The sequence below is a fragment of the Pseudomonas sp. LBUM1647 genome, from assembly GCF_059716175.1.
Map to the genome: position 1 here is coordinate 5,901,403 of NZ_CP166809.1, position 56,959 is coordinate 5,958,361.

Here is a 56,959-nt window from a genome sequence, read left to right on the forward strand (position 1 = left end):
AACGATTTCGGGACGCAGGGCGCGGCGCAACACTGCCTGTTCCTCGACACCCGCAAACAGGCCGAGCGCTTCCATCAGCAATTGCTCAACCACTACCTGCGCGCCCATGCAGGGCAAACTGACAAGGTCGAGCAGATCAGCGTGGCCATCGTCGGTGCCGGTGCCACTGGGGTCGAACTGGCCGCCGAATTGCACAACGCCGCGCATGAATTGGCCGCCTATGGTCTTGACCGGATCAAACCGGAAAACATGCACATCACGCTGATCGAAGCCGGGCCACGGGTGCTGCCAGCCCTGCCGGAACGTATCGGCGGGCCGGTGCATAAAACCCTGGAGAAACTCGGGGTCAACGTCATGACCAATGCCGCCGTCAGTGAAGTGACGGCCGACAGCCTGATTACCGCCGATGGCAAAGTCATCAACGCCAGCCTGAAAGTCTGGGCGGCCGGGATTCGTGCACCGGGTTTTCTCAAGGACATCGATGGCCTGGAGACCAACCGGATCAATCAGCTGCAAGTACTGCCGACCCTGCAAACCACCCGCGACGAGAACATCTTCGCCTTCGGTGACTGCGCGGCCTGCCCGCAGCCGGGCACCGATCGCAATGTTCCGCCACGCGCCCAGGCTGCTCATCAGCAGGCTTCGTTGCTGGCCAAATCGCTGAAACTGCGGATCGAAGGCAAGCCTCTGCCTGCGTACAAATACACCGACTACGGCTCGCTGATCTCGCTGTCGCGTTTTTCGGCTGTGGGTAACTTGATGGGCAACCTCACCGGTAGCGTGATGCTGGAAGGCTGGCTGGCGCGGATGTTTTACGTGTCGCTGTACCGCATGCACCAGATGGCGTTGTATGGCGCATTTCGCACGGCGATGTTGATGTTGGGGAGCAAGATCGGGCGCGGGACTGAGCCGCGACTGAAGCTGCACTGACACACATCCACTGTGGGAGCGAGCTTGCTCGCGATAGCGGTCTCACATTTAGCACATGTGTTGAATGTTAATCCCTCATCGCGAGCAAGCTCGCTCCCACATTTGTTATTCATTGCCTTGTAGATCTGTGTCTCACTGTATCTCCCCTGCCGTTTCATCCCCTTCGCTTACAAACTCCCCCCTTGCGCGACACAGTAGCGATACACCACGCCCGCTAAATGGCCACACCCGAGCAAGGCACCCCGCCAGCTACGGTTATCGCCGCACTTACGTGGCGTCCTTTATCGAACGGTTGTGTCGTGCAACCCAGGAGTATTGAAATGTCCCGTACCACCAAAAACACTATCGGTCTGCTCGGCGCTGTTTTGGCCGGTGGCATGATGTTGTCCGGCGCTGTGTTCGCCTCGCAACCTCTGACTCAGGGTTATCTGCTGGCCTCGGCCGAACAGGTTGTGAAGACTCCTGAAGGTAAATGTGGCGAAGGCAAGTGTGGCGATGCGTCGATGGCTAAAACCGACACGGATGGCGACGGCAAGGTATCCCGTGCCGAATTCCAGAAAGTTGCCCCGAAGTCCAATTTCGACAAGATCGACACCAACCATGACGGCTTCATCGACGAGCAAGAGGCTTACGACAACGTGAAAGCCAACTTCGAAGCCAATGGCAAGAAAATGCCAAAAGGCCTGTTCGAGCACTTGAAAGACCAAGACGGCGCCTAAGTTTCCGAGAACCAAGCCGCGCTTTTCCGTCGAGAAGCGCGGCTTTTTTGCGTCTGGAAAATTTAAAGCTGGAAGCGCCGCACCATGCCCTGCAAGGCATTAGCCAGTTGTGATAGTTCGTGGCTGGACGCGCTGGTCTGATCCGCGCCAGCGGCAGATCGCACCGAAAGATCACGAATATTCACCAGGTTGCGGTCGACTTCACGTGCCACCTGCGCCTGTTCTTCGGCAGCGCTGGCGATCACCAGATTGCGCTCGTGGATCTGATGAACCGACGCGGTGATGGTCTGCAACGCTTCACCTGCACGCTCGGCCAAGGCCAATGTGCTGGCCGCACGGCTTGAGCTGGCGTGCATGGAATCCAGCGCCTGAGTTGAGCCGTTGCGCATCCCCTGAACCATTTGCTCGATTTCCTGAGTCGATTGCTGCGTGCGATAGGCCAAAGCGCGAACTTCGTCGGCAACCACCGCGAAACCTCGACCGCTTTCCCCGGCGCGCGCCGCTTCAATGGCAGCGTTGAGGGCCAGCAAGTTGGTTTGCTCGGCAATCGCACGAATCACATCCAGTACCTTGCCGATGTCCTGAGACTGGTTGGCCAGGGACTGCACCAATCCGCCTGTGATCTGTACATCACTGGCAAGGGCGCCGATGGCCGTGACTGTTTCGCTGACCCGCTCATGGCCGGCGTGCGCGGACTCACTGGATTGGCGCGTGGCGTCGGAGGTCGACACCGCGTTGCGGGCGACCTCCTCCACCGCGGTGGTCATTTCAGTGACCGCCGTCGCCGCTTGTTCGATCTCGTTGTTCTGCTGTTGCAGGTTCTGAGTGCTGTCGAGCGTGACCGCATTCAACTCGTCAGCCGCTGTCGCCAATTGCGCCGCCGAGCCGCTGATACCTTGCAAGGTTTCGCGCAGGTTGCGCTGCATGGTCGCCAACGCCTTGAGCAAGCGACTCACTTCATCGTTGCCATGGATTTCGATGGGGCGCGTCAGGTCGCCTCGTGCCACGTTTTCCGCGGCATGCAACGCTTCGCTCAAAGGTTTGACGATGCTGCGGGTCAGCAGCATGGCCAGGCCGACGGTGGCCAATGCCGCCAACGCGATGAACAGGCTGACGATCATCCGCGATGTTTCGTAATGCGCTGCCGATTTCTGGCTCTCGGCGGCGACTTGTTTGGCAAATAGATCCGCCAGGTCGTTGAGTTGTTTGCCCGAGCCATCAACCACGGTTTTCATGTCGATCAGCAGCAGTTTGGTCAATTCGTCACGGCGACCCTGTTCGGCCAGGGAGAACGATTGAGCAATACCGGAACGATAAGCCGCGAAGGTAGTTTTGAACTGGTCATACAAGGCTTTGCCTTCTGCGGTATTGACCAATTTGTCATACGCCGCAATCTTCTCGCTCAGCTCTTTGTCGCGAGTGTCCATCTGGCCGCGGTAGACAGGGATGTTCTTCGGATCCTGATCCAGGGCCATGCGCAGGGAAATGGTACGGATGCGCAGCATGATTTCGCGGATCTCGTCACCACCGCGAATGCTCGGCAGCCATTGTTTCTCCACCGCCACCTCGCTGTCGCGAATGCTCGACATCTGCCCCAGGGCAAAAATTCCGAGCAACGCTACCAATACGGCAATCAGGGCAAACCCCAAGGCTGCCCGAGGAGCGATATTTAACTGACGAAGCACCATAACGAACGCCCTTTTCTTGTAGTGGCTTAGATAAGGGGCGTTGTTTCGGCAGTACCCCGTCGCCTCGTTATCGGCAAGTTGTACGATGACTGAAGTGTTATCTCTCGAAAACAAAAATCGAAGACAAAAAAAATCCCCGTATCTTTCGATACGAGGATTTTTAATATGGTCGGGGTAAGGGGATTCGAACTCCTGACATCCTGCTCCCAAAGCAGGCGCGCTACCGGACTGCGCTATACCCCGGTAATAAAAAGGCGACCTTTAAAAAGTCGCCTTCTTCGATCAGTGCTTTTGGCCTCTGATCTTAAGATCTGATCCCAGCGTTAACTGGTTTCAAAAATGGTGGGTCGTGTGGGATTCGAACCTACGACCAATTGGTTAAAAGCCAACTGCTCTACCAACTGAGCTAACGACCCAAAAATGGTCGGGGTAAGGGGATTCGAACTCCTGACATCCTGCTCCCAAAGCAGGCGCGCTACCGGACTGCGCTATACCCCGGTTTGAAATTGGCTCCGTGACCAGGACTCGAACCTGGGACCCAATGATTAACAGTCATTTGCTCTACCGACTGAGCTATCACGGAACTACATATTTCAATTTACAACTGTGAAGCTTGCTTCACCTCTTCGACCCGTTCGCATCGCTGCGTTCGTGTGTCTGAGGCGCGCTATTCTACAATCTTAAGCACCTCTGTCAACCCCCTAAATTGCTTTCAAGTTAATGATTTGCAACTTATTTCAGATTCCTGCTTGGGGAGCGGGAACCCTTCAGGGCGACTTACTGCGGGGCGCACTTTACAAGCCTTTTCCTTTCAGTTCAACAGCCTGGCGAAAAAAAGGCCTCGCAATGCGAGGCCTCTTCAATTTTGCTGCCGCCGTGGATCAGACGAAGACGATTTCGTCGTTTTCCACGACACCCTTCGCGGTATCGCCGGGCAGGAAACGACCGGACAGAATCAACTGTGCCAGCGGGTTCTCGATCCAGCGCTGGATCGCTCGCTTGAGCGGCCGTGCGCCGTAAACCGGGTCGTAACCTACCGCGATCAGCTTATCCATGGCCTCAGGGCTGAGATCAAGCTTCAGCTCGCGCTCGGTCAGGCGACTACGCAGACGACCCAGCTGGATCTCGGTAATGCCCGCGATCTGATCCCGAGCCAACGGTTCGAAGATCACCACTTCGTCGACCCGGTTGATGAACTCCGGTCGGAAGTGCGTGGAAATCGCATCCATCACCGCCGCACGTTGCGCCTCACGATCACCGACCAGTTCCTGGATCTGCACCGAACCCAGGTTGGAGGTCATGACGATCACGGTATTCTTGAAATCCACCGTGCGCCCATGACTGTCGGTCAGTCGGCCATCTTCCAGCACTTGCAGCAAGATGTTGAAGACGTCCGGGTGGGCCTTCTCGACCTCGTCCAGGAGGATTACCGAATAAGGCTTGCGACGCACCGCCTCGGTCAGGTAACCGCCCTCTTCATAGCCTACGTAGCCTGGTGGCGCACCGATCAGACGAGCCACGGAATGTTTCTCCATGAACTCGGACATATCGATCCGCACCATCGCCTCTTCCGTATCAAAGAGGAACTCGGCCAGTGCCTTGCACAGCTCGGTTTTACCGACACCGGTCGGGCCGAGGAACATGAACGAACCGCTCGGGCGATTCGGGTCGGACAACCCGGCACGGGAACGCCGCACTGCGTTGGAGACCGCGATTACCGCTTCGTCCTGGCCGATCACACGTTGGTGCAACAAGCTTTCCATCTTCATCAGTTTGTCGCGCTCGCCTTCGAGCATTTTCGACACCGGAATGCCCGTCCACTTGGACACGACTTCAGCGATCTCTTCTTCAGTCACCTTGCTGCGCAGCAACTGGTTTTCAGTTTTGCCGTGCTGGTCGACCATTTGCAGGCTGCGCTCCAGGTCCGGGATGATCCCGTACTGCAGCTCGGCCATGCGGTTCAAGTCGCCTTTGCGGCGGGCCGCTTCCAGTTCCTGACGGGACTGTTCGATTTTCTGCTGGATCTGCGCGGAACCCTGAACTTCGGCTTTTTCCGCGTTCCAGATTTCCTCCAGGTCCGAGTACTCACGTTCGAGGCGGACGATTTCTTCCTGGAGTTTTTCCAGACGCTTTATCGCGGCTTCGTCGCTTTCTTTCTTCAGCGCCTGGGATTCCACCTTCAGCTGAATCAAACGACGCTCCAGACGATCGAGCACTTCCGGCTTGGAGTCGATCTCCATGCGGATGCGGCTAGCCGCTTCGTCGATCAGGTCGATGGCCTTGTCCGGCAACTGACGGTCCGTGATGTAGCGATGACTGAGCTTGGCCGCAGCGATGATCGCGCCGTCGGTGATCGCCACTTTGTGGTGAACCTCGTAGCGCTCTTTCAGGCCCCGCAGAATCGCGATGGTGTCTTCTTCGCTCGGTTCGTCCACCAACACTTTCTGGAAGCGCCGTTCGAGGGCAGCGTCCTTCTCTATATATTGGCGGTACTCGTTGAGCGTGGTCGCGCCGACGCAGTGCAGTTCACCACGGGCCAACGCAGGTTTGAGCATGTTACCCGCGTCCATCGAGCCTTCGCCTTTACCGGCGCCGACCATGGTGTGCAGTTCGTCGATGAACAGAATGATCTGCCCTTCCTGCTTCGACAGTTCGTTGAGCAGGGATTTGAGGCGTTCTTCGAACTCGCCACGGTACTTGGCACCGGCAATCAGCGACCCCATGTCCAGGGACAGCAGGCGCTTGCCTTTCAGTCCATCCGGGACTTCGCCGTTGATGATGCGCTGGGCCAAGCCTTCGGCGATGGCGGTTTTACCCACGCCGGGCTCACCGATCAGCACCGGGTTGTTCTTGGTACGGCGTTGCAGGACCTGAATGGTCCGGCGAATTTCGTCGTCACGGCCGATCACCGGATCGAGCTTGCCTTCTTCGGCACGCTTGGTCAGGTCGACGGTGTATTTATCCAGCGCCTGGCGCGACTCTTCGTGGTTGGCGTCATTGACGGCCTCACCACCGCGCAGGTTGTTGATCGCGTTTTCCAGGGCTTTCTTGCTGACGCCCTGGCCGAGCAACAATTTGCCGAGCTTGCTGTTCTCGTCCATGGCGGCGAGCAACACCAGCTCGCTGGAGATGAACTGGTCGCCCTTCTGCTGGGCCAGGCGATCGGCCTGGTTGAGCAGGCGCGCCAAATCCTGCGACATGTTGACGTCGCCGGTTGGATTCTGGATTTTTGGTAGTTGGTCGAGCTCTTTGGTCAGCTCTTTACGCAGGCTGTTGACGTCGAAGCCAACCTGCATCAACAGGGGTTTGATCGAACCACCCTGCTGTTCAAGCATGGCTTGCATCAAGTGCGCCGGTTCAATGCCCGGATGATCGAGGCCGACGGCCAGGGATTGGGCGTCGGACAAGGCTAACTGCAACTTGCTGGTTAAACGGTCTATACGCATGGGTCACCTTCCTTTTGAGCAGGCCGGACCTATAAAACATCCTGAATGAAGAAACCTGCCAGATACCGTTATAGATGCGGTCGATTCTGGGAGTTTCAAGCGTCGTGACGTTGATGCAGGTCAGCTAAGTCTAGCGTTCGAGCCAGACAAGGGAGGCAAACCGACCGGTGCGTGGACTGCGGCGGTAAGAAAAGAAGCGAGGATCGGTCACGGTGCAGAAACCGCCACCATAAACAGCGGTGACACCGCGAGCCGCCAGACGCAAACGCGCCAGCTCGTAAATGTCGGCCATGAATTTGCCAGCATTTTGACTTGGCACGAAGGCTTTGGCGGCTTCGGGCAATTGCTCGACGAAGGTTTCACGCACTTCAGGGCCGACTTCAAACGCTTGCGGACCAATGGCCGGACCGAGCCAGACCAGCACTTCTTCTGGCGGCACGGCCAGACTGTCGAGGGTTGCTTCCAGCACACCCGCCGCCAACCCGCGCCAACCGGCATGAGCCGCCGCTACGCGAGTACCGGCACGGTCGCAGAACAGCGCCGGCAGGCAATCCGCGGTCATCGCCGTGCAGGCAATACCGGGCGTTGCCGTCCAGCTGGCATCGGCAGTGGCCGTAAGGCTTGGGTCTGCGTGGGCCACGGCAATGCCGTGAACCTGCTTTAACCAGGCCGGCTGAATAGAGAAATGATCGGTGAGGCGACGGCGGTTTTCGGCAACAGCTTCGGGGCTGTCATCGACGTGATCGCCGAGATTGAGGCTGTCGAACGGCGCCAGACTGACGCCGCCCGCACGGGTGGTCACGCAGGCTTTCACCCCGGCAGGCGCAGGCCAGTCGGGAATCAGCCAGTCACTCATCCGATGAACGCCTCACGGTCTTGCTTGAGCAGCGTCAGCAACCAGACGAAATCGTCCGGCAGTGGCGATTCCCAGCTCATGCGTTTACCGGTGGTCGGGTGATCCAGCTCGAGGAACCGCGCATGCAGTGCCTGACGCGGGAACGCCTTCAACGATTCGACCATGGTCACACTGGCTGCCGGTGGAATGCGGAAGCGACCGCCGTAGGCGGGATCTCCGACCAACGGGTAGTTGATGTGGGCCATGTGCACGCGAATCTGGTGGGTACGGCCGGTTTCCAGCTTCACCCGCACGTGCGTGTGGGAGCGGAAACGCTCGAGCACGCGGTAATGGCTGACGGCTTGCTTGCCACCTTCCATCACGGCCATGCGCTGGCGTTGCTGGCCGTGACGACCGATCGGCGCGTTGATCTTGCCACCCGCCGTCACCACGCCAATCACGATGCATTCGTAGATCCGGCTGACGCTACGGCTCTGCAACTGTGTAACCAGCTGCGTCTGCGCTTGAATGGTCTTGGCCACCACCATCAGACCGGTGGTGTCCTTGTCCAGGCGATGCACGATACCGGCGCGGGGCACATTGATGATGTCCGGCACGTGGTGCAACAAGGCGTTGAGCAAGGTGCCATCAGCGTGACCGGCGGCAGGATGCACCACCAGACCCGCAGGTTTGTTGATCACCAGGATGTCGTCGTCTTCATAGACGATGTCCAGCTCGATGTCCTGAGCGATCCATTCGCCCTGAGCTTCCTGCTCGGCAGTGAGTTCAAGAATGGCACCACCATGAACAATGTCTCGCGGGCGGATAACCGCCCCATCCACAGTCAGGCGGCCGTCTTTGATCCAGGCGGAAAGGCGCGAGCGCGAGTGCTCAGCGAATAATTGTGCGGCGACTTGATCGAGGCGTTGGCCGCCCAATTCGGACGGCACCTCTGCGCGAAGTTCAATTTTATCGGACATGCTCAGACTAGGCGTCGGCACAGCCTTTGGTTTCGGCTGCGCGCTTGTGGTTAAATACGGCGTCTTTTGCCCCGAGGCTATTCAACGGGGCGCTCATCATAACAGGACGGCCCCGCCCAAGACAGCGGCCGTCATAGGGACGCAAGCCGCCATGCAAGTGAAACACCTGCTGCTGATCGCCATCCTCGCATTGACCGCTGCTTGCTCATCGAAGGAAGTCGTAGACGAAAACCTGAGCGAAGTCGAGCTGTACCAGCAGGCTCAGCACGATCTGGACAACAATAGCTACACCGCCGCCACAGCCAAGCTGAAGGCGCTGGAGTCGCGTTATCCGTTCGGTCGCTACGCCGATCAGGCTCAACTCGAGCTCATCTACGCCAACTACAAGAACACCGAGCCTGAAGCTGCGAAGTCCGCTGCCGAGCGCTTCATTCGACTGCACCCGCAGCACCCGAACGTGGATTACGCGTATTACCTCAAGGGTCTGACTTCTTTCGACCAGGACGTCGGCCTGTTGTCGCGCTTCCTGCCGTTGGACATGACCAAGCGTGACCCGGGTGCCGCTCGCGACTCCTACAACGAGTTCGCCCAGCTGACCAGCCGCTTCCCCAATAGCCGCTACTCGCCGGACGCCAAGCAGCGCATGATCTACCTGCGCAACCTGCTGGCGGCCTACGAGATTCACGTTGCCGACTATTACCTGACTCGTCAGGCCTATGTCGCCGCCGCGAACCGTGGTCGCTACGTGGTGGAAAACTTCCAGGAAACCCCTTCGGTCGGTGACGGCCTGGCGGTGATGACAGAGGCCTACCAGCGTCTGCACCTGGACGATCTGGCCGCCACCAGCCTCGAAACCCTGAAGCTCAACTACCCGAACCATCCAAGCCTGGTCGACGGTCAGTTCCAGCCTTCGGTGGCCGAAGCCGACAACCGTTCGTGGCTGAGCAAGGCGACCCTGGGCCTGATCGAATCCCGTCCACCGCTGCCGCCGGGCGAAACCCGCGCCAACCAGGACGTGCAGAAGCAGTTCCAGGACGCCAAGGACGCCATTCCAAGCGATCTCAAGCCTAAAGATGAAAATGGCGACGTGATCGAGGAAGAGGAACACGAGTCCGAAGCCAATAACAGCGACCGCTCGTGGTTCAGCTACATGACCTTCGGCGTGTTTGACTGACACATCGGGTTGTACAAAAAGGAGCCTTTCGAGGCTCCTTTTTTATGGGCTCGATGATTACGCTGTGCGCTGGTCATGTCCTTGGCTAAACTGGCTCATCACTCGCCATATAGCAGCTCATCATGCTTCGTTTACTGTTCTGGATCGCCCTGATTGCCGCTGCGGTATGGTTCTGGCGCAAGTTCAAGGGCCAGGCTTCTGTGCCCAAATCCTCTGCCGAGCTGGAAGCGGCTCCGATGGTCCGCTGCGCCCATTGCGGCGTACACCTGCCACGCGACCGCGCGCTGAGTCTTCAACAACAGTGGTATTGCAGCCAGGCTCATCTTGAGCAAGGCCCGGGCTCCAGTGATCGCTGAGACCTCCAGTCCCGGCAGCAAACAGGCCCAGCGATTGCTGCGCCTCTATCACCTTTACCGCTTGAGCATCGGCATCACCCTGGTGCTGTTGATCTCCAGCAACATGGACAACCAACTGCTGACGTTCAGCAATGACGACCTGCTGCGCAGTGGCAGCTGGTTTTACCTGGTGCTGAATATCCTGGTGGTGGTATTCCTCGGGAACACCCGGCGCCCGGCGCAACTATTCAGCCTGGCGCTGACCGACGTCCTGCTGCTGTGCGGTCTGTTCTACGCCGCCGGCGGTGTGGCCAGCGCCATCGGCAACTTGCTGATCGTATCGATAGCCATCAGTAACACCTTGTTGCGAGGGCGCATCGGCCTGCTGATTGCCGCCGTTGGCGCGCTTGGCATCGTCGGGCTGAGCTTCCTCCTGAGTTTCAGCCATCCCGCCACCCCCAACGATTACCTGCAAGTCGGCACGCTCGGCGCCTTGTGTTTTGCTGCGGCATTGCTGGTGCAAGGGCTGATCCGACGCCTGGAGGTCAGCGAAACCCTCGCCGAACAACGGGCCAGCGAAGTCGTCGGCCTCGAAGCTCTCAACGCCCTGATCCTGCAACGCATGCGTACCGGCATCCTGGTACTCGACGACAAGCGGCGGGTTCAACTGGCCAACCACAGTGCCTTGAACCTGTTAGGCAGGGAAAATCTTACCGGCCATCTGATCGACGACTACTTACCCAGCCTGGTCGAACGCCTGCAATTGTGGCTCAACAATCCGACGCTACACCCCCAGAGCCTGAAAGTCGCCAGTAGTGGTCTGGAGCTGCAACCGAGCTTCATTGCCCTGGACCAAAGCCCACACCACCAGACGCTGGTCTTTCTCGAAGACCTCGCGCAAATCGCTCAACAAGCCCAGCAATTGAAGCTCGCCGCCCTCGGTCGCCTGACCGCCGGTATCGCCCATGAAATCCGCAATCCACTGGGCGCCGTTAGTCATGCCGCGCAGCTATTGCAAGAATCAGAGGAACTGAACGGCGCGGATCGACGTCTGACACAGATTATTCAAGACCACTCTCAGCGAATGAATCGGGTAATCGAAAACGTCCTGCAACTTTCCCGCCGCCAGCAAACCGTAGCGCAACGGCTTGATCTGAAACCGTGGCTGGAGCAGTACGTCAACGAAACCCGCGAAGGGGCGATCGAGCATCAGCAGATTCATCTGCGCATCGGCTCAGGAGACTTCAAAACCCTGATGGATCCAGACCAACTGACCCAGATTCTCGACAATCTGTTGCGTAACGCCTGGCGCCATAGCGCCTTGAATCACGACCTGGCACAGGTCTGGCTCGAGTTGTTCGTCGATCCGGACAGCCAGCTGCCGGTCCTCGAGATCCTGGACGATGGCCCCGGAGTGGCACCGGAGCATCATGTGCACTTGTTCGAACCGTTCTTCACTACCAGCACCCAAGGCACCGGCCTGGGGCTTTATCTGTCCCGTGAGCTGTGCGAAAGCAACCAGGCCCGCCTAGACTTCAAACCACGCCAAGGCGGCGGCTGCTTTCGCATCACCTTTGCTCACGGACGGAAACAAAGTTGAACATAAGCCCACGGCAAAAAGTCCTGATCGTCGACGACGAACCGGATATCCGCGAACTCCTGGAAATCACCCTGGGACGGATGAAACTCGACACCTTCAGTGCCCGCAACCTCGGCGAAGCCCAGGCCCTGCTCTCGCGAGAGACGTTCGACTTGTGCCTCACCGACATGCGCTTGCCGGACGGCACCGGCCTTGAGCTGGTGCAACACATCCAGCAACGCCACCCAAACGTACCGGTGGCAATGATCACCGCTTATGGCAGCCTGGAAACGGCAATCAACGCCCTCAAGTCTGGCGCCTTCGACTTCCTGACCAAACCGGTGGACCTCACTCGCCTGCGGGAACTGGTCAGCAGCGCGCTTCGGTTGCCTGCGCCGGGCGGCACCGGCATCGCCATCGATCGCCGGCTGCTGGGTGATTCACCGCCCATGCGCGCCTTGCGCAAACACATCGACAAACTCGCCCGCAGCCAGGCGCCGGTGTACATCAGCGGCGAATCCGGCAGCGGCAAGGAATTGGTCGCGCGACTGATCCATGAGCAAGGCCCCCGCGCCAGTCAACCCTTTATCCCGGTCAATTGCGGGGCGATTCCGTCAGAATTGATGGAGAGCGAATTTTTCGGGCATCGCAAAGGCAGCTTCAGTGGTGCCATCGAAGACAAACCCGGACTGTTCCAGGCTGCCCATGGCGGCACCCTGTTCCTCGACGAAGTGGCTGATTTGCCGCTGGCGATGCAGGTCAAGCTGCTACGGGCGATACAGGAAAAAGCCGTTCGCGGTGTCGGCGAGCAACAGGAAACCGTGGTCGATGTGCGTATCCTTTGCGCCACCCACAAAGACCTCGACGCCGAAGTCGCCGCCGAACGCTTTCGCCAGGATTTGTACTACCGGTTGAACGTGATCGAACTACGGGTACCGCCCTTGCGCGAACGCCGTGACGACATCGAATCCCTCGCCAGCCATATGCTCAAACGCCTGGCCATCAGCACTGGCCAACCCGCCGCAAAACTCCACCCCCAAGCCCTCGACGCGCTGAAAAGCTATCGCTTCCCCGGCAATGTGCGGGAACTGGAGAACGTGCTCGAACGGGCTCACACGTTGTGCGAAAACAAGCAGATCGAAGCCAGCGACCTGCGACTGGCCGAAGGCAACTGCAACCCGGAAGGCGGTGTGCCGGACCTGACGCAGATCGACAACCTGGAAGACTACCTGGAAAACGTCGAACGCAACCTTATCCTCCAAGCCCTGGAAGAAACCCGCTGGAACCGCACGGCGGCAGCTCAGCGGTTGAATCTTTCATTCAGGTCGATGCGCTACAGGCTCAAGAAACTGGGACTCGATTGAGTCTCAGATCCGCCCAGCCGGTGCATACGGCGCCGGATCAATGATCGGCTCACGCCCCAGCATCACATCCGCAAACAACTGACACGACGCTGGCGCCAGCACCAAGCCATTACGGTAGTGCCCGCAATTAAGCCAAAGACCTTCGAACCCTGGCACCCGACCGATGTAGGGAATACCTTCCGGCGAGCCCGGTCGCAACCCGGCCCAGTGGCCGACGACCTCGGCATCCGCCAGTGCAGGAATCAACTCCACCGCCGACGCCTTCAGGCTCTCCAGGGCAGATTCGGTCGGCGTCTTGTCGAAGCCTTCATGCTCCAGCGTGCTGCCGATCAGAATGTGCCCGTCGCGCCGAGGAATCGCATAACGCCCCTTGGCCAGAACCATGCTCGGCAGGAAATCCGCTGCGCATTTGTAGAGAATCATCTGCCCTTTCACCGGCTCGACTGGCAGCTCCATACCCAGGATTTTAAGCAAATCACCGCTCCAGGCACCCGCGGTCAGCACCACCTGATCGCCATGAATCGCTCCCGCCGAGGTCTGCACCCCGACCACCGTAGCGCCTTCACGGACAAACCCGCTGACTTCACACTGCTCATGAATCGTCACGTTCGGCAGCGCCAGCAACGCAGCCTTGAGGGACTTCACCAGCCGCGGATTACGCACATTGGCCACATCGGCCATGTAGATCGCCCGGGAAAAACCGCTCCCCAACACCGGCACCGCGTCGTGAGCCGCCGAGATATCCACAGCCCGCAACGGACGGTTTTCCCGCTCGGCCCAGGCCAGCGCCTCGGCCTCGTCATCCAGGTCCAGCCAGTACAACCCGGTGGTATGCACCTCAGGATCGACACCGGTGGCTGCAAACAGTCGCTCACCCAGCTGTGGATAAAAATCCTGGGACCAATGCGCCAACGCGGTGACCGCCGGGCTGTAGCGCCACGGGTAGAGCGGCGAGACGATGCCGCCGCCGGCCCAGGACGACTCCTGACCGACGTTCGAACGATCCAGCAGCACAACACTTTGCACTTCGGACGCGAGATTGAACGCTGTCAGCAGGCCAATCACCCCGCCGCCGACAATCACCACTTGCTGTTGCCTGGTCATGTTCTGATCCAACCGTTAGATAGACAGAGGGCGCAAAAGGCGCCCGAAAAGGGAACTCAGCGACCCCAGCAATCTTTAGTGGCGAGCCCGGACTCCGCATTGACCATGGATCTGACACCAGTGTTGGTGATGGTGAAATCCCCACACTTGTCAGTCTCCATGGCTTTGCCGGCCGTGCGAACTGCCGTCAGCAGGAAGGTCTGATCGGTCAGGGTCTGGGTAATGGTGTAAAAGTCATTGCCGGCGCTCAGGCCTGCAACGCCGGTGTAGACATTGCTCTTCGAATAGAAACGCTCGAGGATCTGCGCCTGCTCGGAGAGCAGCCCGGCCACTTCCGTTCTACGGCCTTTTTTTACGTACTCGGTGAGGCTCGGGTAGCCAATGGTGATAACGATCCCGATGATCGCTATCACGATCATGATTTCGATCAGGGTAAAACCTCGGTTGGATCTGCGCATGCCTCAACTCTCACTTACTGTATTTGTCGCCACATGATGCGACGGCTGCCGCCGCCGGATTTTTCCACCAGGGTGGAAATGCCACCACTGGAGTCGTTCACGATCTTGCGGGTCGCTCCGTTGACGATGGCGTTCAGGGTCGGAATGCCGCCGGTAAAGATCACCCCGCTGGACACCGTGTCGGTACTGTCGACCACCCCGTCGCCGTTGCTGTCGAGCACCGCGTAGTTGAGCATCTTACCGCTGAACGCATCCAGTTCGACCAGTTTGCCGGTGCCGAAGCTGGCACAGGGGTCTGTGGTGTCCACGCTCGCCGTGGTAAATACAATCCGCCCCAGCACCAGACTGGCCTGATTGATCACCCGCTCGCCGGTCAACACGCTGTTATAGACCAGCGGCAGATACCAGCCCTTTTCTGTCGGATAGGTCACATCGTTCTGGCTGGTGGTGATGAATTGCCCGCTGCTGCCCGAGAACACCCCCGTCACCGCCTGAGCCTGCAAACTGGACGTTGTGATTTGCCCGGAGCCACCTTCCGCATCCCACACTGCATAGAAGGCCTGAATGTCTTTGTTGGTCTTGTCGGCAGTCTCGTTGAATTTACCGGTGCCGAAAAACACTTCCTTACCCCCCAACGAATTATCCGCCAGCAATGGTTGCGCGGTAATCGGCTGGGTGACGCCGCCCGCAGTGGTAAACAGCGGTTTGCGGGAAAACGCCAGGTCCCACGATGCCGGGGAGGTGGCGCTCAAATCAAACTTCCACAGCCTCCCCTTCAAGTCGCCGCCATAAGCGGCCTGCACCACATTCTGCGAGTTGACCCTGAGCTTCACCGACGACAGGCCGTTGGTCGTCTCGGAGCCGTCGACCACGATTTTCTTGATCAGCGAGCCGTCACGAATGTCGACCACGTACAACGCTGCCACCCCGGAGTTGCTGCCATAACCGTTGGAGATGAATGCCGCCCATCGACCGTCGGCCAAGCGTGCCACTTCCGGTCGTGCGTAGGCATAACCCAGATCATTGAAATCGTTTCCGGAGTCGGGGGTGGTCGGCGCGCTGAACTCCCATAACGCCTTGGTCACGTTACCGGCCGATGCGTCGAACAGTTGCAACGCATAGAAGGTTCGCCCCCCTGCCCCTGTCCCACCCAACGCGAGGGTTTTCCAGGCACTGTCGAGTTGGGCATCGAACACGCCCACCTGACCGTCTACCAAAAACTTGTGGCTCACCCCGTTTATGTAAGTGGTGTCGGCGATGTAGCGCAGTGACGGCAACACACTGGACGGCATAAAAGCGTAACGCCGTGTGCCATTGGACGTGTTGATGACGTTGACAAATCCGTCGTTGGCGTTCACCACCAGGCTGGCGTTCATGCCTGCCGCTTTGGTTGCCAGATAAGTGCTGTAAGTGGAGTCGCCTGACAGATCGGACGCGGTTTTATCCGTGGGTGACGCCAGCGCCAGCGGTGAATTGATGATGTCGCCAAGCAGCACACTGCGCACTTTCAGGCCAACCTTGTTGGTGCCCTTGCTCCACTCCACCAGATCGCTGCCGGTGATGCCGATGGGCAAACTCTGGTTGAGGGAGGTTTGCTGGGCAGGGGAAAAGTTGGCATAGGCCAGCGTCACGGCAGCTTTGGTCAGGGTGTTCCAGGACTGATAGGTCGGCGCCGTGGCACTGGGCACAATGGCAGTATCAGTGCTCCATAACACCGAGGCGGTGTTGACCGTGCCACCGGAGGTAAATCCGTAAGACTTGATCGTGCCGCGCCAGTCCTTGGGATCGTAACTGCTCTGGAAATAACTCGAACCGCTGGCCAGGATGGTCCCGCTGGTGACGCCCCCCCCACCGGAGCCGGCCTTGGAGGTGATGTCGCTCAGCGCTGACGACAGTGCACTGTTGAGTCCTGTACTGTCGGTCGCTTGGTAATACTTGCCCTGCCCGTAACTCGCCGCGTCCGACAACATCTGGTTCGAAGTGGCGAAACCCACGGTGTAGGTGTTCATGTTCTGCTTTGGAAAATCCGCTGCGTCCCAGCTTTTGCTCGCAGAATCGGTACCGGTCGTGCGCATGTCGATATCGAAGGCAAACTTGGCGATGTCATCCAGATAAAGGGTGTCGCCTTCACCATCGCCACCGGGGCCGTCGTTGTCTACATCGTCCCAATTGGGAAGCCTGGGACCGTCCTGGGCAACGGCTTGTGGATCGTCAGTCGGAAAGGTCCGGTCAAAGGTTGGCAAGCCATCGGTAATCACCACACCGTAGTTTTTCTGGCACCGGTACTGGATCGGGCTGGTGTAGTTGGTGGATGTCGGATTGTAGAACGGCGCAATGCCGCGCATGTACCGGGTGACTTCGTAATAGGCTTCTGCCAACGGCGTGTTGGCGACGGCTCTCAAAGCGCCGATCGCGTCGGTCAGCGCTTTGAATTTGGCATCACCCGACAGATCGTCAACGGGTATGGCGATGTAGCCACCATTGCCGCGGTTGTTGCTGGTGACCGCGTTGAACGTCGCCAGGCCTATACGCAGCCCTCGGTTACTGGTCACCAGATCGGTGGACACCTTGCGCGCAACGTTCATCCGGTAATCGGTGGGGATTGAGCCAGTGGTGAAATCCTTGGTCGAACTGTTCGCCAGACTGATCAGGTAAGACAGGTAGTTGGCCGAGTAACGGGTGTTCTGGCCGCCCACCGGATCGGGCAGTTTCAGGCAAAACGAATTCACCCCCTGAGAGCCTTTAAAAAAACCAACATAACCTGGCGCACAGCCACCGCGATTGAGACTGGACAGAAAAATATTGGTATCGGTCATATTGAGGTTTTGTCCTTCCTCGCAGGAGTCATCTGAACTGCAGATGGTCACCTGAGGACGATTTGTGACTGTCGGATCGAAACCCGCCGCCCAGACAATGCTGTTCATGCTCCCCGAATCGTCGATCAACAACATTACGTTCGGCGCGACAGCCGCGGCGCTCAACAGCGGAGATTCCGACGGTGTGAAGGCATACGCCGGCGCTGAGAGATAAAAACCCAACAACATGCCGCAAACCAGGCGCCATAGCACGGCGTGCCTTTTAGTATTTCGCATAGACACTCTCCACCACACTGCGCGAGTTGCCCGCGATGCCGACTGCGGTCACGCGGTACAGCGTTGTCGAGGTGTTGCTCGGCACATTCACGGCGGTCAGGGTGGTGCCGATATTTTGCACCCCGTAAAAACCGCTGCCGGAGGCGATCCAGTTCACTCCCGAGGTGGAATTGAAGCCGGCGCCGGTAATTGTCGACGCCTCGGCTGGCGGTGCACATTGGGTAGTGCCGCTGCAGACCGGCAACGAATAGGCATCCAGTTGTACCGCGCTCTCACCCACGCGCAACGCCGATTCGGCGCCCTGGAACGACTGGTTGCGCAAGGTCACACTGGCGGCCATTTTTTCCTGCAGGGTGGCGTTTTGCATCGATGAAAGGCCGATCAGTGTCAGCAACAGAAGAAACACCAGGCTGACCAGCAGCGCCATGCCGCGCTGGGAGTGAGGGGTCTCGGGAGAAATACTCATCGGTGCTCCCCTCATGGCAAGCGGTTGCGCAGAGCGGCAACCACGTTGAAGGTTTGATCGTGCACCTGATCGTTCGGGTCCTTGAGGGTCAGCGTCAGGCGCACGCTACGGATTCGCGCAGGGTCTGACGGGTTGGGACTGTAACTGGAGGACGCCACATCGGTGGCGGAACTGGCGAGGCCGAAGCTCACATCGAAGGCGCTGACGTTATCCACCAGCACGAACTGAGTTGGCGTACCGCTACCAACACCCATGGTCAGTTGTCCATTCTTCAAGCTGTAGATCAGTCGTCGTATCGGAAACGCCAACTGCCCCGATGCAGGTGTCCTCGGCGGGGTATAGGCCGTCGCGGTGTTTCGACAATCGGAAATCACCGTCCAGGTCGGCGCCCCTCCACTCCCCCCCACATCGGCGGTCACCAGCGTGAGCTTGAGGTTGGCGTTGTCCCAACTGATCGGCGTTGTCTGACTGGCATTGAAGTCACCCGCCGAGCTTGAGTCGGTGATAGCCCCCAGACAACCGAACATGCCGACCATGCGAATTTCCTGAATCAGTTTACTCAGTGCAAAACGCGCATCTTCCTGCATCGCCGCAGCGGTGTTCTGGCTGACGTAGGTGTTCTTGGCCGCGATGAAAATCTGCGCCACGCCTAGCACCACAACCAAACTCAATGCCAGAGCGATCAGTAACTCGATCAGGCCGAAACCTCTGCTGGACCGGTTCATGGTGTCGACACCGGGTCGACGGTGGCGCGACTGGTCAGGGCGAAGCTGCGCCGCGAATTGGCGACATTGGCGGCCCGCGAGTCGTCCCAGGTGATGGTGATGGTGTACACCCGCTGATTGAGGGTGACGCTGCCGGTGGCGGTAGCGCCGAGTAAATTGACGATGTTGGTGGTGAAGTCGTAGAGGTCCTGATCACGGGCGACGCCCATGTTTGCCGATGTCGGCGGCGTGACGGTGTAATCGGCAGCGGAGTTGGCGCGAATGCGGTCCATCATGTCGTAGGCGATAAAACTCGCCTGGCTGGTCATCCGCGAGCTGTCCGTGTACTTCAGCGCATTGAGCTGAATCGCCGCCGCCCCCAACAGCCCAACACCCAGAATCAACAACGCAACCAAGACTTCGATCAGCGTCATGCCCTCCTGTGCCCGCTTGCTCCATCCCCTCATCCGCAACTTCCACCCAATAGAATTCGTCCGTTCAGACACACATTCAGCGTCCTGCTTTGCGCCCCCAGTACATAGCTGATCACTACCGCCGTGGACGGTGCCGATAACCCGCCCAGATTGTTGAAATCGATGGCGGTCACTCCTGAGGTTAGCGTCAGAGTCGCTCCGCTGCTCATCGCTGGAACAACCCGTAATACTTTGGCCAATTTGCCAGTACCGTCATAGACCGACAGATCCCCGGTCCAGGCACCGCCTTGCGCCGTCGGGCGAACCCGGGTGGTGACACCCCGATCGATCGCCTCGAGCCGGGCGAAATTCAGACCCCGTTGCAGATCGCCGATTTCGGTGTCGGCCTTGGTGCTTTGCACCGAATGGGTAAATGCCGGTACGGCCAGAGTGATCAGGACCAGAAAGACTGCGAGCGCGACCAGCAACTCGATCAGTGTGAAACCTTTTGTACGATGATCCATCGGTGCCCTCCGTTGCCGTCGGCTATACCTGCTTCTACACGCTAGAACATTCGACCGACAGGTGTTCGGTTGTTTTGCCATTACTTGCGCAGGGATTGCGCGGGCCGCAGCACTCCAGGGAGGGAGATGACATGCATCAGCAAGGTTTCAGCCTGATCGAACTGCTCATGGGACTGACAATTGTCGGGATTGTTCTGCAACTGGTCAGTCCGGCGTTCGCCGCACTGACTGAGTCGAACCATCGCGAGGAGGCGGCGAAGTCTCTGGTCAGCGGTCTGCGCAGCGCCAGAAGCGAAGCGATTACGCGAAACCAGACCGTCGTCATCCACGGGATAAACGACGACTGGAGCCAGGGCTGGCGGATCATTCTGGATGTCAGCGGCAAGGGACATGAGGACATCAGCAATCCGCTGCTGGTCGAGCGCCGGAGTGGCACTCGGGTGCCGATTTTCGGCAATCAATATGTCAGAACTTCCGTACGATTCAGCCATTTGGGCGAACCACTGTACGGTGGTTTTCAATCGGGGACATTACACATTTGCGCAGCCCGCGAACCGGTGAGCCAGCTCCAGGTGGTGCTGGCCGCGAGCGGCCGCATCAGCCTGCGCAGCAACAAGTCTGCACAGGCACTTTGCGTGGGAGGAGAAAACTTAGAGCAGCGAACGGACGCGTAGCTCTTTAGGCATCGAGAAGGTGATGTTCTCCTCGCGACCGGCCAGTTCGTCGGCGCCGGTAGCGCCCCACGCCTGCAACTGCTGGATCACGCCACGCACCAGGACTTCCGGTGCGGAGGCGCCAGCAGTGATGCCGATTCGCTCGACACCCTCGAACCAGCTCTTTTGCAGGTCTTCGGCGCCGTCGATCAGGTAGGCCGGGGTAGCCATGCGCTCGGCCAGTTCACGCAGGCGATTGGAGTTGGAGCTGTTCGGGCTGCCGACCACCAAGACCACGTCGCATTCGTCGGCCAGTTGCTTGACCGCGTCCTGACGGTTTTGCGTGGCATAGCAGATGTCGTCCTTGCGTGGGCCACCGATCGCCGGGAAGCGCGTACGCAGGGCGTCGATGACGCGGCTGGTATCGTCCATGGACAGGGTGGTCTGGGTCACGAACGCCAGTTTTTCAGGGTTGTTGACCTGCAAGGCGGCGACGTCTTTCTCGTCTTCGACCAGATAGATCGCACCACCATTGCTGCCATCGTACTGGCCCATGGTGCCTTCGACTTCCGGGTGACCGGCGTGGCCGATGAGGATGCATTCACGGCCGTCGCGGCTGTAGCGCGCGACTTCGATGTGCACCTTGGTCACCAGCGGGCAGGTAGCGTCGAACACTTTCAGACCACGACCGGCGGCTTCGGTGCGCACGGCCTGGGAAACACCGTGGGCACTGAAGATCACGATGACGTCGTCCGGCACCTGATCCAGTTCCTCGACGAAGATCGCCCCGCGAGCGCGCAGGTCTTCGACGACGAATTTGTTGTGGACCACTTCGTGGCGCACGTAGATCGGCGGCCCGAAAACTTCCAGGGCGCGGTTGACGATTTCGATCGCCCGGTCCACACCGGCGCAGAAGCCACGGGGGTTGGCGAGTTTGATTTGCATGCTGTGCCTCGTGTCTTGCGCGCAAGAAATAGCGAAAACAGTAGAAAAAACTACTTACTGTGGGAGCGAGCCTTTGTGGCGAGGGGATTTAGCGAAACGTCGCACCGCCCCGTTGGGGTGCGAAGCGCCCCTGAACCCAACCACCGCAGTCTTGAATGAGAACGCGCTGTCTGGTTTACGATTGCTTCGCAATCGAACGGGGCGGTGCGACGTTTCGCTAAATCCCCTCGCCACAACAAGCTCGCTCCCACAGGTTACAACGATTTGACGTTGATGATCTCGACGTCAAAGGTCAATGTCTTGCCGGCCAGCGGGTGGTTGAAGTCGATGGTCACTTGCTCGTCATCGAATGTCTTCACCACACCGGGCAACTCAGTATTGGCCGCATCGTTAAAGATCACCAGCAAGCCAGGCGACAGTTCCATGTCCTTGAACTGCGAGCGCGGGATGATCTGTACGTTCTGCGGGTTGGGTTGGCCAAAAGCGTTTTCCGGCTGAATCGTCAGCGTACGCTTGTCGCCAGCCTTGAAGCCGAACAGCGCTGCTTCGAACCCTGGCAACAGGTTGCCGTCACCGACCTTGAAGGTCGCCGGGGCTTTGTCGAAGGTGCTGTCGACGGTGTCGCCGTTCTCCAGGCGCAGTGCAAAGTGCAAGGTGACTTCCGTGTTCTGGCGGATGCGTTGCTCAGCCAATACCTGTTCAGTCATGAACGGTTTCTCCGGTCTTCTTACTTTTGAACATATCCAGTGCCAACATCACCGCACCGACGCTGATCGCGCTGTCGGCAAAGTTGAACGCCGGGAAATACCAGCGGTTCTGCCAATGCACCAGAATGAAATCGATCACATGGCCCAGGGCAATGCGGTCATACAGATTACCCAGCGCGCCACCCAGCACCAGCGCCAAAGCGACGGCCAGCCAGGTTTCGTTGCGCCCCAGACGTTTGAGCCACACTACCAGCACTGCACTGACCACGACCGCGATCAGGGCAAACAACCAGCGCTGCCAGCCGGAGCTGTCGGCCAGGAAGCTGAACGCCGCGCCTGTGTTGTAGGCCAGGGTCCAGCTGAACAAATCGGGGATCACCACGATTTGCTGGTACATCTCGAGCTTGCCTTCGAAGTAGAACTTGCTGGCCTGGTCGATGACCAGGACCAGCAAACTCAACCAGAGCCAGCTCAGCCGTCCGAAACGGCCAGCCGCATTAGGCATAGTGACGAACCTCGCCAGCGCCGCTGATGTTGTCGACGCAACGACCGCAGATTTCCGGATGCTCCGGGTTCACGCCGACGTCTTCACGGCAGTGCCAGCAACGGGCGCACTTGGCATGGCTCGACTTGACCACTTGCAGTTTCAAACCGGTGACTTCGGTAACCACCGCATCGGCCGGCGCCTGAACGAACGGTGCAACGGTAGCGGTCGAGGTGATCAGTACGAAGCGCAGCTCGTTGCTCAGCTTGGCCAGGTCGGCGCTCAGCGCCTCTTCGGCGAACAGCGTCACTTCGGCTTGCAGGTTGCCACCGACGGCCTTGGCCGCGCGCTGGATTTCCATTTCCTTGTTGACCGCGACCTTCACCGCCATGATCCGCTCCCAGTAGGCGCGGTCCAGCTCGACGTTTTCCGGCAGCTCGGTCAGGCCTTCGTACCAGGTGTTGAGCATTACCGATTCGTTACGCTCGCCCGGCAGGTATTCCCACAGTTCGTCAGCGGTGAATGCCAGGATCGGCGCGATCCAGCGCACCAGCGCTTCGGAGATGTGGTACAGCGCGGTTTGCGCCGAACGGCGGGCCTTGCTGTTGGCGCCAGTGGTGTACTGACGGTCCTTGATGATGTCGAGGTAGAAACCGCCCAGCTCCTGCACGCAGAAGTTGTGGATTTTGGAGTAGACGTTCCAGAAGCGGTATTCACCGTAGTGCTCTTGCAACTCGCGTTGCAGCAGCAGGGTGCGGTCCACGGCCCAACGGTCCAGCGCCAGCATTTCTTCGGCCGGCAGGATGTCGGTGGCCGGGTTGAAACCGGTCAGGTTGGAGAGCAGGAAGCGCGCGGTGTTACGGATCCGCCGGTAGGCGTCCGCACTGCGCTGCAGGATCTGCTCGGAAACCGCCATTTCACCCGAGTAATCGGTGGAAGCAACCCACAGACGCATGATGTCGGCGCCCAGGGTGTCGTTGACCTTTTGTGGCGCGATCACGTTGCCCAAGGACTTGGACATCTTGCGACCGGACTCATCGACGGTGAAGCCGTGAGTCAGCAGCTCGCGGTATGGCGCGTGATTGTCGATGGCGCAACCCGTCAGCAACGAGGAATGGAACCAGCCACGGTGTTGGTCCGAGCCTTCCAGGTACAAGTCAGCACGCGGGCCGGTCTCGTGACCCATCGCGTGCGACCCGCGCAGGACGTGCCAGTGCGTGGTGCCCGAATCGAACCAGACGTCCAGGGTGTCGCTGATCTTGTCGTATTGCGGCGCTTCGTCACCGAGCAACTCGGCGGCGTCCATCTTGAACCAGGCTTCGATGCCTTCGACTTCGACGCGCTTGGCGACTTCTTCCATCAGCTCGGCGGTACGTGGGTGCAGCTCGCCGCTTTCCTTGTTCAGGAAGAACGGGATCGGCACGCCCCAGTTGCGCTGACGGGAGATGCACCAGTCCGGACGGTTGGCGATCATCGAGTGCAGGCGCGCCTGGCCCCAGGCCGGGACGAACTTGGTCTCTTCGATGGCTTTGATCGCCCGCTTGCGCAGGGTGTCGCCGGTCACAGGTTCTTTGTCCATGCCGATGAACCATTGCGCGGTGGCGCGGTAGATCAGCGGGGTCTTGTGACGCCAGCAGTGCATGTAGCTGTGTTCGATGATGCTGGTGTGCAGCAGCGCACCCACTTCGGTCAATTTGTCGACGATAGCCGGGTTGGCCTTCCAGATAAACTGGCCGCCAAAAAACTCCAGCGACGGTACGTAAACGCCGTTGCTTTGTACCGGATTGATGATGTCATCGTTAACCATGCCGTACTTCTTGCAGGTCACGAAGTCGTCTACGCCGTAGGCTGGCGAGGAGTGAACCACGCCGGTGCCAGCGCCCAGTTCGACGTAGTCGGCCAGGTAAACCGGCGACAGACGGTCGTAGAACGGGTGACGGAAGTTGATCAGCTCCAGCTCTTTACCGGTGGTGGTCGCAATGACCGCGCCTTCCAGGCTGTAACGGGCCAGGCACGACTCGACCAGCTCTTCAGCCAGCACCAGCAGTTTGTCGCCAACGTCGACCAGGGCGTAGTTGAATTCCGGGTGAACGTTCAACGCCTGGTTGGCCGGAATGGTCCACGGAGTGGTGGTCCAGATCACGATCGAGGCAGGTTTGCCCAGCGACGGCAGACCGAAAGCGGCAGCCAGTTTGGCTTCGTCGGCAATCGGGAAGGCCACGTCGATGGTCGAGGACTTTTTGTTTTCGTACTCGACTTCCGCTTCAGCCAGGGCCGAACCGCAGTCGAAGCACCAGTTCACAGGCTTCAGGCCCTTGAACACGAAACCGCCCTTGACGATTTCTGCCAAAGCACGGATTTCACCGGCCTCGTTTTTGAAATCCATGGTCTTGTACGGGTTGGCAAAGTCGCCCAACACGCCCAGACGGATGAATTCGGACTTCTGGCCTTCGATCTGCTCGGTGGCGTAGGCACGGCACAGTTCGCGGGTTTTGTCCGCGCCCAGGTTTTTACCGTGGGTCACTTCGACTTTGTGCTCGATCGGCAGACCGTGGCAGTCCCAGCCCGGAACATAAGGCGCATCGAAACCCGACAGGGTTTTCGAGCGGATGATCATGTCCTTGAGAATCTTGTTCAGCGCATGACCGATGTGAATCGTGCCGTTGGCGTACGGAGGACCGTCGTGCAGAACGAACTTCGGACGATCCTTGCCAATCTCGCGCAACTTACCGTACAGGCCAATGCTGTCCCAGCGCTGCAGAATCTGCGGTTCGCGCTGAGGCAGGCCGGCCTTCATTGGGAAGGCGGTGTCCGGAAGGTTTAGCGTGGCTTTATAGTCGGTCATTTAAGGCTCTTCATTAGCGATTGGCGCTAGGTGCGACAGGGCACGGGCGGCGGCAACATCCGCATTGATCGCCGTCTTAAGCGCCTCCAGAGAGGCGAAACGCTGCTCTTCACGCAGCTTGTGGTGGAAAACCACCGTCAAACGCCGGTCATATAGATCGCCGGCAAAATCTAAAAGGTGCACTTCGAGGTGGGCTTTGCCATCACCTTGGACCGTTGGCCGCACGCCGATATTGGCGACGCCTGGCCAGGTCTTGCCGTCGATGTCGACGTTGACCAGGTAAACCCCGGTCAGCGGCACGCGACGACGCTTGAGCTGTATGTTGGCGGTGGGCGTACCCAGTTGGCGCGCCAGCTTCTGTCCGTGCAAAACCCGCCCGGCAATCCGGAACGGACGACCGAGCAGTCGCTCGGCCAGGGCAAAATCGGCAGCGGCCAGGGCATTGCGGACCTGGGTACTGCTGACGCGAATACCGTCCAGCTCGACGGTTTGCGCCGCTTCGACGGTAAAGCCTTGCAGGACGCCGGCCTGTTGCAGGAAATCGAAATCCCCTACCCGGTCGCAGCCGAAACGGAAATCGTCACCGACCTCAAGATGTTGTACACCGAGGCCGTCCACCAGAATGGTGTCGACGAATTCGGCGGCGCTGAGCTTGCTCAAGCGCTGGTTGAAGGCCAGGCACAGGACCCGGTCGACACCTTCTTCGGCCAGCAGTTGCAGTTTGTCCCGCAGCCGGGCCAGACGGGCCGGTGCCGTGTCCGGCGCGAAGAACTCTCGCGGCTGCGGCTCAAAAATCACCACGCAGCTGGGCACGCCCAACTCGAGCGCACGCTCACGGAGCCTCGCCAGGATAGCCTGGTGGCCACGGTGAACACCGTCAAAGTTGCCAATAGTGGCGACACAGCCCCGATGCTGGGGGCGCAGGTTGTGGAGGCCTCGAACCAGCTGCATAACGCGCTTCTTGCTCATAAAGTGGTCGATTATAACCACACCCGGCGGCCGACGACAGGCAACACCGTAACCCAAAGTGATCGAGCCGACAAAACCGTCGATTCGCCCGTGTTTATCGAGGTCGTGACCTCAGCTCAGCGCTTTGCGATTGAAGTCTCGCAAACGGAAGCCCATCAACAGCAACATGCCGAAATAAGCGACCACACCGGCAACGACCAATGCGCCCAGACGCAGGAACCGCTCCAGCATATGCCCTTGATCCCAGGCTGGCATGAAATGCATCCCGACCAGTAACACAGCAGACATCACCAACACTGCAATCACTAGCTTGAAGCCGAACTTCGCCCAACCCGGTTGCGGCTCATACATCTGCTGCTTGCGCAGTTGATAGAACAGCAGCCCGGCGTTAATGCACGCGCCGATGCTGATGGCCAGCGCCAGACCGGCGTGGGCCAGCGGGCCGATCAACACCAGGTTGAACAACTGGGTAACGATCAGGGTGAAAATCGCGATTTTTACCGGCGTGCGGATGTTTTGTTGCGCATAAAAGCCCGGAGCCAGCACTTTGATCACGATAATCCCGAGCAAACCGACCGAATAAGCGATCAGCGCCCGTTGGGTCATGGAGGCGTCAAACGCGCTGAACTGGCCGTACTGGAACAAAGAAACCGTCAACGGCTCGGCGAGAATCCCCAGCGCCAGGGAGCACGGCAACACCAGCATGAAGCACAGGCGCAGCCCCCAATCGAGGATTCGCGAGTATTCCTGGCGATCCTTGCTGGCGTAGGTCTTGGCCAGGGTCGGCAGGAGAATCGTGCCCAACGCCACACCCAGAACGCCGGAAGGCAATTCCATCAACCGGTCGGCGTAGTACATCCATGACACGGAACCGGCGACCAGGAACGAGGCAAAAATAGTATTGATGATCAGCGAAATCTGGCTCACGGACACACCGAGAATCGCCGGCAGCATTTGTTTCATGACCCGCCAGACGCCGCTGTCACGCAGGTTCAGTCGTGGCAGCACCAGCATGCCGATCTTTTTCAGGTGCGGCAGCTGATAGAGCAATTGCGCCAGACCACCCACCAGTACTGCCCAGCCCAGCGCCATGACTGGCGGATCGAAATACGGCGTTAGGAACACCGAAAAGATGATCATGCTGACGTTGAGCAGGGTCGGCACGAAGGCCGGCACCGAGAAGCGGTTATACGTGTTGAGGATCGCCCCGGCCAATGAAGACAGGGAGATCAGCAATATATAAGGAAAGGTCACCCGCAACAGACTGGCCGTCAGCTCGAATTTTTCCGGCGTATCGGTGAAACCCGGGGCGGTCGCCCAGATGACCCACGGCGCAGCGATCATGCCCAAGGCGGTGACCAACGCCAGCACCAGCGTCAGCAAGCCCGAGACGTAGGCAATGAAGGTTCGCGTCGCCTCCTCGCCCTTCTGGCTTTTGTATTCGGCAAGAATCGGCACGAACGCCTGGGAAAATGCCCCCTCGGCGAAGATACGCCGCAGCAGATTGGGCAGTTTGAAGGCGATAAAGAAGGCGTCGGTCGCCATCCCCGCGCCAAATGTACGTGCGATAAGGGTGTCACGAACGAACCCCAGAATCCGGGAAAGCATCGTGATAGAGCTGACGGCGGCCAACGATTTGAGCAGATTCATTGAAAGAGTTTGTGCCTGTCGATAAACAGCAGGCGAACAAAGCGCCTACTTATGCGATACTCCGCGCCGCAGCAGCACAGAGCCAAAGCTCGCGAGTTTACAGGTCAAGCGCCGGAAATAAATATCCCGCCTCTTTATACCTACCACTTAGCGGAACGTCTCAACCGCCCTTGACAAGACATCAACTCATCGGCATGATTCGCGGCCTATTTTGTTTGCTATTTCCTAAAAAGTCTTTCGAGGAGCTCGACGGTGGCCAACACACCTTCCGCCAAAAAACGTGCAAAACAGGCTGAGAAGCGTCGCAGCCACAACGCCAGCCTGCGTTCCATGGTTCGTACCTACATCAAGAATGTAGTTAAAGCCATCGACGCAAAAGACGCTGAAAAAGCTCAAGCTGCTTACGTTCTGGCCGTGCCAGTTATCGACCGTATGGCCGATAAAGGCATCATCCACAAGAACAAGGCTGCTCGTCATAAGAGCCGCCTGAACGGTCACGTCAAGGCTCTGAACCTTGCTGTTGCCGCATAAGCGATAAGCTTGTTAAAAAACCGACCCCAGGGTCGGTTTTTTATTGCCTGCGATTTAACAAACGCCGCACAAAAAAATGTGGGAGCGGGCTTGCTCGCGAAGGCGGTGTAACAGTCAACGATGATTTTGAATGTTATGACCTCTTCGCGAGCAAGCCCGCTCCCACACTTAGATTTAGGTCAAATTATTGAGCGTTCGCCCACGGCAGGATCGGGATGGCTGTCACCGCATTCTGCGGGCTACCCTCGATCACACGATCGCTATAGACCAGGTACACCAGCGTATTGCGCTTCTTGTCGAGGAATCGCACTACCTGCATGGTCTTGAACACCAGCGATGTGCGCTCCTTGAACACCTCGTCACCCTCCTTCAACTCACCTTTGAAGCTGATCGGCCCGACCTGACGACAAGCGATAGACGCTTCCGCGCGATCCTCAGCCAATCCCAAACCACCCTTCACGCCACCCGTCTTGGCTCGCGACAGGTAGCAAGTCACACCCTCAACCTTTGGATCATCAAACGCTTCGACGACGATGCGGTCGTTCGGACCGACAAACTTGAACACCGTCGACACCTGACCAATCTCCTCGGCCGAGGCCAGCAGCGGCATCGCCAACAGCAGACCCAACAATCCTTTTGCCACGCGCATTCAGGTATTCCCTCAGACCAGGATCAGGTTATCGCGGTGAACCAGTTCCGGCTCCGCCATATAACCCAACAGACCGACAATCGCCTCAGACGACTGACCGATGATTTTTTGTGCTTCCAGCGCGCTGTAGTTGGCCAGGCCCCGGGCGATTTCACGACCGTCCGGTGCCACACAAACCACCATCTCGCCACGACGGAAGCTGCCTTGGACCAGCTTGACACCCACAGGCAGCAAACTTTTGTTGCCTTGGGACAGCGCCGTTACCGCACCAGCATCCAGCACAAGCGTGCCACGGGTTTGCAGGTGCCCGGCCAGCCATTGCTTGCGCGCAGCCAGCAGGCCGCGCTCGGGCGACAGCAAGGTGCCGATGCGCTCGCCTGCCTTGAGACGATCCAGCACACGATCAATACGCCCGCCAACGATGATGGTATGCGCACCGGAACGAGCTGCCAGCCGCGCAGCACGCAATTTGGTCTGCATGCCGCCACGACCCAGCGCACCACCCGTACCGCCCGCCACCGCATCCAGCGCCGGATCATCAGCGCGCGCTTCGTAAATCAGATTGGCGTTGGGGTTGTTGCGCGGATCGGCATCGAACATGCCATCGCGATCCGTGAGGATCACCAACAGATCAGCCTCGACCAGGTTGGCCACCAGCGCCGCGAGCGTGTCGTTGTCGCCGAAACGAATTTCATCAGTGACCACGGTGTCGTTTTCGTTGATCACCGGAATAACTTTCAGCTCGACCAGCGCGCGCAAGGTGCTGCGGGCATTCAGGTAGCGCTTGCGGTCGGACAAGTCGTCGTGGGTCAGGAGAATCTGCGCGGTATGCCGGCCATGCTCGGCAAAGCTCGACTCCCAGGCCTGCACCAACCCCATCTGACCGATGGCGGCAGCGGCCTGCAACTCGTGCATCGCACTGGGTCGTACGGCCCAGCCCAAGCGGCTCATGCCGGCCGCCACCGCCCCGGAGGACACCAGCACCAGCTCGACGCCAGCCTCATGCAAAGCCACCATCTGCTCGACCCAAACACCCATTGCCGCGCGATCCAGGCCCTTGCCGTCCGCCGTCAGCAAAGCGCTGCCGATCTTCACGACCCAACGCTGCGCACCTGTCACCTTGCTCCGCATCATCTTCAACCTTAGCTTGAGGACAGCGCGACCCAGCGCTGCCCGTAACGTTATTCGTGACTACCGATTTCCAGATACTAAAACGCCGCTCGATTGAGCGGCGCCTTAGAAACCGGCTTGCGGCGATGATAACACCGCACCGGGATGAAGGTTCAGCACACACCTGCGATCTTCTGAACGTCAAAAGATCGCAGCCTGCGGCAGCTCCTACACAACGAATCAGTCACGCACGTAAATGATTTCCGGACCGTCTTCGTCATCCACATCTTCTTCGTCCCAATCATCGTCGCCGATGTCGTGGACCGACTTCACGCCGCTACGGCGCAGGGCACGCTGGTCATCCAGAGCCTGCAGCTGAGCACGGGCTTCGTCTTCGATGCGCTGATCGAGCTCGGCCAACTCTTCTTTGTAAACCGGGTCGTTAGCCAGGCGATCAGCACGATCTTCCATGTAACGCATGATGTCGTGGCAAAGACGCTCGGTGCCCAGCTTGGAGATGGCCGAGATCACGTAGACCGGACCGGTCCACTCCAGGCGATCAACGATCTCCTTGACGCGCTCATCGTGCTCTTCTTCAAGGATCTGGTCGCACTTGTTCAGCACCAACCAACGATCACGCTCAGCCAGGGACGGGCTGAACTTGGTCAGCTCGCTGACGATCACTTCCGCAGCATCCGGGGCGCTGGCGTCATCGAGCGGCGCCATGTCCACGAGGTGCAACAGCAGACGCGTACGCGACAAGTGCTTGAGGAAGCGAATCCCCAGGCCTGCGCCATCGGAAGCACCTTCGATCAGACCCGGAATGTCCGCAACCACGAAGCTTTTCCAGCGATCGACACTGACCACACCCAGGTTCGGCACCAGCGTGGTGAACGGGTAGTCGGCGACTTTCGGCTTGGCGGCCGACACCGAACGAATGAAGGTACTTTTGCCAGCGTTCGGCAAGCCCAGCAGACCTACGTCAGCCAACACCTTCATTTCCAGCTTCAGATCACGCGCCTCACCCGGCTTACCCGGAGTGGTCTGACGCGGAGCACGGTTGGTACTGGATTTGAAACGGGTGTTACCCAGACCGTGCCAGCCGCCGTGAGCCACCAGCAGTTTCTGGCCAGCCTTGGTCAGGTCGCCGATCACTTCCTGAGTGGCGGAGTCGATAACGGTAGTACCGACCGGAACACGCAGGACCAGCTCTTCGCCTTTCTTGCCGGTGCAGTCAGTGCTGCCGCCGTTGGAACCACGCTCAGCATCAAAGTGCCGGGTGTAACGGTAGTCCACCAGGGTGTTGAGGTTTTCGTCGGCGATCATGTAGACCGAGCCGCCATCACCACCGTCACCGCCGTTCGGACCACCGTTTTCAATGAATTTCTCGCGACGGAAGCTCATGCAACCGTTGCCGCCGTCACCGGCCTTTACTCGAATCGATACTTCATCAACAAACTTCATAACAAAACGCCTCTCGTCATACGGACGAGCCGAAAAAACCAAGACATAAGACTCTTGCAAAAATGAGCGCAGCGACCTCAATCAACGACCGCAAATCCAGCGCTGGAGCCCATCACAAACAGCTTTGCAAGAGACTCACCCCACAAACGAAAAAGCCCCGTCGCGAGACAGGGCTTTTCCAGCAACTACGTAATTATGCCGCGACGACTGCAGTCTTCGGGACAATGCTCACGTAACGGCGGTTGAAAGCGCCTTTTACTTCAAACTTGATCACGCCGTCGATTTTAGCGAACAGAGTGTGATCTTTACCCATGCCAACACCGTAACCGGCGTGGAATTGGGTGCCGCGCTGACGCACGATGATGTTGCCCGGAATGATAACCTGGCCGCCATACATCTTCACGCCAAGGCGTTTGGCTTCTGAGTCGCGACCGTTACGGGTACTACCACCAGCTTTTTTGTGTGCCATGAGTCAATTCTCCTAGTGAGGAATTAGGCTGAAATTAAGCCTGAATACCGGTGATTTTGATCTCGGTGTACCACTGGCGGTGGCCCATACGCTTCATGTGGTGCTTACGACGACGGAACTTGATGATGCGGACTTTATCGTGACGACCTTGGGAGATCACTTCAGCCACAACGGTAGCGCCAGCAACAACTGGAGCGCCGATGTTCACGTCATCGCCATTGGCGACCAACAGAACGCGATCAAAAGTAACGGATTCGCCGGTAGCGATTTCCAGTTTTTCGATCTTCAGGTATTCACCTGGGGCGACCTTGTATTGCTTGCCACCAGTAACAATTACTGCGTACGACATGGTATTTCTCCGATAATCCTGCTCACCCAGCTCTTTATAAGAAGAGGTATTGGCTGGCATGGCTGCATTGGGCTGGAAGGCCTGTTTGCAATTGCGTAAGGCAGGTGCTGCCCAGGAAGTTCAGGGTGCGCGATTGTACGCAAGCTGCCGGGGCGATGCAAGAGGCCGTCCATCGTACCTTGACACCCGCCGAAGTGGGTCCTAGCATGCCGCGCAACCCTTCTGGAGCAACTGTCGCTGATGCAACCCCAAGCTTTCTACCGCGCGGTGGCGGACGATTTTAGCGCCGTCGACGGCATCATCAAGAAGCAGCTGACTTCCCGAGTGCCGCTGGTATCGAAAATCGGCGATTACATTACCTCGGCTGGCGGTAAACGCCTGCGCCCTCTATTGGTTTTGCTGTGTGGCAAGGCTCTGGGTCGCGAAGGCGATGACCTGCGCCTGCTGGCCGCGACCATCGAGTTCCTGCACACCGCGACCCTGCTGCATGACGACGTGGTCGACATGTCCGGCATGCGCCGTGGCCGCTCGACCGCCAACGCCATGTGGGGCAACGCCCCTAGCGTGCTGGTGGGCGACTTCCTGTATTCGCGCTCCTTCGAAATGATGGTCGAACTGGGCTCCATGCCGGTGATGAAAATCCTTTCGCAAGCCACGCGCATCATCGCCGAAGGCGAAGTGTTGCAGCTGTCCAAGGTTCGTGACGCCAGCACCACCGAAGAAACCTACATGGAAGTCATCCGCGGCAAGACCGCGATGCTCTTCGAAGCGTCGACCCACAGTGCTGCAGCGCTCTGCGAAGCGACATCGGAACAGGCCGAAGCCCTGCGTACATTCGGTGATCATCTGGGCGTGGCGTTCCAATTGGTCGACGACCTGCTGGACTACAAAGGCGACGCCGAAACCCTGGGCAAGAACGTCGGTGATGATCTGGCTGAAGGCAAACCGACCCTGCCGCTGATCTACACCATGCGCGAAGGCACGCCGGAGCAGGCTGCCCTGGTGCGCAAGGCGATCCAGAAAGGCGGCATCGAAGACCTGGAAAGCATCCGCGAAGCCGTGGAAGCCTCAGGCTCGCTGGATTACACCGCGCAACTGGCCCGTGACTACGTGGCCCGCGCGATCAAGTGCCTCGACGCACTGCCTGCCAGCGAATACCGCGATGCACTGGTTGAGTTGAGCGAGTTTGCGGTCGCCCGTACACACTAAAAGCAAGATCAAAAGATCGCAGCCTTCGGCAGCTCCTACAGGCGTACACAAAACCCTGTAGGAGCTGCCGAAGGCTGCGATCTTTTGCTGTCAGCTCCCTCCTCCGATAAAACCCTATACAATGTGCGACTTTTAGCGATCCTCAATCCAAGGAGCCTTAGTGAGCACGTTGCCACCCTGCCCAAAATGCAATTCCGAATACACCTACGAAGACGGCGCCCAGTTGATCTGCCCTGAGTGCGCCCACGAGTGGTCCGCCAGCGGCGAAGCCGAAGCAGTGTCCGATGACACCGTGAAAAAGGATTCGGTCGGCAACGTCCTGCAGGACGGCGACACCATCACCGTGATCAAGGACCTCAAGGTCAAAGGCACGTCGCTGGTGGTCAAGGTCGGCACCAAGGTCAAGAACATCCGCCTGTGCGATGGCGATCACGACATCGACTGCAAGATCGACGGCATCGGCCCGATGAAGCTCAAATCCGAGTTCGTCAGAAAAGTCTGAGCCTGCTGTATTCCATCCCACGCCGTGCGTGGGATGGTGCTTCGCCCTCCCCCGCTTCGCCCAACAATCCCTCGCAATAGCCAAACGCCAGCCGTTTTGACCTTACGCAACCTTTACCCATAAAAAAACACAAACCGCCAATAGGTCCTTGCTATTTGATGAATAAGAATTATTCTCATTGAAACCAATCAATGGAGATGAGACCCATGACTTATTTGATCGACGCCTGGCTGGACCGCCCACACCCTTACCTCAGGATCCTGCATCGGGAAACCGGGGAAGTCTGTGCGGTGCTTGAAGAAGAAGCCTTGAACGAGCTGCAGGACCAAGGTGATCTGGACGTCAACGGCTTGAGTTCCAGCGAGCCGGTGGTGCTCAAGGAACTGGTGCGCAATCTGTTTCTTTTCTGCTATGCCCGGGCATTGCGCCCGACAAGCGAACTGCACCACAAGATCGAGGTATGAGAAACGCTGAAAAACCCTGTAGGGGCAGAGCGCCTACAGGGTTACGGTCTTACAGAACGTCGAGCAGTTCGACGTCGAATACCAGTACGCTGTGCGGCGGAATGCTGCCAACGCCTTGAGCGCCGTAAGCCAGTTCGCTCGGCACGTATAGACGCCATTTGCTGCCGGCGTTCATCAGTTGCAGGGCTTCGGTCCAGCCAGCGATCACGCCGCCAACCGGGAATTCTGCAGGCTGACCACGATCGTAGGAGCTGTCGAACACAGTGCCGTCGATCAGAGTGCCGTGGTAGTGAGTGCGCACTTGATCTTCACGGGTTGGCTTGGCGCCTTCACCCTGAGTCAGCACTTCGAATTGCAGGCCGGAAGCCAGGGTGGTGATGCCATCACGCTTGGCGTTTTCAGCCAGGAATGCCAGGCCTTCGCCAGCAGCGGCTTCAGCTTTGGCAGCTGCTTCAGCTTGCATGATTTCGCGAATGACCTTGAAGCTCGCAGACATTTCTTCCTGACCCACACGGCTTTCCTTGCCGGCGAAAGCGTCGGTCAGACCAGCCAGGATCGCGTCCAGGCTAACGCCCGGCGGCGGGTTGTCGCGCAGTTGATCGCCCAGCTGACGGCCAATACCGTAGCTGACGCGGGTTTCGTCGGTGGACAGATTTACTTCGGACATGACACTGCTCCGCTGTGCGGACGGCCCTGGAACTTGCCGTGCGTACACAGCGCGTCCCGGAGCGCCCGGAACCAAAAGGGCCAGCAGACTAGCACAGATGCCATTGCGTTGATGAGGGGCGTCAGTGCTGACACCCGATCGGGACCTTCAGACTCTCTTCGGTGCTGCCCCCCAGCCCGCACATTTCATCATGAACCGAGGTGTGCACGAGGTTGAATGGCAAGTTGGGGAAGGAATGAAGCACTTCACGCGCATGCTCGACCGATCGCAGATGAAACGTCTCGCCGTGGGCATCACTCAATGGATACGCCGCGCCATGCATTCGCGCTTCCAACAGGTAGATCCCGCCTTCCATCGAGATCAGGTTGAGTTCATCAACCTTCCCGGCGATGGCATAGGCATTCAACTCTTGCAGGTTCATGAACACACCTCACACAGTGGCGAGCCAAGATCCTTACAGGCATAGGCCTCGGCGCATCAAAGTACAAGCCACAAACAACACCGCCCGTCTGTTTCGCAACAGACGGGCGGCTGGGTATAGCAATAAAACGATCAGTGTTTGGTCAGCTTATCCAGGTAACCCATGGCAAACGCCGAAATCACGAAGGTCATGTGGATGATCACGTACCACTTCAAATGCTCGGGATCGACGTTCTTGGCGTCCATGAAAATCCGCAGCAGGTGGATGGACGAAATGGCCACGATGGAGGCGGCCACCTTCATCTTCAATGAAGAGGAATCCATGGTGCCCAGCCAGTTGAGCTTTTCCTTGTCGTCGTCGATGTCCAGTTGGGAAACGAAGTTCTCGTAACCGGAAATCATCACCATCACCAGCAAACCGCCTACCAACGCCATGTCGATCAATGACAGCAGCACCAGAATCAGATCCGACTCGGCCATCGAGAACACGTTAGGGATGACGTGGAAGACTTCCTGGAAGAATTTCAGCGCCAGGGCCAGCAACCCAAGGGACAGACCGAAGTAGATCGGCGCCAGCAGCCAACGCGAGGCGTACATTGCATTTTCGATAAAGCGTTCCATTGAATCTCACACATTGGACTGGAAATGTCCGCGAGTATACCAGCCACCTGTCTATACCCAGAAGCAGCCAGAAACCGTTGGGAAATCCGCAACCTGCGCGTGTGTGACAAGGTTTTTCTGCTAGTGTCCAAAGCATTGACAGCTCAGCGACATCGGACAGGAAGACGGAAAATGGATGTGCGATTGCCTTTAACGAGCGCCGGCATTTGCCTGGCTTTGCTGATGAGCGCTTGCTCGCCCAGCGATGAGAAGCGCCAGGTCAGCCTCGAGGAAAAGACTGCGCAGTTCGAGAAGTCTCTGGATGCGATTCAGGACCCAAAACTCAAGGAAGCCGTGGCTGAACTCGGCGGCTCACTGTTGTTGCTCGAGCGTGCGCAACTCAAGCTCGACAGCAAACCGGTGGAAACAGAATATGGCGAAGACGCCCTTGCCGTCCTCAAGCACTATCCGACGCCCCAGGCCTTGGTCGACACGTACATCAACGGCCTGATCGTGCTGCACAAAGATTCCAGTTCCGACTACCTGACCGATCTGCAACCGGTGTTCCCCTTCAACTTCAACATTCCGGCCGCGTTTCTCTTTCCCCATGGTCTTGAATGGCAATCGGTAACCTTGAGCAACAAACGCGTCATCCCGTTTCAGCCGGAATGGTCGGAAACCGATCCGGGCATTCAGCTCAGTCCGTCGAGCTCCAACCTGACCAACCCCGATGATTTGACGGTGACCTATCCATTCATCGACGGCCTGGACGTGGACAAAAAGAACCAGCCACAACCGGTGAGTCTGCAAGGCAAGGTGGAAGTCATCGCGCCGCGCCGGCTCTACAGCTTCGACCTGACGAAAAAGGACGTTGGCCAGACTCGCACCAACGACAACCTCAGCGTCACCCTGCTGAACCTTGCAAACAACTACGCCGAAATCGAATTCAACAACAGCGCGCCACTGGCCCCCGAGGTCAGCGAAACACCGCTGAACCCGCTGATTGTCCAGGCCAAGGACAGCACCGGGCAATTTCTCTCGCGCTCAGGCTCGATCCACGAAACCTCCGCACAAATAGCCTTCTATCAAAAGCAACTGGCGAAAATGCAACAACAGAAAGCCTGGAGCGCGAGCTTCGAGAAACAGATCGATGAAGAGCAGCGCGCCTTCGAGAAGCAACAGAACCACCATTATTCCAAGGTGTACTTCAACGGGCCGATCGAAACGCTTGAGGTCAGCGTACTGGACTATTCAACCGCCACGGTGACCCGCAAGGACCTGAACCTGCCGGTGCTTCGCTTCGACCCACACACCACGCAAAAGACCATCCAGCCACTGACGCTGCCGGTAGTGGTGTACGACGACCAGGCCCCGATCTGGCTCAAGGGCGCCACGCTTGGCGAGGAACAACTGAAAAAGAGCGTCAGCATCAGTCAGTCGGTCGAAGACCCCAGCGCCGCGCGTATCGAGTTCGATCACCCCAAAAGCTTCAATGATGAGCTGCTCGGCACCTCCTTCAACCCCGGCGAAAGCCCGGTCAGTTTCTTTACCGAGGACGGTAACGGCAAACGCGATGAGCCGATCGAATTGCCGCCTGAGGCATACCAGGTCGATCCCCTGCGCGGCACCATCACCTACGATTTGAACCTGTTTCCAGAAACCCCCGCTTACGCGGTGGGCTCCATGCCGCTGTTTCTCGCCACCGTCGAAAAGAAAACCATCGACGCCCACCAGTTGCCCAAAGGGCTGGCGCTCAAAGGCAATGCGCTGGTGGTTGATCTGAAGCAGTTTCCCGCCCAGGACTGGCGTTTCTTCGCCAAGGACGACAGCGGCAATTATCTGAAGGAGATTCTTTCGGTCAGCCACGATGCGAGCGCAGAAGGCCCGGCATTATTGGGGGTGCATTATTTCTACGGGCAGCCTGCCCGTCTGGAAACCTATCAACGAACCGATCTCTCCACCGTGCAATATGGTTTCGAGGTCAAACTCGACAAGGCGGACACGTCCAACCTTGCTCAATAGCCTGTTCAGTGCTCGGGCCGAAACTCGAAACCTCCAGGGTTGCGGCAGCGGCCACCATTGATTTCCCGCAGCTGAGCTTGCAGGTGCAGGCACCAGATTTGCGGATCGTCGGCCAGCTCATAGCCGTGCAGGGTGAGACTTTCAACAATGGTGTCGAGGATCGACTCAGCCACAAAGGGACCATGAAACGGGCCCTGGGCTTTGATGGCAGAAGGTTGTTCGCCGGCCATTCCAGCAGCGAAGAGTAAGGTCCACATGCCCGTATCCCCCGCCAATGGGCGGATGGCACACTCGATACGGGTCACAAGGCCCAGGCATTGACGGGTGAGGCAGAGGTTGCGCGACATGGCGGCGACCCTCGGTAGATCCGGTATTCAGCCCCCACGGGAGGGCTGTCTCGATCCAGTGATTACTGTCGATATCCTTGAGCTGAGAATAGAAGAAAAGTCTGACTAGCACGTCAAGTGAAACCAGAAGGCGCCGAATGGTCATTGTGTGAATATTGACGCCAGACTGATGGCACTTTTTAACTGAATGTCGATTCCGACAATATACAAAAACCTGTAGGAGCCGAGCTTGCTCGCGATAGCGGACTTTCAGCCAACAGTGATGTTGAATGTCAGTGCCTCATCGCGAGCAAGCTCGGCTCCTACAGGGGTTTTGTGTCAGGCAGGTTTGGCCTCGACCAGTGCTTCCTGCGCAGCTTCTTTCTCGGCTTCCTTGAGGTCTTCTTCGCTGATCATTTCTGCGATGACCCGCAAGCGCTCCACCACCCGCGCGTTAACGCTGCCTTCAGGGAACTGGCCATCGGCGTCCGGCGCACCGGCCGGCTCGCCGACCAACAGGCTCAGGGCTTCATCAGCCTGGCGCACGGCGTAGACGTGGAACTGCCCCGCGCGTACCGCCGTCAGCACTTTCTCGTCGAGCATCAGCGTGGCAACGTTGGCGTGGGGAATGATTGCGCCCTGCTCACCGGTCAGCCCGCGGGCTTCGCAGAGCCGGAAGAAGCCTTCGATCTTCTCGTTGACCCCGCCCACCGCCTGCACTTCACCGAACTGGTTGATCGACCCGGTGATCGCAAAACACTGCTTGAGCGGGGTTTTCGACAGGGCCGAAATCAGCGTACAAGCCTCGCCCAGCGATGCACTATCACCATCGACGTAACCGTAGGATTGCTCCAGGGCGATGCTCGCGGAAATCGCCAGCGGGAACTCCTGGGCGTAACGGCTGCCCAGGTACCCGGTGAGAATCATCACGCCTTTGGAGTGAATGGGCTGACCGAGGTTGACCTCGCGCTCGATGTCGACGATGCCGCTACCGCCCGGATACACCGTGGCGGAAATCCGCGCCGGCACACCGAACGCCGAGTCGCCGACCTCCAGCACTGTCAGCCCGTTGCATTTGCCCACCGCCGCGCCATCCGTGTCGATCAGGATGATCCCGGCCAGCATGTCATCGAGAATCCGCGCCGAGACGCGCCCGGTACGCGTGGCCTTGGCCTTGAGCGCACGTTCGATGTGCCCGGCGTCGGTCATTTCGTCACTGGCCAGTTGGCGAATGAAATCCGCCTCGCTGACCAGTTGGAACAGATCACCGATCCGCGCCGACAAACGCCCCTGGTGCTCAGCCAGGCGAGCACTGTAAGTCGCCAGACGCGCCACCGCATCAGCGGTCAGCGGCGCCATGCCTTCTTCGGAAGTGCGGGTCTTGAGTAACTGGGCGAACTGCTCCAGGCTTTCGTCGACCATCGGGATGTCTTCGTCGAAGTCCACCAGGACGCGGAACATCTCCTGGAAGTCCGGATCGAGGTCCTGCAGCGTGTAGTAGAGCTGCCTGGCGCCAATGATGACGACTTTGACCTGCAACGGAATATGTTGCGGCGTCAGGGTCACGGTGGCGAAACGGCCCATCTCGCCCAGCGGCGATTCCATTTTCAGTTTGCGCGATTGCAGCGCGCGTTTGAGCGCATCCCACACGAACGGCTCGCTGAGCATTTTTTCTGCTTCAAGAATCAAGAAGCCGCCATTGGCGCGGTGCAGCGCACCCGGACGCAACTGTCGATACGTGGTGTAGAGCGCGCCCTGATCGGTGGTGTACTCGATGCGGCCGAACAGGTTTTCGTAAGTCGGGTGCGGCTCAAAGACCACTGGCGCACCGCCGCTGAATGGATGACCGACCACCAGGCTCGGCGCGTATTGCTCTTCCAGCAACTTACGGGCGATGGCGTCCGTCTTGCTGTCGTCCACCAATTGCTCGACCACGGTCTTGAGCAGGTACACCTGAATGGCTTGCAGGTAACCGCAGACCGCCGCGTTTTCCGCATACTTCTCCGACAACGGAGAAAGCAATGGCTGCAAGGCCAGGGTGATGGTTTCTTCGTTGAGCTGGCGCAGTAGATTGCTCGACTCACGCTTCCACTGCGGCAGGCTGGCGAGTTCTTCGTTCAGCCGCTCTTCCAGCCACGAAATATCGTCATGAAAACGCTCGCGCTCGGCTTCCGGCAACTGGGCAAATTCGGCCTCGTCCACGGCCTTGCCTTCGCTCATCGGCGTAAAGGCGATATTGGTGCTGTCGCGGTACAGCGCAACATCCTTCTCCAGCGCCAGGCGCTCGATCACGTCCAGCGCCTTGTCGTAACGCTGGTTGAAGGCGCGGTCGATGGCGCTCTTCTTCTGCTGATAGGACGGGTGCTCGAACACGGCCGGAAAAGTCGCCAGCAGGTTGTCGATCAAACCGTTGATGTCATCGATAAAGGCACCGGCGGTGCCCGAGGGCAATTCCAGGGCGCGAGGTTCGCGAGGATCATCGAAATTGTTGACATAGACCCAGTCCGCCGGGGTCTGCAGGCGTTTGCCTTCGGCTTTCAGGTAGCGTTTGACGAACGAGAACCGGCCAGTGCCGGGCTCGCCCATGACGAATACGTTGTAACCGGGGCGTGGCATTGCCACACCGAACTGCAAGGCTTCGACCGCACGTTCCTGGCCAAGCACACCGCGGAAGGGCTCCAAATCATTGGTGGTAGAGAAGCTGAACTGTTCAGCGGAAAACGGACGGGTCAGCGCTTCGGGCGCTAGACGCAAGCTGGCAGCAACAGGATCAGGCATCGGGCTTCCTTACATCAGGCGGGGCAGATAGCGGCATTCTGGCGCTGCCCATACCTCACTTGCAAGGCGCGCCTCTAGCCAAAGCATAGACAAAGCGGCATCCCCAGGCGGGCCGGGGCCAAATCAATGTTTTTAATGAATGTTTTGCAAAAAATCACGGAACCCCGGGATCGTGCCTAAACTCCAAACTGCGCGGCTGGATTAATAACTGGCCCACTGGCGCCGGATTGGGCCAGACCCCTTGTCCATTGGTATGCACATAAAGAGAACAAAGCTATGAAACGGATTCTTCTCGGTACTCTCTTCACCGCTGTATCCCTCAATGCCATGGCTCAGGCGCCAGGCGGCCCGGATTGCGGTTGGGGCAACATGCTGTTCGAAGGTCAGCGTGGCACCCCGGCTCACTTCCTGGCATCCACCACCAACGGCACCTCCGGCAACGCAACCTTCGGTATGACCTCGGGTACCAACGGTTGCTCGACCAATGCGTCGCTGACCTATGGCGGCAAATCCTGGATTGCCATGAATGGCATGATGAACGAGCTGTCCGAAGACATGGCTAAAGGTCAGGGCGAAGCGCTGACTACTTACGCCGTGGTACTGGGCGTGGCGCCGGAAGACCGTGCGCACTTCGCCGCTGTGACTCACGAGCACTTCCAGCAGATCTTCAGCAAGGCTGACGTGACCGCTGACGACGTGCATACCAACACCCTGGCCGTTCTGAAGAGCGATCCGCGTCTGGCCAAGTACGCCACTCAAGCTTAAGCTCGACCCGCCCGCTTCTCTTTCGGGGAGCGGGTTTTGTTTTTTGAACCTGGCCCTTTTGGCCTGCCCCTTTGGGTCTTTGTTTCTTTCGACTTAAGTTGCCCACTATGCTCAAACGCCTTGCCTGGCTGGCGCTCTGTTCCTGCGCGTCGCTGTCCGCCGCGCCTCACATAGACAATCAACGTTTGCAGCAACTGGCCAATGACCCTTTCTGGATTTCCCTGGGTCACTACGAAACCGCCAAACTCGGCGGCTGGCGCAGCTATGTCAGCGACAAGAAATTCTTCCTCGCCGCCGACGGCAATGAACATCCTGACCGTGAACTGGCGGCGACCGTGCAAGCGCTGTACGCCCCCGCCAGTGCTGGCGAAAAACAGGCGCAATGCGTCTACCCGGCCCGCACCCGCTGGCTCAAGGCACAGCTCAACCTGAGCGATCTGCCGAAGCTTCCCTGCTCTGAATTCAAGCAATGGTTCAAGGATGTTTCGCCCCACAGTGCAGTGATGATTTTCCCGGCAGCGTATCTGAACAGTCCGTCATCGATGTTCGGCCACACATTGCTGCGCATCGACCAGGCCAATGTGCAGAGCGATCAAACCGCCCTGCTCAGTTATGCGATCAACTTCGGCGCGTACATCGAAGGCTCGGACAACAGCATCCTGTATGCCTGGAAAGGCTTGATGGGCGGCTATCCCGGTTTGTTTGCGCTGGTGCCGTATCAAGAAAAACTCTCGGAGTACCGCAGCCTCGAGAACCGTGATCTGTGGGAATACCGCCTCAATCTGACCCAGGCAGAAACCGAGCGCATGGTCGAGCACGTCTGGGAGCTGAAGCAGATCCAGTTCGACTATTTTTTCTTCGACGAAAACTGCTCTTATCGTCTGCTGGAATTGCTGCAAGTCGCCCGCCCGAGCTTGCGATTGACCGAACAGTTCCCGCTGACCGCGATTCCTACGGACACCGTCAAGGCGGTGAAAGAAGCCGGATTGGTGGAATCCATTCAGTATCGACCGTCTCGCGAACGTGAACTGCTGAGCCGCGCCGAGCCGTTGACCCATGAAGAACAGGAGTGGGTGCTGAAAGTCAGCGCCGACCAGAAGCAACTGCAAGAACCGGCGTTCAAGGCTCAACCCAAGGATCGTCAGGCGTTGATCATCGACGCCGCCTATCGCCTGGAGCGCTACCGCGCCAACGGCCAGGAGCGTGATCCGCAACGGGCGCAGCGCAGTTTCGAATTGCTGCGGGCGATCAACCAGAACCCGGCACCGGAACTGGACATCCCGCAACCCGGCCTGCCTGAGGATGGCCATGAATCGCGCACCTGGCAGGCCGGTATCGGCACTCGAGGCGACAAGGCGTTTGGCGAGTATGGCTTGCGCATGGCTTATCACGACCTCAACGACAACGCCGAGAGCTTTCCCCTCGGCGCGCAGATTGAAATCCTGCAAATGAAACTGCGCCAGTACGAAGGCAATCACTGGCAGTTGCAGCAATTTGACCTGGCGACCATCCGCTCCCTGACCCCGCGCAATGAATTGCTGCAACCACTCTCGTGGCAAGTCACCGGCGGCCTGGAGCGCGTGCCGGGCAAGCATGACGACGAAACCCTGGTCAGCCACGTCAATGGCGGTGGCGGCGGAACCTGGCAACTGGGCGACGACATGCTCGGCTTTGCTTTGGGCACCGTGCGCATTGAACACAACAACGACTTTGCCGGCTTCATCGCCCCGGCGGCGGGTTTCAACAGCGGTTTGCTGTGGAAAAACCCGGTGGGCAACTTCAGCCTGGAAGCCAAGGGCGATTTTTTCACCAACGGCGAAGTGCGCCGTAGCGTGAGTCTGAATCAGCAGTGGGAATTGTCGCGCAACCTGGGTTTGCGCCTGAGTGCCCAGCGCGAATTCAGCCACCTGGCTTCGCCCGAAAACGAAGTGATGCTTGAGGTGAAGTGGTATCACTACTGAAAAGATCGCAGCCTTCGGCAGCTCCTACAGATGTACGCGATTTAATGTAGGAGTTGCCGACGGCTGCGATCTTTTGATCTTTCTTTCACAAACGCCTCACGAATCCACTCCTAGACTTCTCCTATAGGCCGTTGACGGTCTGGGAGTCTGAGATGTGGCGTTGCGTGGGTGTGGTGGGTTTGCTGATGTTGATCGCGGGTTGCCAGACAACCCACGAGGATTTGATCGCCAAGGGTTATCCACCGGCATTCGCCGATGGCTTCGATGACGGTTGCAGCAGTGGCCGGCAAGCGGCGGGGGCAATCACCGGAGAGTTTCGTAAAAACGTTCCGCGTTACCTCAAGGACAAGCAGTACGCCGAGGGCTGGAGCGATGGCTTCCGTCAGTGTCAGGCGATGCGCGAAAGCGAGGACCGTGAGGATTATCGCAGCCACCATTGGGACGAGCGCGAAAAGGCCTGGCAGCAGCAGAAGGATCAGGACGCCGCTCGAGCTTTTCGCTCGCAATAAGTCGCTGATAGACATCTGTCGAAACTAAAAGCCTGCGACCATGGCCCAAACCCTATAACGGGAGAAAACCATGAGTCGCGCCTTCGTCAATGAAGATAACGCCGCCGCGCAAACCGATCAGCCCGTCGAACGGCAGGTCAGCGCGCAGCCCAATTACGTCACGCCAGCCGGGCTTGCGCAGCTTCAGGCGAAAGTCGCCGAAGTGCAAAACCTGATCAATGAACAGAGTGTGAAAGGTGACCTGGCCGACAAGCAGCGCCAGGCTGACCTCGAGCGTGACTGGCGGTATTTCAATCAACGCCTGCAGAGCGCTCAGTTAGTCGTACCGGCCTCCTCGACCAACAAAGTGCAGATTGGCGCCTGGGTGACTTTTGCCGATGAACAGGACAACGAACAACGCGTGCAGTTGGTTGGCGAGGATCAGGCGGATGCCGCCAGCGGATTGATCAATTGGGGGTCGCCACTGGGGCGGGCGTTGTTGGGCGCGCAGGTGGGGGATGAGGTGGTGTGGAAGCGGCCGGCGGGGGATTTGGTGATTGAGGTATTGGGCATAGAAGTTGGTTGACCTTTAGGCCGCCATCGTCGGAACGCCGCCCGGAGCAAGCTCGCTCCCACAGTAGATATTCAGTGGACTTCAGATTTGCAGCCAACACAAATCCCCTGTGGGAGCGAGCCTGCTCGCGATGGCCGCGCCGCTGTGTAACTGAAGCCCATAAAAAAACGGAGCCCCGAAGGCTCCGTTCTTTCATGCAACCAACCTGAAATCAGGCCAGTTTCTTGTGCCGTACACGATGCGGCTGAGTCGCGGCTTCGCCCAGGCGCTTGCGGCGATCGGCTTCGTACTCGGTGTAGTTACCTTCGAAGAACACCGCTTGCGAGTCGTCTTCGTACGCCAGGATGTGAGTCGCGACGCGGTCAAGGAACCACCGATCGTGAGAGATCACAATGGCAGCGCCCGGGAAGTCCAGCAGGGCTTCTTCCAGGGAACGCAGGGTTTCAACGTCGAGGTCGTTGGACGGTTCGTCGAGCAGCAGGACGTTGCCGCCCTCTTTCAGGGTCAGCGCCAGGTGCAAGCGACCGCGCTCACCACCGGACAGGTCCTTGACGAACTTCTGCTGATCGCCGCCCTTGAAGTTGAAGCGACCGACGTAGGTACGCGACGGAATCTCGTAGTTGCCGATACGGATCTGATCCGAACCCTCGGAGATTTGCTGGAACACAGTCTTGCTGCCGTCCAGGTCTTCGCGGCTTTGATCGACGCAGGCCAGTTGCACGGTTTCGCCGACTTCGATACTGCCCGAATCCGGCGTTTCCTTGCCCATCAGCATGCGGAACAGGGTCGATTTACCGGCACCGTTACCGCCGATCACGCCAACGATGGCGCCTTTAGGCATGGAGAACGACAGGTTGTCGATCAGCACGCGATCGCCATAACCCTTGGAAACGTTCTTGAATTCGATGACCTTGTCGCCCAGGCGCGGACCGGCCGGGATGTAGATCTCGTTGGTTTCGCTGCGCTTCTGGAATTCCTGCGATTGCATTTCTTCGAAGCGTTGCAGACGCGCCTTGGATTTGGACTGGCGGGCCTTGGCGCCTTTGCGCACCCACTCCAGTTCTTCCTTCATGGCTTTTTCGTGAGCCGACTGCTGCTTGGACTCGGCAGCCAGACGGTCGGACTTGGCTTCGAGCCAACCCGAATAGTTGCCCTCGTAAGGAATACCGGCGCCACGGTCGAGCTCGAGGATCCAGCCGGCAACGTTGTCCAGGAAGTAACGGTCGTGCGTGATCGCAACCACGGTGCCCGGGAAATCGTGCAGGAAATGCTCCAGCCAGGCGACGGAGTCGGCGTCCAGGTGGTTGGTCGGTTCGTCGAGCAGCAGCATGTCGGGGGCGGACAGCAGCAGGCGGCACAGGGCCACACGACGCTTCTCACCACCGGACAGGAATTCGACCTTGGCATCCCAGGCCGGCAGACGCAGCGCATCGGCGGCGACTTCCAGTTGGCGATCCAGGTTGTGGCCGTCGCTGGCCTGCAGAATGGCTTCGAGCTTGGCCTGTTCGGCGGCCAGTTTGTCGAAGTCGGCATCTTCTTCAGCGTAAGCCGCGTAGACCTCGTCCAGGCGAGCCTGGGCGTTCTTGATCACGCTGACCGCTTCCTCAACCACTTCACGCACGGTCTTGGTCGGGTCCAGGATCGGTTCTTGCGGCAGGTAGCCGATGTTCAGGTCCGGCATCGGACGGGCTTCGCCGTCGAACTCGGTATCAACGCCCGCCATGATTTTCAACAGGGTGGATTTACCCGAACCGTTAAGGCCGAGTACGCCAATCTTGGCGCCCGGGAAGAACGACAGCGAAATGTTTTTCAGGATTTCCCGCTTCGGCGGAACAACTTTACCCAGCCGATGCATGGTGAATACGTATTGAGCCATGGAGAACCTAGGGTCAGTGAACGATGAATGATTGGAGCGCAGGCGATGCCTGGCCAGGCTGTGCGCGTAGGCCGATTGATAGCTATCAATACGTGCGCGCTGAAAAAGCCTGATTCTAGGAGCTGGAACGCTCCCGCGTAACCGGCAAAGCTACCTTAATGACGAGAGGCAGTCCAGCCGAGCGGGACTGGCACTTTGCCACAACTCAAGGCATGCTAGCCGCCCTTCGGGCGTCCGGCTTATAGTGCACGTCGCGCCAGTCCAGCCAAACCGCAGGATTACAGTTTGTCTAATGTCTCTCCCCCTTCTTCCGTGAGCGCACTCAACCCTGCGACCGGCTCACCCCTGCGTGGCTCCTTGAAGGGCGCGCTGGCGGCGCTCGTCCTGTTGTTGCTCGCGCTGCTGTTCTGGCAGTTGCTGGATCAACTGCGCGAAACCCAGAAAAACCAGCGTCAGTACACCATCGACTACACCGCCGATCTGGCCTCGCAAGTCAGCCTGAACATGGCGCTCAACGCCCAGATCGCCCTCAACCTGCTACCGATCGTCGAACAACCGCAAAGTGCCGACGAACAGCAGGCGCTGTTGCGCAAACTGCAAAAATCCTTGCCCGACCTGCGCAGCCTCGCGTTGCTCAGCCCTTCCGGGAAAGTCCTCACCGACAGCGCCGACAACAGCGACGACGCCGACTACCTGAGCGAACTGGTCCGGCGCAGTCGCGCTCAGGCCCATTATTTCAGCAACGCCAATGACGGTTCGGTAGTGCATCTGCTGCTGCATCAAGCCAGCGGTAGCACCCGCGGCTACTGGGTTTTGCGCCTGAGGCCGACATTTTTCTCGTCGCTGACCAAACAAAACGAAACCGGTATTCGCCCGCTGTGGGTGGTGGAAAACCGCGTCAATCACCAGATCATCAGCCGCGACGATGGGCAGCCCTCGGCCACACCGACCGTGTTGACAGCGGATGAGCTGGCCAACAGCGTGCTGACCGTGCCCCTGAGCAGCAGCGACTGGCAACTGCGCGGGTTGTTCGACCGTCAACGGGTGATCGAACAGCTGCTGCCGGCGTTCATCGGCAAATGCCTTCTGGGCCTGGCCTTCTCGCTGCTGCCGTTCATCGCCCTGCTGAACATGCGGCGCCGCCAGCGCCAGGTGCACGAAGGCCGTCGACGCTACCAGGATATTTTCGAAGGCACCGGCGTCGCCTTGTGTGTACTCGACGTGTCCGGGCTCAAAAGCGTCTTCGACAAGGCTCAGCTGCACAGTAGCGAACACCTGAAGGCCTGGCTCGAGACACCGGAACAACGCCAGCAACTGCTGCAGGAACTGCGCATCACCGAGGTCAACCTGGTCGCCCTGCAACTGCTCAACGTCAACACGTGCGATGAAGCCTGGAAACTGCTGATCGACGGTAACCCGCAGGACGGCACCGCCATCGGCGATCAAGTGCTCGACGCGGTGCTCAACCAACAGAAACAGCTTGAACTGGAAATCAAACTGCAGGACGCCAATGGCCGCGACCAGCACTTGTGGCTGGTCCTGCGTCTGCCGGAAGACCAGGACGACTATAAAGCGGTGATCCTGAGCATCACCGACATCACCAGCCGCAAGCTCGTCGAACTGTCGTTGCTGGAGCGTGAAGGATTCTGGTCCGACGTGGTGCGCACCGTGCCGGATCATCTGTACGTGCAAGACGTGATCAGCCAACGAATGATTTTCAGCAACCACCACCTGGGCCAGACGCTCGGTTACAACCGTACCGAACTGCACCAGATGGGCGAGTATTTCTGGGAAATTCTGCTGCACCCCGAAGATGCCGACTTCTACCACCGCTCGCGCCAAACCCAGCGCCAGGCCGGTTACCGACAATTGATGCAATGCCAGCTGCGCTTCCGCCACCGGGACGGTAAATGGCGGCGCTTCGACATCCGCGAACAGGCGCTGGCGCGGGACAAGCACGATCAGGTCACGCGAATCATCGGCGTGGCCAAGGACATCACCGATCAGATTGAAGCCAGTGAGTCCCTGCGCGACAGCGAGCAGCGTTACCGGATGCTCGCCGAAAGCATCAGCGACGTGATTTTCTCAACCGACAGCAAGATGGCGCTCAACTACGTCAGCCCGTCGGTGCAAGCCGTGCTGGGCTACGACGCCGACTGGATTTTCCAGAACGGCTGGCAATCGACCATCGCCAACCCACAACAGCTGACCGGCATTTATCAACTGATGGACCGGGTCAGCAAAGCGCTGAATAAACCCGAGCAACTGGCGCTGTTGCGCAGCCAGGTGCAGACCCAACTGTTTTTGTTCGACTGCCTGCGGGCCGACGGTCGCAAGATTCCTATCGAACTGCGACTGGTGCTGGTCTGGGACGAACACGGTGCATTCGAAGGCGTGCTGGGCGTCGGTCGCGACATCAGCCAGCAACGCCGCGCCGAAAAAGACCTGCGCATGGCTGCGACCGTATTCGAGCACTCGACTTCTGCGATCCTGATCACCGACCCGGCCGGCTACATCGTCCAGGCCAACGAAGCCTTCAGCCGCGTCAGCGGTTATGCGGTGGAGCAGGTGCTCGACCAGTTGCCGAACATGTTGACCGTCGACGATCAGCAGGAAGCCCATCTGCGTTATGTGCTCAAGCAGTTGCATCAGCACAGCACGTGGGAAGGCGAAGTCTGGCTCAAACGACGCAATGGCGAGCATTACCCGGCCTGGGTCGGGATCACGGCGGTGCTGGATGACGAAGGCGATCTGGCCAGCTACGTGTGCTTCTTCAGCGACATCAGCGAACGCAAGGCCAGTGAACAGCGGATTCACCGCCTCGCCTATTACGACGCCCTGACTCACCTGCCCAACCGCACACTGTTCCAGGATCGCCTGCACACAGCGCTGCAATCGGCCGAACGGCAGAAGTCCTGGGTGGTGCTGATGTTCCTTGACCTGGACCGCTTCAAACCGATCAACGACTCCCTGGGCCACGCCGCCGGCGATCGCATGCTCAAGGAAATGGCCACGCGCCTGCTCGGCTGTGTCGATGATGACGACACCGTGGCGCGCATGGGCGGCGATGAATTCACCTTGCTGCTGCAACCGCGGGCCAACCGTGAAATTGCCTTGAACCGGGCGATTCATGTGGCCGAACAAATTCTCGCCAGCCTGGTGAAACCGTTCGTACTTGAAGGCCGCGAGTTCTTCGTCACCGCCAGTATCGGGATCGCCCTGAGCCCTCAGGACGGCAACGAACTCAGCCAGCTGATGAAAAACGCCGACACCGCGATGTATCACGCCAAAGAGCGCGGCAAGAACAACTTCCAGTTCTATCAGGCCGACATGAACGCCAGCGCCCTGGAGCGTCTGGAGCTGGAAAGCGACTTGCGTCATGCCTTGGAGCAAGACGAATTTGTGCTGTATTACCAACCGCAGTTCAGCGGCGATGGCAAACGCCTGACCGGCGCCGAAGCCTTGCTGCGCTGGCGCCATCCGCGACGCGGGCTGGTGCCGCCGGGAGACTTCATTCCGGTGCTCGAAGAGCTCGGTCTGGTGGTGGATGTCGGCGACTGGGTGATCAGCGAGGCCTGCCGTCAGCTCAAGACCTGGCATCAGGCCAAGGTCCGGGTGCCCAAGGTGTCGGTGAACATCTCCGCGCGGCAGTTCTCCGATGGCCAGCTCGGCACGCGGATCGCCACCATCCTTAAGGAAACCGGCCTGCCGCCGGCGTGCCTGGAGCTGGAACTGACCGAAAGTATCCTGATGCGCGAAGTCAGCGAAGCGATGCAGATACTCGCCGGATTGAAAAATCTCGGCCTGAGCATTGCGGTCGACGACTTCGGCACTGGTTACTCATCGCTCAACTACCTCAAGCAGTTCCCGATCGACGTGCTGAAAATCGACCGCACCTTCGTCGACGGCCTGCCGTCGGGTGAGCAGGATGCGCAGATTGCCCGCGCGATCATCGCCATGGCCCACAGCCTCAATCTGGCGGTTATCGCCGAGGGCGTGGAAACCCACGAGCAGCTCGACTTCCTGCGTGAGCATGGTTGCGACGAGGTTCAGGGGTATCTGTTCGGGCGGCCGATGCCGGCGAGCCGGTTTGAGGCGCAGTTCAGCAATGATGCGCTCTTCATGTTCGACTGAAGTTTTGCGGTGGGGCTGATGCCCCCTTCGCGAGCAGGCTCGCTCCCACAGGTTTTTTGGGTGTACACAAGATTTGTGATCACTGAAGATCCACTGTGGGAGCGAGCCTGCTCGCGAAGAGGCCGGCACGATCACCGCTGATCCCGTCATGAAGCCCACTTGTCTGCGACATGATGTCCTTTCATATGCCATCTAAAACCCATTGGGTTAGAATGCCCCCCTTTTCTGCCCCGATCCTTGAGGACCGCCATGTTCAGCCGTGATTTGACTATTGCCAAGTACGACGCCGATCTCTTTGCCGCCATGGAGCAAGAAGCTCAGCGCCAGGAAGAGCACATTGAGCTGATCGCTTCGGAAAACTACACCAGCCCTGCGGTCATGGAAGCTCAAGGCTCGGTACTGACCAACAAGTACGCCGAAGGCTACCCGGGCAAGCGCTACTACGGTGGTTGCGAGTTCGTCGACGTGGTCGAGCAACTGGCCATCGACCGTGCAAAAGAACTGTTCGGCGCTGATTACGCCAACGTTCAGCCACACGCCGGTTCGCAAGCCAACAGCGCCGTTTACCTGGCTCTGCTGCAAGCGGGCGACACCATCCTGGGCATGAGCCTGGCGCACGGTGGTCACCTGACCCACGGTGCCAGCGTTTCCTCCTCCGGCAAGCTGTACAACGCCGTTCAGTACGGTATCGACGGCAATGGCCTGATCGACTACGACGAAGTCGAGCGTCTGGCGGTTGAGCACAAGCCGAAAATGATCGTGGCCGGTTTCTCTGCCTACTCGCAGATCCTCGACTTCTCGCGTTTCCGCGAAATCGCTGACAAGGTTGGCGCCTACCTGTTCGTCGACATGGCCCACGTGGCCGGTCTGGTCGCCGCTGGCGTCTACCCGAACCCGGTGCCTTTCGCTGACGTCGTGACCACCACCACGCACAAGACCCTGCGCGGTCCACGTGGCGGTCTGATCCTGGCTCGCGCCAACGCCGACATCGAGAAGAAACTGAACTCCGCAGTATTCCCGGGCGCCCAGGGTGGCCCGCTGGAGCACGTGATCGCCGCTAAAGCGATCTGCTTCAAGGAAGCGCTGCAACCTGAGTTCAAGACCTACCAGCAACAAGTGGTGAAGAACGCCAAGGCCATGGCCGGCGTGTTCATCGAGCGCGGTTTTGACGTGGTATCGGGCGGTACTGAAAACCACCTGTTCCTGCTGTCGCTGATCAAGCAGGAAATCTCCGGTAAAGACGCTGACGCCGCTCTGGGCAAAGCGTTCATCACCGTGAACAAGAACTCCGTGCCAAACGATCCACGCTCCCCGTTCGTCACCTCCGGTCTGCGCTTCGGTACTCCGGCTGTGACCACTCGTGGCTTCAAGGAAGCAGAGTGCAAAGAGCTGGCCGGCTGGATCTGCGACATCCTGGCGGACCTGAACAACGAAGCGGTGATCGACGCCGTTCGTGAGAAGGTCAAGGCCATCTGCAAGAAGCTGCCGGTATACGGCGCCTAATCAGCCCGCAGAACCGCAGCAATGAAAAAACCGGCCAGTGATGGCCGGTTTTTTTTTCGCCTGTTAGAAAGGTCAAAAGATCGCAGCCTTCGGCGGCTCCTACATTGGAATGCGTTTCCCTGTAGGAGCTGCCGAAGGCTGCGATCTTTTGATTTTCAATAAATTGGCACCACCGGTCAGACCGGTCATGCCAATTTTGCTATTTTCCCTTGTAATCCCGAAAAAACCGAGCCTAGACTGCGCCTGCACTGGACATACCGGTAAGACCACAATAATTAAGTCCTGAATCTGATGCGCGAAGCGCACGGCAGCCAGGACACCGACCAGGATTCCTCCCATGCTCAGATGGTGCTCGCGTTCAATCTTCCTTCAAGTGGTTCTCGGACTGGTGCTCGGCATCGTCTGTGGGCTGACCCTCCCTGAATACTCCGCCCAGCTCAAACCGCTCGGCGATGGCTTCATCAAACTGATCAAGATGCTCATCGGTCTGATCGTGTTCTGCGTAGTGGTCAGCGGCATCAGCGGTGCCGGCGACCTGAAGAAGGTCGGACGCATCGGCCTGAAATCGGTGATCTACTTCGAAATCCTGACCACCATCGCCCTGGTAATCGGTCTGGTGTTCGCCTTCACTACCGGCATCGGCAGCGGCGCGAACATTCATCTGGATCAGCTTTCCGCTGCCGACATGGGCGACATCGCCCAGCGCGGCCAGCACATGCAAACCACCTCCCAGTTCCTGATGAACCTGATCCCGACCTCGGTAATCGGCGCCTTCGCGGAGAACAACATTCTGCAAGTCCTGCTGTTTTCGGTGCTGTTCGGCAGTGCGCTGAACCTGGTGGGCGAAGCAGCGTCGGGTATTTCCCGGCTGATCAATGAGCTGAGCCACGTGATCTTCCGCATCATGGGCATGATCGTGCGTCTGGCGCCGATCGGCGTGTTCGGCGCCATCGCTTTCACCACCAGCAAATATGGCCTGGACTCGTTGCAACACCTGGGCAGCCTGGTCGGCCTGTTTTACCTGACCTGCGTGGCGTTTGTGTCGCTGATTCTCGGCCTGGTGATGCGCCTGTCCGGCCTGCGGATGTGGCCGTTGCTCAAGTACCTGCGCGAAGAACTGCTGATCGTCATGGGCACCGCTTCTTCCGACGCCGTGCTGCCACAAATCATGCGCAAGCTTGAGCATCTGGGCATCGGCAGTTCGACGGTCGGGCTGGTCATTCCTACCGGTTACTCGTTCAACCTGGACGGTTTCTCGATCTACCTGACCCTCGCCATCGTATTCATCGCCAATGCCACCGGCACGCCGCTGGCCATGACCGACCTGCTGACCATCCTGCTGGTGTCGTTGATCACCTCCAAAGGTGCCCACGGTATTCCCGGCTCGGCGCTGGTGATTCTCGCGGCGACACTGACGGCGATCCCGGCGATTCCGGTGGTTGGCCTGGTGCTGGTGTTGGCAGTGGACTGGTTCATGGGCATCGGCCGGGCGCTGACCAACCTGATCGGCAACTGCGTCGCTACCGTGGCCATCGCGCGCTGGGAAAAGGACATCGATATTCAACGGGCGAACAAAGTACTTTCTGGCCAGGTGGGTTATACCTTCCAGCCGAGAAAGCCTGTCGGCCCGGCGCATCAGCAGGAATTCTGAATAATCGCCGTGCCTGCCCACGGGCAGGCACGGTCATCAATCGTTTTGGATGCTCATGGAGCGAACAGTGATTACCTCGTCAACCGTCGTCAATTCAGTCGTAGAGAAACTTCGGGCCGCTTTGGCCCGTGGCCAGTGGCGCTCCGGAGAGATGCTGCCGGGGCAGCGTGAGCTGGCCGAACAACTGGGCATCAGCCGCCCGAGCCTGCGTGAAGCCGTCATCGTGCTGGAAACCCTTGGGCTGGTGCGTTCAATGCCGGGGAAAGGCGTGGTGGTGCTGGAGGCCAATCTCAGCGACAGCCAACGCCACGACAGCGCGGTCGCCGGTGCAAGCCTGGAAGACGTGCTGCAACTGCGCTACACCCTCGAGCCGTTCATTGTCGGTCTGGTGGCGCAGTCGATCAGCAGCAAGGAAGTCGGGCAACTGCGCCTGACCCTGATGGACATGCGCGAAGCGCTGGAAGCCAACGACAGCGAAGCCGGCGTGAACGCCTACATCGCGTTCCACGAAGAGCTGTTCACGCTGACCTCCAACCCGATCTTCCAGAGTGTGGTGCAACAGACCAGCAACGCCCTCAAGCAAAGCGCCGACGTGCTGCGCAACTCCCCGGAGCATTTGGCTGAGCGCCTTGAGGAGAACGAAGCCGTGGTACGCGCTATTCGCAGTAAAAACAGCGCCCAGGCCAGCGCCGAAATGCGTCGGCACATCCTTCGGGAAGGCCAGCGGATGGGCATCGAATTGAATATTCCGGACGACAACCTCGTCAGTTGAGTCCGCTTCGAACTGGAGACAAGCCATGAACAGCTTCGCCTCACCGCAAACCCTCACTGCCCTGCGCTTCCCCCGCACGAACACCGGGAAGCCGTCGGCGGATGATCTCTACTCACGGATATTCGATGCCATTCTCGAACAGCGCATCGTCCCCGGCAGTCGCTTCACCGAAGAAAGCCTGGGGGACATGTTCGGGGTGAGCCGCAGCAGCATCCGCCAGGTACTGACGCGCCTGTCTCATCAGCAGATCATCATCCTTCGCACCCATCATCGTCCCCGGGTCGCCGCGCCAGACGTCGAGCAGACTCGCCAGACGCTTCACGCCCGGCGACTGACCGAGCTCACGCTGGTACGGCTGGCCTGTCAGCAGCCTCGCCCGCAAGACCTGAATCGTCTGCGCGACTTGATCGATAGTGAGCGCCGGTGTCTGGAACGCGATCAGCGTGGCCCGGCGATTCGGTTGTCCGGGGAGTTTCACCTGCAACTAGCCGAAATGGCTGGAAACGCACCGTTGGCGCATTTTCTTGGCAGTCTGGTGCCGCTTACTTCACTGGTGATTGCGCAGTTTGATGCGCAGGTCGAGGGTTATTGCGTGTGGCAGGCGCATGAGGGGATTCTGGATGCGGTTGAGCGTGGGGATGCCGAGATGGCAGTGGCTTCGCTGAACCGGCATCTTGATCATCTGGAAACGACTTTGCTGAACGCTAGACCGGTTCTTCGTCAAAATCGAGTTGCCGGTTAGATCGCCATCGCGAGCAAGCTCGCTCCCACATTGAATACCTGTATGACCATTTTCTTGTAACCGACACAGATCAAATGTGGGAGCGAGCTTGCTCGCGATGGGGCCATAGCAGACGCCGACAATGCTTCAGATTGCGGCCACCCGCGCAAACCCCTCACGGATTTTCTCTTCCGGTAAATCATCGGCAATGAATACGATCACGCTTTCGCGCGTTTCATCGTCCGCCCACTCCGTGTCCCAATCGAATCCGTACAGCTTCAACACGCCCTGAAACACCATGCGTCGCGGCTCGCCAAGGATGTTCAACACACCTTTGTAGCGCAGCAATTGCTTGCCATGATCTTCCAGCAGTTCGTTCATGAACTCGCTGAGTTTGTCGATATCCAGCGGCTTGTCGGTGCGCAGCACCAGGCTGGAAATGCGGTCGATGGACGGCGCTTTGCTCACTGGGCGCAGGCTGACGCCGCCACCCAGGTCGGCATTGAGATTGAAGCCGCGCACGTCGAGCAATTCCGCCAGATCGATCTTCCCGTGCTCGACCACGCGGATCGGTGCGCGACGGTTGATCCGGGTCAGGCGCTCGCTCAGCGCGGTAAAGGTCGCCTCGTCCACCAGATCGCGCTTGCTCACCAGTAAGCGGTCGGCGAAGCCGATTTGCGCCTGGGCGATGGTTTGAGTCAGATGAGTGTCAGCGTGCGCCGCATCGACCAGGGTAATGATGCCGTCGAGGATGTAGCGCTCGCGCAGCTCTTCATCGATGAAAAAGGTTTGGGCCACAGGTGCCGGGTCGGCCAGGCCGGTGCATTCGATCACCAGACGGTCGAAGGCGATTTCGCCGCTGTCCAGGCGTTCGAGCAGCAAGTACAAAG

General features: G+C 58.8%; 50 protein-coding genes and 4 tRNA genes (2 of these 54 running past the window's edge). 21 read left to right on the forward strand and 33 right to left on the reverse strand.

Annotated elements, in window-relative coordinates; translation table 11 throughout:
* On the forward strand, positions 1-930 hold the 3' portion of the coding sequence (locus ACA059_RS27250; RefSeq protein WP_497631643.1) for an NAD(P)/FAD-dependent oxidoreductase. Its footprint begins 369 nt before the window's first position; only the last 930 of its 1,299 coding nucleotides appear in the window; its start codon lies off the left edge, out of view; the stop codon is at positions 928-930.
* 320 nt (positions 931-1,250) lie between these two features.
* Positions 1,251-1,649, forward strand: a complete 399-nt coding sequence (locus ACA059_RS27255) for an HvfA family oxazolone/thioamide-modified RiPP metallophore (protein WP_415765579.1) — start codon at positions 1,251-1,253, stop codon at positions 1,647-1,649.
* Positions 1,650-1,711: 62 nt separating this feature from the next.
* Here ACA059_RS27255 and ACA059_RS27260 read toward each other — a convergent pair whose 3' ends face one another.
* The 8 genes from ACA059_RS27260 to rluD form a co-directional block, all read right to left on the reverse strand.
* Entirely contained in the window at positions 1,712-3,337 is a 1,626-nt protein-coding gene (locus ACA059_RS27260) for a methyl-accepting chemotaxis protein (RefSeq protein ID WP_497631644.1), read from the reverse strand.
* Positions 3,338-3,503: 166 nt separating this feature from the next.
* Positions 3,504-3,580 (reverse strand) — tRNA-Pro (locus tag ACA059_RS27265).
* A gap of 97 nt (positions 3,581-3,677) precedes the next feature.
* Positions 3,678-3,753 (reverse strand) — tRNA-Lys (locus ACA059_RS27270).
* Positions 3,754-3,758: 5 nt separating this feature from the next.
* Positions 3,759-3,835 (reverse strand) — tRNA-Pro (locus ACA059_RS27275).
* 9 nt (positions 3,836-3,844) lie between these two features.
* Positions 3,845-3,920, reverse strand: a tRNA-Asn gene (locus ACA059_RS27280).
* Between the two features lie 298 nt (positions 3,921-4,218).
* A complete protein-coding gene (gene clpB / locus ACA059_RS27285; protein WP_462033372.1) occupies positions 4,219-6,783 on the reverse strand; it encodes an ATP-dependent chaperone ClpB in 2,565 nt (854 codons plus the stop codon).
* A 130-nt stretch (positions 6,784-6,913) separates the two neighbouring features.
* Positions 6,914-7,639: a peptidoglycan editing factor PgeF gene (gene pgeF, locus ACA059_RS27290; protein WP_497631645.1), complete on the reverse strand. Its 726-nt coding sequence runs from the start codon at positions 7,637-7,639 to the stop codon at positions 6,914-6,916.
* Positions 7,636-8,598 (reverse strand): 23S rRNA pseudouridine(1911/1915/1917) synthase RluD, encoded by a 963-nt coding sequence (gene rluD / locus ACA059_RS27295; RefSeq protein ID WP_007942311.1) that lies wholly within the window; start codon positions 8,596-8,598, stop codon positions 7,636-7,638. Before rluD ends, pgeF begins: the two co-directional genes overlap by 4 nt.
* Before the next feature lie 151 nt (positions 8,599-8,749).
* On the opposite strand from rluD, the gene ACA059_RS27300 reads away from it, so the two are divergent.
* The 4 genes from ACA059_RS27300 to ACA059_RS27315 all read left to right on the forward strand — a co-directional run bounded on the left by ACA059_RS27300 (position 8,750) and on the right by ACA059_RS27315 (position 13,050).
* Complete coding sequence (locus tag ACA059_RS27300) at positions 8,750-9,772, forward strand: outer membrane protein assembly factor BamD (RefSeq protein ID WP_497631646.1); 1,023 nt, start codon at positions 8,750-8,752, stop codon at positions 9,770-9,772.
* Between the two features lie 122 nt (positions 9,773-9,894).
* A complete protein-coding gene (locus ACA059_RS27305; protein ID WP_008154904.1) occupies positions 9,895-10,128 on the forward strand; it encodes a PP0621 family protein in 234 nt (77 codons plus the stop codon).
* Positions 10,118-11,707, forward strand: a complete 1,590-nt coding sequence (locus tag ACA059_RS27310; RefSeq protein ID WP_497631647.1) for a sensor histidine kinase — start codon at positions 10,118-10,120, stop codon at positions 11,705-11,707. Before ACA059_RS27305 ends, ACA059_RS27310 begins: the two co-directional genes overlap by 11 nt.
* Positions 11,704-13,050, forward strand: a complete 1,347-nt coding sequence (locus ACA059_RS27315; protein ID WP_497631648.1) for a sigma-54-dependent transcriptional regulator — start codon at positions 11,704-11,706, stop codon at positions 13,048-13,050. Before ACA059_RS27310 ends, ACA059_RS27315 begins: the two co-directional genes overlap by 4 nt.
* Positions 13,051-13,053: 3 nt before the next feature.
* Here ACA059_RS27315 and thiO read toward each other — a convergent pair whose 3' ends face one another.
* Genes thiO through ACA059_RS27350 form a run of 7 tightly spaced genes read right to left on the reverse strand, consistent with a single transcriptional unit; the run spans position 13,054 to position 19,811 of the window.
* The gene (gene thiO, locus ACA059_RS27320) at positions 13,054-14,154 is read right to left on the reverse strand and encodes a glycine oxidase ThiO (protein WP_497631649.1); all 1,101 of its coding nucleotides are present in this window, start codon (positions 14,152-14,154) and stop codon (positions 13,054-13,056) included.
* A gap of 56 nt (positions 14,155-14,210) precedes the next feature.
* On the reverse strand, positions 14,211-14,612 hold the full coding sequence (locus ACA059_RS27325) for a type IV pilin protein (protein ID WP_497631650.1): 402 nt from the start codon (positions 14,610-14,612) through the stop codon (positions 14,211-14,213).
* 14 nt (positions 14,613-14,626) lie between these two features.
* Positions 14,627-17,704: a pilus assembly protein gene (locus ACA059_RS27330; RefSeq protein WP_497631651.1), complete on the reverse strand. Its 3,078-nt coding sequence runs from the start codon at positions 17,702-17,704 to the stop codon at positions 14,627-14,629.
* Positions 17,691-18,170 (reverse strand): pilus assembly PilX family protein, encoded by a 480-nt coding sequence (locus ACA059_RS27335; protein ID WP_497631652.1) that lies wholly within the window; start codon positions 18,168-18,170, stop codon positions 17,691-17,693. The genes ACA059_RS27330 and ACA059_RS27335 overlap by 14 nt, the downstream gene beginning before the upstream one ends.
* An 11-nt stretch (positions 18,171-18,181) precedes the next feature.
* Positions 18,182-18,895 (reverse strand): PilW family protein, encoded by a 714-nt coding sequence (locus tag ACA059_RS27340; protein WP_497631654.1) that lies wholly within the window; start codon positions 18,893-18,895, stop codon positions 18,182-18,184.
* Positions 18,892-19,341 carry a type IV pilus modification protein PilV gene (gene pilV / locus ACA059_RS27345; RefSeq protein ID WP_497631655.1) on the reverse strand — a complete coding sequence of 150 codons (450 nt, stop codon included), beginning with the start codon at positions 19,339-19,341 and terminating at the stop codon, positions 18,892-18,894. Before pilV ends, ACA059_RS27340 begins: the two co-directional genes overlap by 4 nt.
* Positions 19,338-19,811, reverse strand: a complete 474-nt coding sequence (locus ACA059_RS27350) for a GspH/FimT family pseudopilin (protein ID WP_497631656.1) — start codon at positions 19,809-19,811, stop codon at positions 19,338-19,340. Before ACA059_RS27350 ends, pilV begins: the two co-directional genes overlap by 4 nt.
* 131 nt (positions 19,812-19,942) lie before the next feature.
* Between ACA059_RS27350 and ACA059_RS27355 the strand changes: the two genes are divergently transcribed.
* Positions 19,943-20,485: a GspH/FimT family pseudopilin gene (locus ACA059_RS27355; RefSeq protein ID WP_497631658.1), complete on the forward strand. Its 543-nt coding sequence runs from the start codon at positions 19,943-19,945 to the stop codon at positions 20,483-20,485.
* Here the strand turns inward: ACA059_RS27355 and ispH are convergent.
* The 6 genes from ispH to murJ all read right to left on the reverse strand — a co-directional run bounded on the left by ispH (position 20,462) and on the right by murJ (position 28,064).
* Positions 20,462-21,409, reverse strand: coding sequence for a 4-hydroxy-3-methylbut-2-enyl diphosphate reductase (ispH, locus tag ACA059_RS27360; protein WP_348124531.1), 948 nt, complete (start codon positions 21,407-21,409; stop codon positions 20,462-20,464). The genes ACA059_RS27355 and ispH overlap by 24 nt on opposite strands.
* 254 nt (positions 21,410-21,663) lie before the next feature.
* The gene (gene fkpB / locus ACA059_RS27365; protein ID WP_177327872.1) at positions 21,664-22,101 is read right to left on the reverse strand and encodes an FKBP-type peptidyl-prolyl cis-trans isomerase; all 438 of its coding nucleotides are present in this window, start codon (positions 22,099-22,101) and stop codon (positions 21,664-21,666) included.
* A gap of 7 nt (positions 22,102-22,108) precedes the next feature.
* The gene (gene lspA, locus ACA059_RS27370; RefSeq protein WP_201194590.1) at positions 22,109-22,621 is read right to left on the reverse strand and encodes a signal peptidase II; all 513 of its coding nucleotides are present in this window, start codon (positions 22,619-22,621) and stop codon (positions 22,109-22,111) included.
* Positions 22,614-25,445 carry an isoleucine--tRNA ligase gene (gene ileS / locus ACA059_RS27375; RefSeq protein WP_497631660.1) on the reverse strand — a complete coding sequence of 944 codons (2,832 nt, stop codon included), beginning with the start codon at positions 25,443-25,445 and terminating at the stop codon, positions 22,614-22,616. The genes lspA and ileS overlap by 8 nt, the downstream gene beginning before the upstream one ends.
* Entirely contained in the window at positions 25,446-26,396 is a 951-nt protein-coding gene (gene ribF / locus ACA059_RS27380; protein WP_008154932.1) for a bifunctional riboflavin kinase/FAD synthetase, read from the reverse strand. It lies immediately after the preceding gene.
* 129 nt (positions 26,397-26,525) lie between these two features.
* Positions 26,526-28,064, reverse strand: coding sequence for a murein biosynthesis integral membrane protein MurJ (gene murJ / locus ACA059_RS27385; protein ID WP_497631661.1), 1,539 nt, complete (start codon positions 28,062-28,064; stop codon positions 26,526-26,528).
* Positions 28,065-28,316: 252 nt separating this feature from the next.
* Between murJ and rpsT the strand changes: the two genes are divergently transcribed.
* Entirely contained in the window at positions 28,317-28,595 is a 279-nt protein-coding gene (gene rpsT / locus ACA059_RS27390) for a 30S ribosomal protein S20 (RefSeq protein ID WP_008154937.1), read from the forward strand.
* Between the two features lie 184 nt (positions 28,596-28,779).
* On the opposite strand, the gene ACA059_RS27395 is transcribed toward rpsT, so the two are convergent.
* From ACA059_RS27395 to rplU, 5 genes are all read right to left on the reverse strand, one after another.
* Entirely contained in the window at positions 28,780-29,244 is a 465-nt protein-coding gene (locus ACA059_RS27395; RefSeq protein WP_497631663.1) for a CreA family protein, read from the reverse strand.
* A 12-nt stretch (positions 29,245-29,256) separates the two neighbouring features.
* Positions 29,257-30,375 carry a glutamate 5-kinase gene (proB, locus tag ACA059_RS27400; protein ID WP_497631665.1) on the reverse strand — a complete coding sequence of 373 codons (1,119 nt, stop codon included), beginning with the start codon at positions 30,373-30,375 and terminating at the stop codon, positions 29,257-29,259.
* Positions 30,376-30,594: 219 nt separating this feature from the next.
* A complete protein-coding gene (cgtA, locus tag ACA059_RS27405) occupies positions 30,595-31,818 on the reverse strand; it encodes an Obg family GTPase CgtA (protein WP_123367774.1) in 1,224 nt (407 codons plus the stop codon).
* A gap of 193 nt (positions 31,819-32,011) precedes the next feature.
* The gene (gene rpmA, locus ACA059_RS27410) at positions 32,012-32,287 is read right to left on the reverse strand and encodes a 50S ribosomal protein L27 (RefSeq protein WP_046048788.1); all 276 of its coding nucleotides are present in this window, start codon (positions 32,285-32,287) and stop codon (positions 32,012-32,014) included.
* A gap of 34 nt (positions 32,288-32,321) precedes the next feature.
* On the reverse strand, positions 32,322-32,636 hold the full coding sequence (rplU, locus tag ACA059_RS27415) for a 50S ribosomal protein L21 (RefSeq protein WP_003176051.1): 315 nt from the start codon (positions 32,634-32,636) through the stop codon (positions 32,322-32,324).
* Between the two features lie 240 nt (positions 32,637-32,876).
* On the opposite strand from rplU, the gene ACA059_RS27420 reads away from it, so the two are divergent.
* From ACA059_RS27420 to ACA059_RS27430, 3 genes are all read left to right on the forward strand, one after another.
* Positions 32,877-33,845, forward strand: a complete 969-nt coding sequence (locus ACA059_RS27420; protein WP_123367773.1) for a polyprenyl synthetase family protein — start codon at positions 32,877-32,879, stop codon at positions 33,843-33,845.
* A 160-nt stretch (positions 33,846-34,005) separates the two neighbouring features.
* Positions 34,006-34,347: a zinc ribbon domain-containing protein YjdM gene (locus ACA059_RS27425; protein ID WP_008154270.1), complete on the forward strand. Its 342-nt coding sequence runs from the start codon at positions 34,006-34,008 to the stop codon at positions 34,345-34,347.
* Between the two features lie 206 nt (positions 34,348-34,553).
* Positions 34,554-34,811, forward strand: a complete 258-nt coding sequence (locus tag ACA059_RS27430) for a PA4570 family protein (protein WP_283181734.1) — start codon at positions 34,554-34,556, stop codon at positions 34,809-34,811.
* Between the two features lie 49 nt (positions 34,812-34,860).
* Here the strand turns inward: ACA059_RS27430 and bamJ are convergent, their stop codons facing one another.
* From bamJ to ACA059_RS27445, 3 genes are all read right to left on the reverse strand, one after another.
* Positions 34,861-35,478 carry a BamJ family beta-barrel-assembly machinery protein gene (bamJ, locus tag ACA059_RS27435; protein WP_046048787.1) on the reverse strand — a complete coding sequence of 206 codons (618 nt, stop codon included), beginning with the start codon at positions 35,476-35,478 and terminating at the stop codon, positions 34,861-34,863.
* Positions 35,479-35,599: 121 nt separating this feature from the next.
* The gene (locus tag ACA059_RS27440; protein ID WP_497631666.1) at positions 35,600-35,899 is read right to left on the reverse strand and encodes a DUF6482 family protein; all 300 of its coding nucleotides are present in this window, start codon (positions 35,897-35,899) and stop codon (positions 35,600-35,602) included.
* A 131-nt stretch (positions 35,900-36,030) separates the two neighbouring features.
* A complete protein-coding gene (locus tag ACA059_RS27445; protein WP_033054284.1) occupies positions 36,031-36,519 on the reverse strand; it encodes a TIGR00645 family protein in 489 nt (162 codons plus the stop codon).
* 171 nt (positions 36,520-36,690) lie between these two features.
* Between ACA059_RS27445 and ACA059_RS27450 the strand changes: the two genes are divergently transcribed.
* Positions 36,691-38,520, forward strand: a complete 1,830-nt coding sequence (locus ACA059_RS27450; protein WP_497631667.1) for a hypothetical protein — start codon at positions 36,691-36,693, stop codon at positions 38,518-38,520.
* A 5-nt stretch (positions 38,521-38,525) separates the two neighbouring features.
* On the opposite strand, the gene ACA059_RS27455 is transcribed toward ACA059_RS27450, so the two are convergent.
* A complete protein-coding gene (locus ACA059_RS27455) occupies positions 38,526-38,867 on the reverse strand; it encodes a PA4575 family protein (protein WP_046048783.1) in 342 nt (113 codons plus the stop codon).
* A gap of 318 nt (positions 38,868-39,185) precedes the next feature.
* Complete coding sequence (locus ACA059_RS27460; protein WP_497631668.1) at positions 39,186-41,624, reverse strand: Lon protease family protein; 2,439 nt, start codon at positions 41,622-41,624, stop codon at positions 39,186-39,188.
* A 276-nt stretch (positions 41,625-41,900) separates the two neighbouring features.
* Between ACA059_RS27460 and ACA059_RS27465 the strand changes: the two genes are divergently transcribed.
* The 4 genes from ACA059_RS27465 (at position 41,901) to ACA059_RS27480 (ending at position 45,424) form a co-directional block, all read left to right on the forward strand.
* Positions 41,901-42,389, forward strand: a complete 489-nt coding sequence (locus ACA059_RS27465) for a DUF3015 domain-containing protein (protein WP_017340868.1) — start codon at positions 41,901-41,903, stop codon at positions 42,387-42,389.
* Positions 42,390-42,496: 107 nt separating this feature from the next.
* On the forward strand, positions 42,497-44,350 hold the full coding sequence (locus ACA059_RS27470) for an Lnb N-terminal periplasmic domain-containing protein (RefSeq protein ID WP_497631669.1): 1,854 nt from the start codon (positions 42,497-42,499) through the stop codon (positions 44,348-44,350).
* 152 nt (positions 44,351-44,502) lie between these two features.
* On the forward strand, positions 44,503-44,859 hold the full coding sequence (locus ACA059_RS27475; protein ID WP_008154250.1) for a hypothetical protein: 357 nt from the start codon (positions 44,503-44,505) through the stop codon (positions 44,857-44,859).
* Positions 44,860-44,929: 70 nt separating this feature from the next.
* Positions 44,930-45,424, forward strand: coding sequence for a GreA/GreB family elongation factor (locus tag ACA059_RS27480; RefSeq protein ID WP_497631670.1), 495 nt, complete (start codon positions 44,930-44,932; stop codon positions 45,422-45,424).
* A 199-nt stretch (positions 45,425-45,623) separates the two neighbouring features.
* Here the strand turns inward: ACA059_RS27480 and ettA are convergent, their stop codons facing one another.
* Positions 45,624-47,288: an energy-dependent translational throttle protein EttA gene (gene ettA, locus ACA059_RS27485; RefSeq protein WP_155002365.1), complete on the reverse strand. Its 1,665-nt coding sequence runs from the start codon at positions 47,286-47,288 to the stop codon at positions 45,624-45,626.
* 285 nt (positions 47,289-47,573) lie between these two features.
* Here ettA and ACA059_RS27490 point away from each other — a divergent pair, with 285 nt between their 5' ends.
* The 5 genes from ACA059_RS27490 to ACA059_RS27510 all read left to right on the forward strand — a co-directional run bounded on the left by ACA059_RS27490 (position 47,574) and on the right by ACA059_RS27510 (position 56,090).
* Complete coding sequence (locus ACA059_RS27490; RefSeq protein ID WP_497631671.1) at positions 47,574-51,422, forward strand: sensor domain-containing protein; 3,849 nt, start codon at positions 47,574-47,576, stop codon at positions 51,420-51,422.
* Between the two features lie 249 nt (positions 51,423-51,671).
* Positions 51,672-52,925 (forward strand): serine hydroxymethyltransferase, encoded by a 1,254-nt coding sequence (gene glyA / locus ACA059_RS27495; RefSeq protein WP_497631672.1) that lies wholly within the window; start codon positions 51,672-51,674, stop codon positions 52,923-52,925.
* Positions 52,926-53,262: 337 nt separating this feature from the next.
* Positions 53,263-54,576, forward strand: coding sequence for a C4-dicarboxylate transporter DctA (locus tag ACA059_RS27500; RefSeq protein WP_150658213.1), 1,314 nt, complete (start codon positions 53,263-53,265; stop codon positions 54,574-54,576).
* 67 nt (positions 54,577-54,643) lie between these two features.
* The gene (locus ACA059_RS27505) at positions 54,644-55,348 is read left to right on the forward strand and encodes a FadR/GntR family transcriptional regulator (RefSeq protein WP_149628153.1); all 705 of its coding nucleotides are present in this window, start codon (positions 54,644-54,646) and stop codon (positions 55,346-55,348) included.
* A gap of 25 nt (positions 55,349-55,373) precedes the next feature.
* Positions 55,374-56,090: a GntR family transcriptional regulator gene (locus tag ACA059_RS27510; RefSeq protein WP_497631673.1), complete on the forward strand. Its 717-nt coding sequence runs from the start codon at positions 55,374-55,376 to the stop codon at positions 56,088-56,090.
* A 126-nt stretch (positions 56,091-56,216) separates the two neighbouring features.
* Here ACA059_RS27510 and yjiA read toward each other — a convergent pair whose 3' ends face one another.
* Positions 56,217-56,959: the 3' portion of a GTPase gene (gene yjiA / locus ACA059_RS27515; protein ID WP_497631674.1), read on the reverse strand. 229 nt of this gene lie beyond the right edge of the window; only the last 743 of its 972 coding nucleotides appear in the window; its start codon lies off the right edge, out of view; it ends in the stop codon at positions 56,217-56,219.

What these genes read in the sequence shown, in the direction of transcription:
- ACA059_RS27255 (WP_415765579.1), top strand. Translation starts at nt 1,251, where the DNA reads ATGTCCCGTACCACCAAAAACACTATCGGTCTGCTCGGCGCTGTTTTG.
- ACA059_RS27260 (WP_497631644.1), bottom strand. Translation starts at nt 3,337, where the DNA reads ATGGTGCTTCGTCAGTTAAATATCGCTCCTCGGGCAGCCTTGGGGTTT.
- clpB (WP_462033372.1), bottom strand. Translation starts at nt 6,783, where the DNA reads ATGCGTATAGACCGTTTAACCAGCAAGTTGCAGTTAGCCTTGTCCGAC.
- pgeF (WP_497631645.1), bottom strand. Translation starts at nt 7,639, where the DNA reads ATGAGTGACTGGCTGATTCCCGACTGGCCTGCGCCTGCCGGGGTGAAA.
- rluD (WP_007942311.1), bottom strand. Translation starts at nt 8,598, where the DNA reads ATGTCCGATAAAATTGAACTTCGCGCAGAGGTGCCGTCCGAATTGGGC.
- ACA059_RS27300 (WP_497631646.1), top strand. Translation starts at nt 8,750, where the DNA reads ATGCAAGTGAAACACCTGCTGCTGATCGCCATCCTCGCATTGACCGCT.
- ACA059_RS27305 (WP_008154904.1), top strand. Translation starts at nt 9,895, where the DNA reads ATGCTTCGTTTACTGTTCTGGATCGCCCTGATTGCCGCTGCGGTATGG.
- thiO (WP_497631649.1), bottom strand. Translation starts at nt 14,154, where the DNA reads ATGACCAGGCAACAGCAAGTGGTGATTGTCGGCGGCGGGGTGATTGGC.
- ACA059_RS27325 (WP_497631650.1), bottom strand. Translation starts at nt 14,612, where the DNA reads ATGCGCAGATCCAACCGAGGTTTTACCCTGATCGAAATCATGATCGTG.
- ACA059_RS27330 (WP_497631651.1), bottom strand. Translation starts at nt 17,704, where the DNA reads ATGCGAAATACTAAAAGGCACGCCGTGCTATGGCGCCTGGTTTGCGGC.
- ACA059_RS27335 (WP_497631652.1), bottom strand. Translation starts at nt 18,170, where the DNA reads ATGAGTATTTCTCCCGAGACCCCTCACTCCCAGCGCGGCATGGCGCTG.
- ACA059_RS27340 (WP_497631654.1), bottom strand. Translation starts at nt 18,895, where the DNA reads ATGAACCGGTCCAGCAGAGGTTTCGGCCTGATCGAGTTACTGATCGCT.
- pilV (WP_497631655.1), bottom strand. Translation starts at nt 19,341, where the DNA reads ATGAGGGGATGGAGCAAGCGGGCACAGGAGGGCATGACGCTGATCGAA.
- ACA059_RS27350 (WP_497631656.1), bottom strand. Translation starts at nt 19,811, where the DNA reads ATGGATCATCGTACAAAAGGTTTCACACTGATCGAGTTGCTGGTCGCG.
- ACA059_RS27355 (WP_497631658.1), top strand. Translation starts at nt 19,943, where the DNA reads ATGCATCAGCAAGGTTTCAGCCTGATCGAACTGCTCATGGGACTGACA.
- ispH (WP_348124531.1), bottom strand. Translation starts at nt 21,409, where the DNA reads ATGCAAATCAAACTCGCCAACCCCCGTGGCTTCTGCGCCGGTGTGGAC.
- lspA (WP_201194590.1), bottom strand. Translation starts at nt 22,621, where the DNA reads ATGCCTAATGCGGCTGGCCGTTTCGGACGGCTGAGCTGGCTCTGGTTG.
- ileS (WP_497631660.1), bottom strand. Translation starts at nt 25,445, where the DNA reads ATGACCGACTATAAAGCCACGCTAAACCTTCCGGACACCGCCTTCCCA.
- ribF (WP_008154932.1), bottom strand. Translation starts at nt 26,396, where the DNA reads ATGCAGCTGGTTCGAGGCCTCCACAACCTGCGCCCCCAGCATCGGGGC.
- murJ (WP_497631661.1), bottom strand. Translation starts at nt 28,064, where the DNA reads ATGAATCTGCTCAAATCGTTGGCCGCCGTCAGCTCTATCACGATGCTT.
- ACA059_RS27395 (WP_497631663.1), bottom strand. Translation starts at nt 29,244, where the DNA reads ATGCGCGTGGCAAAAGGATTGTTGGGTCTGCTGTTGGCGATGCCGCTG.
- proB (WP_497631665.1), bottom strand. Translation starts at nt 30,375, where the DNA reads ATGCGGAGCAAGGTGACAGGTGCGCAGCGTTGGGTCGTGAAGATCGGC.
- cgtA (WP_123367774.1), bottom strand. Translation starts at nt 31,818, where the DNA reads ATGAAGTTTGTTGATGAAGTATCGATTCGAGTAAAGGCCGGTGACGGC.
- rpmA (WP_046048788.1), bottom strand. Translation starts at nt 32,287, where the DNA reads ATGGCACACAAAAAAGCTGGTGGTAGTACCCGTAACGGTCGCGACTCA.
- rplU (WP_003176051.1), bottom strand. Translation starts at nt 32,636, where the DNA reads ATGTCGTACGCAGTAATTGTTACTGGTGGCAAGCAATACAAGGTCGCC.
- ACA059_RS27420 (WP_123367773.1), top strand. Translation starts at nt 32,877, where the DNA reads ATGCAACCCCAAGCTTTCTACCGCGCGGTGGCGGACGATTTTAGCGCC.
- ACA059_RS27430 (WP_283181734.1), top strand. Translation starts at nt 34,554, where the DNA reads ATGACTTATTTGATCGACGCCTGGCTGGACCGCCCACACCCTTACCTC.
- bamJ (WP_046048787.1), bottom strand. Translation starts at nt 35,478, where the DNA reads ATGTCCGAAGTAAATCTGTCCACCGACGAAACCCGCGTCAGCTACGGT.
- ACA059_RS27440 (WP_497631666.1), bottom strand. Translation starts at nt 35,899, where the DNA reads ATGAACCTGCAAGAGTTGAATGCCTATGCCATCGCCGGGAAGGTTGAT.
- ACA059_RS27445 (WP_033054284.1), bottom strand. Translation starts at nt 36,519, where the DNA reads ATGGAACGCTTTATCGAAAATGCAATGTACGCCTCGCGTTGGCTGCTG.
- ACA059_RS27450 (WP_497631667.1), top strand. Translation starts at nt 36,691, where the DNA reads ATGGATGTGCGATTGCCTTTAACGAGCGCCGGCATTTGCCTGGCTTTG.
- ACA059_RS27455 (WP_046048783.1), bottom strand. Translation starts at nt 38,867, where the DNA reads ATGTCGCGCAACCTCTGCCTCACCCGTCAATGCCTGGGCCTTGTGACC.
- ACA059_RS27460 (WP_497631668.1), bottom strand. Translation starts at nt 41,624, where the DNA reads ATGCCTGATCCTGTTGCTGCCAGCTTGCGTCTAGCGCCCGAAGCGCTG.
- ACA059_RS27465 (WP_017340868.1), top strand. Translation starts at nt 41,901, where the DNA reads ATGAAACGGATTCTTCTCGGTACTCTCTTCACCGCTGTATCCCTCAAT.
- ACA059_RS27470 (WP_497631669.1), top strand. Translation starts at nt 42,497, where the DNA reads ATGCTCAAACGCCTTGCCTGGCTGGCGCTCTGTTCCTGCGCGTCGCTG.
- ACA059_RS27475 (WP_008154250.1), top strand. Translation starts at nt 44,503, where the DNA reads ATGTGGCGTTGCGTGGGTGTGGTGGGTTTGCTGATGTTGATCGCGGGT.
- ACA059_RS27480 (WP_497631670.1), top strand. Translation starts at nt 44,930, where the DNA reads ATGAGTCGCGCCTTCGTCAATGAAGATAACGCCGCCGCGCAAACCGAT.
- ettA (WP_155002365.1), bottom strand. Translation starts at nt 47,288, where the DNA reads ATGGCTCAATACGTATTCACCATGCATCGGCTGGGTAAAGTTGTTCCG.
- glyA (WP_497631672.1), top strand. Translation starts at nt 51,672, where the DNA reads ATGTTCAGCCGTGATTTGACTATTGCCAAGTACGACGCCGATCTCTTT.
- ACA059_RS27500 (WP_150658213.1), top strand. Translation starts at nt 53,263, where the DNA reads ATGCTCAGATGGTGCTCGCGTTCAATCTTCCTTCAAGTGGTTCTCGGA.
- ACA059_RS27510 (WP_497631673.1), top strand. Translation starts at nt 55,374, where the DNA reads ATGAACAGCTTCGCCTCACCGCAAACCCTCACTGCCCTGCGCTTCCCC.